The 55,517-nt window shown below is 73.8% G+C and carries 51 protein-coding genes and 3 pseudogenes (1 of these 54 running past the window's edge); 23 read left to right on the top strand and 31 right to left on the bottom strand.

All coding sequences use genetic code 11. The annotated features are described in order from the left end of the window. The 4 genes from ABZ478_RS25155 to ABZ478_RS25140 form a co-directional block, all read left to right on the top strand. A protein-coding gene (locus tag ABZ478_RS25155) for an SCO0930 family lipoprotein (RefSeq protein ID WP_359552909.1) crosses the window boundary here: on the top strand, nt 1-596 show its 3' portion. The gene continues 367 nt to the left of window position 1, outside the view; the window shows 596 of its 963 coding nt (coding positions 368-963); the start codon falls outside the window, past its left edge; it ends in the stop codon at nt 594-596. 280 nt (nt 597-876) lie between these two features. Further along, nucleotides 877-1,689: an SAM-dependent methyltransferase gene (locus ABZ478_RS25150; RefSeq protein ID WP_359552908.1), complete on the top strand. Its 813-nt coding sequence runs from the start codon at nt 877-879 to the stop codon at nt 1,687-1,689. Further along, the gene (locus tag ABZ478_RS25145; protein ID WP_359552907.1) at nt 1,686-3,830 is read left to right on the top strand and encodes an EAL domain-containing protein; all 2,145 of its coding nucleotides are present in this window, start codon (nt 1,686-1,688) and stop codon (nt 3,828-3,830) included. Before ABZ478_RS25150 ends, ABZ478_RS25145 begins: the two co-directional genes overlap by 4 nt. A 90-nt stretch (nt 3,831-3,920) precedes the next feature. Further along, complete coding sequence (locus tag ABZ478_RS25140) at nt 3,921-5,069, top strand: tetratricopeptide repeat protein (RefSeq protein ID WP_359552906.1); 1,149 nt, start codon at nt 3,921-3,923, stop codon at nt 5,067-5,069. A gap of 210 nt (nt 5,070-5,279) precedes the next feature. Here ABZ478_RS25140 and ABZ478_RS25135 read toward each other — a convergent pair whose 3' ends face one another. Next, nucleotides 5,280-6,197, bottom strand: a complete 918-nt coding sequence (locus ABZ478_RS25135) for a hypothetical protein (RefSeq protein WP_359552905.1) — start codon at nt 6,195-6,197, stop codon at nt 5,280-5,282. Next, the gene (locus ABZ478_RS25130; protein ID WP_359552904.1) at nt 6,194-6,589 is read right to left on the bottom strand and encodes a hypothetical protein; all 396 of its coding nucleotides are present in this window, start codon (nt 6,587-6,589) and stop codon (nt 6,194-6,196) included. The genes ABZ478_RS25135 and ABZ478_RS25130 overlap by 4 nt, the downstream gene beginning before the upstream one ends. 145 nt (nt 6,590-6,734) lie before the next feature. Between ABZ478_RS25130 and ABZ478_RS25125 the strand changes: the two genes are divergently transcribed. Further along, the gene (locus ABZ478_RS25125; RefSeq protein ID WP_359552903.1) at nt 6,735-10,538 is read left to right on the top strand and encodes a CHAT domain-containing protein; all 3,804 of its coding nucleotides are present in this window, start codon (nt 6,735-6,737) and stop codon (nt 10,536-10,538) included. A 32-nt stretch (nt 10,539-10,570) separates the two neighbouring features. Here ABZ478_RS25125 and ABZ478_RS25120 read toward each other — a convergent pair whose 3' ends face one another. Beyond that, nucleotides 10,571-11,455, bottom strand: coding sequence for a LysR substrate-binding domain-containing protein (locus ABZ478_RS25120; protein ID WP_359552902.1), 885 nt, complete (start codon nt 11,453-11,455; stop codon nt 10,571-10,573). A 121-nt stretch (nt 11,456-11,576) separates the two neighbouring features. Here ABZ478_RS25120 and ABZ478_RS25115 point away from each other — a divergent pair, with 121 nt between their 5' ends. The 7 genes from ABZ478_RS25115 (at nt 11,577) to ABZ478_RS25085 (ending at nt 18,099) form a co-directional block, all read left to right on the top strand. Further along, entirely contained in the window at nt 11,577-12,248 is a 672-nt protein-coding gene (locus ABZ478_RS25115; RefSeq protein WP_359552988.1) for a succinate dehydrogenase, read from the top strand. Nucleotide 12,249: 1 nt separating this feature from the next. Further along, the gene (locus tag ABZ478_RS25110; protein WP_359552901.1) at nt 12,250-14,199 is read left to right on the top strand and encodes a fumarate reductase/succinate dehydrogenase flavoprotein subunit; all 1,950 of its coding nucleotides are present in this window, start codon (nt 12,250-12,252) and stop codon (nt 14,197-14,199) included. Next, nucleotides 14,196-14,945 (top strand): succinate dehydrogenase/fumarate reductase iron-sulfur subunit, encoded by a 750-nt coding sequence (locus tag ABZ478_RS25105; protein ID WP_359552900.1) that lies wholly within the window; start codon nt 14,196-14,198, stop codon nt 14,943-14,945. The genes ABZ478_RS25110 and ABZ478_RS25105 overlap by 4 nt, the downstream gene beginning before the upstream one ends. Nucleotides 14,946-15,181: 236 nt before the next feature. Then, nucleotides 15,182-15,952 carry a GNAT family N-acyltransferase gene (locus ABZ478_RS25100; protein ID WP_359552899.1) on the top strand — a complete coding sequence of 257 codons (771 nt, stop codon included), beginning with the start codon at nt 15,182-15,184 and terminating at the stop codon, nt 15,950-15,952. Beyond that, on the top strand, nt 15,952-16,827 hold the full coding sequence (locus ABZ478_RS25095; protein WP_359552898.1) for a lysophospholipid acyltransferase family protein: 876 nt from the start codon (nt 15,952-15,954) through the stop codon (nt 16,825-16,827). Before ABZ478_RS25100 ends, ABZ478_RS25095 begins: the two co-directional genes overlap by 1 nt. A 97-nt stretch (nt 16,828-16,924) precedes the next feature. Continuing rightward, complete coding sequence (locus tag ABZ478_RS25090; RefSeq protein ID WP_359552897.1) at nt 16,925-17,488, top strand: hypothetical protein; 564 nt, start codon at nt 16,925-16,927, stop codon at nt 17,486-17,488. 29 nt (nt 17,489-17,517) lie between these two features. Next, nucleotides 17,518-18,099, top strand: coding sequence for a hypothetical protein (locus ABZ478_RS25085; protein ID WP_359552896.1), 582 nt, complete (start codon nt 17,518-17,520; stop codon nt 18,097-18,099). A 134-nt stretch (nt 18,100-18,233) separates the two neighbouring features. Here ABZ478_RS25085 and ABZ478_RS25080 read toward each other — a convergent pair whose 3' ends face one another. Next, nucleotides 18,234-20,579: an excinuclease ABC subunit UvrA gene (locus ABZ478_RS25080; RefSeq protein WP_359552895.1), complete on the bottom strand. Its 2,346-nt coding sequence runs from the start codon at nt 20,577-20,579 to the stop codon at nt 18,234-18,236. A gap of 27 nt (nt 20,580-20,606) precedes the next feature. Continuing rightward, on the bottom strand, nt 20,607-20,795 hold the full coding sequence (locus tag ABZ478_RS25075) for an antitoxin (RefSeq protein ID WP_359552894.1): 189 nt from the start codon (nt 20,793-20,795) through the stop codon (nt 20,607-20,609). A 152-nt stretch (nt 20,796-20,947) separates the two neighbouring features. On the opposite strand from ABZ478_RS25075, the gene ABZ478_RS25070 reads away from it, so the two are divergent. Beyond that, nucleotides 20,948-23,434, top strand: a complete 2,487-nt coding sequence (locus tag ABZ478_RS25070) for an ATP-dependent Clp protease ATP-binding subunit (RefSeq protein WP_359552893.1) — start codon at nt 20,948-20,950, stop codon at nt 23,432-23,434. Between the two features lie 4 nt (nt 23,435-23,438). Here the strand turns inward: ABZ478_RS25070 and ABZ478_RS25065 are convergent, their stop codons facing one another. Together ABZ478_RS25065 and ABZ478_RS25060 are read right to left on the bottom strand one after the other, a co-directional pair. Then, nucleotides 23,439-24,443 (bottom strand): MsnO8 family LLM class oxidoreductase, encoded by a 1,005-nt coding sequence (locus ABZ478_RS25065; protein WP_359552892.1) that lies wholly within the window; start codon nt 24,441-24,443, stop codon nt 23,439-23,441. A gap of 59 nt (nt 24,444-24,502) precedes the next feature. Continuing rightward, nucleotides 24,503-24,898, bottom strand: a complete 396-nt coding sequence (locus ABZ478_RS25060; protein WP_359552891.1) for a (2Fe-2S) ferredoxin domain-containing protein — start codon at nt 24,896-24,898, stop codon at nt 24,503-24,505. 60 nt (nt 24,899-24,958) lie between these two features. Here ABZ478_RS25060 and ABZ478_RS25055 point away from each other — a divergent pair, with 60 nt between their 5' ends. Then, nucleotides 24,959-25,450: a hypothetical protein gene (locus ABZ478_RS25055; protein WP_359552890.1), complete on the top strand. Its 492-nt coding sequence runs from the start codon at nt 24,959-24,961 to the stop codon at nt 25,448-25,450. A 34-nt stretch (nt 25,451-25,484) separates the two neighbouring features. Here ABZ478_RS25055 and ABZ478_RS25050 read toward each other — a convergent pair whose 3' ends face one another. Beyond that, nucleotides 25,485-25,703: a dodecin gene (locus tag ABZ478_RS25050; RefSeq protein ID WP_359552889.1), complete on the bottom strand. Its 219-nt coding sequence runs from the start codon at nt 25,701-25,703 to the stop codon at nt 25,485-25,487. 262 nt (nt 25,704-25,965) lie between these two features. Here ABZ478_RS25050 and ABZ478_RS25045 point away from each other — a divergent pair, with 262 nt between their 5' ends. Next, nucleotides 25,966-27,219, top strand: coding sequence for an extracellular solute-binding protein (locus tag ABZ478_RS25045; protein WP_359552888.1), 1,254 nt, complete (start codon nt 25,966-25,968; stop codon nt 27,217-27,219). Nucleotide 27,220: 1 nt separating this feature from the next. On the opposite strand, the gene egtD is transcribed toward ABZ478_RS25045, so the two are convergent. Genes egtD through egtA form a run of 4 tightly spaced genes read right to left on the bottom strand, consistent with a single transcriptional unit; the run spans nt 27,221 to nt 31,606 of the window. Then, nucleotides 27,221-28,183 (bottom strand): L-histidine N(alpha)-methyltransferase, encoded by a 963-nt coding sequence (egtD, locus tag ABZ478_RS25040; protein ID WP_359552887.1) that lies wholly within the window; start codon nt 28,181-28,183, stop codon nt 27,221-27,223. Next, nucleotides 28,180-28,956, bottom strand: a complete 777-nt coding sequence (gene egtC, locus ABZ478_RS25035; protein WP_359552886.1) for an ergothioneine biosynthesis protein EgtC — start codon at nt 28,954-28,956, stop codon at nt 28,180-28,182. Before egtC ends, egtD begins: the two co-directional genes overlap by 4 nt. Continuing rightward, a complete protein-coding gene (egtB, locus tag ABZ478_RS25030; protein WP_359552885.1) occupies nt 28,956-30,293 on the bottom strand; it encodes an ergothioneine biosynthesis protein EgtB in 1,338 nt (445 codons plus the stop codon). The genes egtC and egtB overlap by 1 nt, the downstream gene beginning before the upstream one ends. Beyond that, a complete protein-coding gene (gene egtA, locus ABZ478_RS25025; protein ID WP_359552884.1) occupies nt 30,290-31,606 on the bottom strand; it encodes an ergothioneine biosynthesis glutamate--cysteine ligase EgtA in 1,317 nt (438 codons plus the stop codon). Before egtA ends, egtB begins: the two co-directional genes overlap by 4 nt. A gap of 275 nt (nt 31,607-31,881) precedes the next feature. Between egtA and ABZ478_RS25020 the strand changes: the two are divergent. Continuing rightward, nucleotides 31,882-32,708: pseudogene (locus ABZ478_RS25020) on the top strand (TIGR02452 family protein). Nucleotides 32,709-32,714: 6 nt separating this feature from the next. Here the strand turns inward: ABZ478_RS25020 and ABZ478_RS25015 are convergent. Then, the gene (locus ABZ478_RS25015; protein WP_359552883.1) at nt 32,715-33,161 is read right to left on the bottom strand and encodes a type II toxin-antitoxin system PemK/MazF family toxin; all 447 of its coding nucleotides are present in this window, start codon (nt 33,159-33,161) and stop codon (nt 32,715-32,717) included. A 152-nt stretch (nt 33,162-33,313) separates the two neighbouring features. Next, nucleotides 33,314-33,733: a cupin domain-containing protein gene (locus ABZ478_RS25010; protein WP_359552882.1), complete on the bottom strand. Its 420-nt coding sequence runs from the start codon at nt 33,731-33,733 to the stop codon at nt 33,314-33,316. Nucleotides 33,734-33,830: 97 nt separating this feature from the next. On the opposite strand from ABZ478_RS25010, the gene ABZ478_RS25005 reads away from it, so the two are divergent. Both ABZ478_RS25005 and ABZ478_RS25000 read left to right on the top strand, forming a co-directional pair. Further along, nucleotides 33,831-34,526: a helix-turn-helix domain-containing protein gene (locus ABZ478_RS25005; RefSeq protein ID WP_359552881.1), complete on the top strand. Its 696-nt coding sequence runs from the start codon at nt 33,831-33,833 to the stop codon at nt 34,524-34,526. Next, the gene (locus ABZ478_RS25000; protein WP_359552880.1) at nt 34,523-34,951 is read left to right on the top strand and encodes a hypothetical protein; all 429 of its coding nucleotides are present in this window, start codon (nt 34,523-34,525) and stop codon (nt 34,949-34,951) included. Before ABZ478_RS25005 ends, ABZ478_RS25000 begins: the two co-directional genes overlap by 4 nt. 90 nt (nt 34,952-35,041) lie before the next feature. On the opposite strand, the gene ABZ478_RS24995 is transcribed toward ABZ478_RS25000, so the two are convergent. The 5 genes from ABZ478_RS24995 to ABZ478_RS24975 all read right to left on the bottom strand — a co-directional run bounded on the left by ABZ478_RS24995 (nt 35,042) and on the right by ABZ478_RS24975 (nt 40,256). Then, a complete protein-coding gene (locus ABZ478_RS24995) occupies nt 35,042-36,544 on the bottom strand; it encodes an SPFH domain-containing protein (protein WP_359552879.1) in 1,503 nt (500 codons plus the stop codon). Nucleotides 36,545-36,662: 118 nt separating this feature from the next. Continuing rightward, nucleotides 36,663-36,881 (bottom strand): hypothetical protein, encoded by a 219-nt coding sequence (locus ABZ478_RS24990; RefSeq protein WP_359552878.1) that lies wholly within the window; start codon nt 36,879-36,881, stop codon nt 36,663-36,665. An 81-nt stretch (nt 36,882-36,962) separates the two neighbouring features. Then, complete coding sequence (locus ABZ478_RS24985) at nt 36,963-38,384, bottom strand: amidase (protein ID WP_359552877.1); 1,422 nt, start codon at nt 38,382-38,384, stop codon at nt 36,963-36,965. Nucleotides 38,385-38,526: 142 nt separating this feature from the next. Continuing rightward, complete coding sequence (locus ABZ478_RS24980; protein ID WP_359552876.1) at nt 38,527-39,513, bottom strand: alpha/beta hydrolase; 987 nt, start codon at nt 39,511-39,513, stop codon at nt 38,527-38,529. 179 nt (nt 39,514-39,692) lie between these two features. Beyond that, a complete protein-coding gene (locus ABZ478_RS24975) occupies nt 39,693-40,256 on the bottom strand; it encodes an NADPH-dependent FMN reductase (protein ID WP_359552875.1) in 564 nt (187 codons plus the stop codon). Nucleotides 40,257-40,362: 106 nt separating this feature from the next. Here ABZ478_RS24975 and ABZ478_RS24970 point away from each other — a divergent pair, with 106 nt between their 5' ends. Beyond that, nucleotides 40,363-41,043, top strand: coding sequence for a helix-turn-helix domain-containing protein (locus ABZ478_RS24970; protein WP_359552874.1), 681 nt, complete (start codon nt 40,363-40,365; stop codon nt 41,041-41,043). Between the two features lie 37 nt (nt 41,044-41,080). Here the strand turns inward: ABZ478_RS24970 and ABZ478_RS24965 are convergent, their stop codons facing one another. Both ABZ478_RS24965 and ABZ478_RS24960 read right to left on the bottom strand, forming a co-directional pair. After that, a complete protein-coding gene (locus ABZ478_RS24965) occupies nt 41,081-42,220 on the bottom strand; it encodes an NAD(P)/FAD-dependent oxidoreductase (protein WP_359552873.1) in 1,140 nt (379 codons plus the stop codon). 24 nt (nt 42,221-42,244) lie between these two features. After that, nucleotides 42,245-42,907, bottom strand: a complete 663-nt coding sequence (locus ABZ478_RS24960) for a TetR/AcrR family transcriptional regulator C-terminal domain-containing protein (RefSeq protein WP_359552872.1) — start codon at nt 42,905-42,907, stop codon at nt 42,245-42,247. Between the two features lie 148 nt (nt 42,908-43,055). Here ABZ478_RS24960 and ABZ478_RS24955 point away from each other — a divergent pair, with 148 nt between their 5' ends. Then, nucleotides 43,056-44,102 carry a LacI family DNA-binding transcriptional regulator gene (locus tag ABZ478_RS24955; protein WP_359552871.1) on the top strand — a complete coding sequence of 349 codons (1,047 nt, stop codon included), beginning with the start codon at nt 43,056-43,058 and terminating at the stop codon, nt 44,100-44,102. 93 nt (nt 44,103-44,195) lie between these two features. On the opposite strand, the gene trxA is transcribed toward ABZ478_RS24955, so the two are convergent. After that, entirely contained in the window at nt 44,196-44,570 is a 375-nt protein-coding gene (gene trxA, locus ABZ478_RS24950) for a thioredoxin (protein WP_359552870.1), read from the bottom strand. A gap of 151 nt (nt 44,571-44,721) precedes the next feature. Between trxA and ABZ478_RS24945 the strand changes: the two genes are divergently transcribed. Further along, a complete protein-coding gene (locus ABZ478_RS24945) occupies nt 44,722-46,152 on the top strand; it encodes an NAD(P)/FAD-dependent oxidoreductase (protein WP_359552869.1) in 1,431 nt (476 codons plus the stop codon). 8 nt (nt 46,153-46,160) lie between these two features. Here the strand turns inward: ABZ478_RS24945 and ABZ478_RS24940 are convergent, their stop codons facing one another. Continuing rightward, nucleotides 46,161-46,805: a peptide deformylase gene (locus tag ABZ478_RS24940; RefSeq protein WP_359552867.1), complete on the bottom strand. Its 645-nt coding sequence runs from the start codon at nt 46,803-46,805 to the stop codon at nt 46,161-46,163. Between the two features lie 133 nt (nt 46,806-46,938). Here ABZ478_RS24940 and ABZ478_RS24935 point away from each other — a divergent pair. After that, a pseudogene (locus ABZ478_RS24935) lies at nt 46,939-48,318 on the top strand (PepSY domain-containing protein); the annotation flags it as partial. Between the two features lie 73 nt (nt 48,319-48,391). On the opposite strand, the gene ABZ478_RS24930 reads toward ABZ478_RS24935, so the two are convergent. The 8 genes and pseudogenes from ABZ478_RS24930 to ABZ478_RS24895 all read right to left on the bottom strand — a co-directional run. Then, on the bottom strand, nt 48,392-48,739 hold the full coding sequence (locus ABZ478_RS24930; protein ID WP_359552987.1) for a tetratricopeptide repeat protein: 348 nt from the start codon (nt 48,737-48,739) through the stop codon (nt 48,392-48,394). Between the two features lie 142 nt (nt 48,740-48,881). Beyond that, nucleotides 48,882-49,178: a hypothetical protein gene (locus ABZ478_RS24925; protein WP_359552865.1), complete on the bottom strand. Its 297-nt coding sequence runs from the start codon at nt 49,176-49,178 to the stop codon at nt 48,882-48,884. 108 nt (nt 49,179-49,286) lie between these two features. Beyond that, the gene (locus ABZ478_RS24920; protein ID WP_359552863.1) at nt 49,287-50,156 is read right to left on the bottom strand and encodes a carbohydrate ABC transporter permease; all 870 of its coding nucleotides are present in this window, start codon (nt 50,154-50,156) and stop codon (nt 49,287-49,289) included. Beyond that, nucleotides 50,153-51,115 (bottom strand): sugar ABC transporter permease, encoded by a 963-nt coding sequence (locus ABZ478_RS24915; protein WP_359552861.1) that lies wholly within the window; start codon nt 51,113-51,115, stop codon nt 50,153-50,155. Before ABZ478_RS24915 ends, ABZ478_RS24920 begins: the two co-directional genes overlap by 4 nt. After that, a complete protein-coding gene (locus tag ABZ478_RS24910; RefSeq protein ID WP_359552859.1) occupies nt 51,109-52,461 on the bottom strand; it encodes an ABC transporter substrate-binding protein in 1,353 nt (450 codons plus the stop codon). The genes ABZ478_RS24915 and ABZ478_RS24910 overlap by 7 nt, the downstream gene beginning before the upstream one ends. Then, nucleotides 52,458-53,438 carry a GNAT family N-acetyltransferase gene (locus tag ABZ478_RS24905; RefSeq protein ID WP_359552857.1) on the bottom strand — a complete coding sequence of 327 codons (981 nt, stop codon included), beginning with the start codon at nt 53,436-53,438 and terminating at the stop codon, nt 52,458-52,460. The genes ABZ478_RS24910 and ABZ478_RS24905 overlap by 4 nt, the downstream gene beginning before the upstream one ends. Nucleotides 53,439-54,071: 633 nt before the next feature. After that, nucleotides 54,072-54,551 carry a pyridoxamine 5'-phosphate oxidase family protein gene (locus ABZ478_RS24900; protein ID WP_359552986.1) on the bottom strand — a complete coding sequence of 160 codons (480 nt, stop codon included), beginning with the start codon at nt 54,549-54,551 and terminating at the stop codon, nt 54,072-54,074. A gap of 145 nt (nt 54,552-54,696) precedes the next feature. Then, nucleotides 54,697-55,118 (bottom strand): annotated as a pseudogene (locus tag ABZ478_RS24895) (iron-containing alcohol dehydrogenase); the annotation flags it as partial. Nucleotides 55,119-55,263: 145 nt separating this feature from the next. Between ABZ478_RS24895 and ABZ478_RS24890 the strand changes: the two are divergent. After that, nucleotides 55,264-55,517: response regulator transcription factor (locus ABZ478_RS24890; protein ID WP_359552855.1), on the top strand; the 254-nt coding region annotated here is incomplete at its 3' end.

Genomic DNA, 55,517 nt, shown 5'->3' with positions numbered 1-55,517 from the left:
CCACGTGGCCCCCGGTGCCCGCGGACGACGCCACCGCCGGCGCCGGGATCGACAAGGCGCTGCTGGGCGAGGTCACCCGGGCCGACGGCAGCAAGCAGCTCACCGTGGGCGGCTGGCCCGCCTACCGCTACGCCAAGGACGTCAACTCCGGTGACGTCAATGGCCAGGGCGTGGGCGGCAAGTGGTTCGCCCTCGCCCCCGACGGCAAGAAGGCCAAGGTGTCCGACCTGCCCGGTCTGTCCGTGCGGAAGGACCCCAAACTGGGTGACGTCGTCGTGGACAAGAACGGCATGACGGTCTACCGCTTCCTGAAGGACCAGGCCTGGCCGAAGTCCGTCTCGAACTGCACCGGCGCCTGCCTGGAGAAGTGGCCGGCCGTCGGCCCGGTGAAGGCCGACGACACCGAGGGCGTGAAGAAGAAGGGGCTCATGCCCTTCACCCGGCCCGACGGGGTCAAGCAGATGTCGGTCAACTGCTGGCCCATCTACACCTTCTCCGGTGACAAGGCCCCCGGGGACACCAACGGTCAGGGCGTGGGCGGCACGTGGTACGCCGTCTCGCCCGACGGCAAGCCGGTCGGCGCGCCGGGCAAGTAAGGATCACCTCCCCAGGGTCGATCGCCCCGCCCACCGGCGCCTGACCGAAGGTCCGCCCCCTCCGCACCGCACGGAGGGGGCGGACCGTTCGTATGCCGTACGAATCACCGGAGCCGGCCGGAGCGTCGTGACGCAGCGGGGTCGCACGGGCACTTGCCGCAGGCAGTGACCGGGAACGGATGGTCAATTTCCGGTTCGGCTCGCTCCGTTGGCGGGCGATCAGTAGCCTCTGCTCGAACACCGGATCGCCTTCCCCGTCAGCCACCCCTGGGAGAGATACATGGAGCGTCCCGCCTGGGCCCCCCGGAGCATCGACATCTCGGTGCCGAGCGTTTCGCGTATCTACGACTTCTACCTGGGTGGATCGCACAACTTCGAGGTCGACCGGGAAGCGGCCCGCAGGGCGATGGACTTCATGCCGGGCCTGCCGAAGATCATGCAGGCCAACCGGGCGTTCATGCGCCGCGCGGTGCGCTTCGCGGCGGGCGAGGGCATCACCCAGTTCCTGGACATCGGCTCCGGTATCCCGACCTACGGCAACGTCCACGAGGTGGCCCGGTCGGCGGCGCCGGACGCCCGGGTGATGTACGTCGACCACGACCCGGTCGCGGTGGCGCACAGCCAGGCCGTGCTCCAGGGCGACGACGGCACGGACGTGATCGCCGCCGACCTGCGCAAGCCCCGGGAAATCCTCACGAGCCCCCAACTGAGCCGCCTCATCGACCTGAATCGGCCAGTGGCGCTGCTTCTCGTTGCGATACTTCACTTCGTGGAAGACGTGGACGACCCCTACGATGCGGTGGCCGAGCTGCGCGAGGCACTCGCGCCCGGCAGTCTGCTCATCCTCACCCACGCCTCGTACGAGGGAATCCCCCTGACGGCGGAGCGGGCCGAGGGCACGGTGGACGTGTACAGGGACATTCGCAACCCGCTGATCATGCGCTCGCCGGACGACATCGCGCGGTTCTTCGAGGGGTACGACATGGTGGAACCCGGAGTGGTGCCGATGCCGCTGTGGCGGCCGGAGTCGGCGCCCGAGGACGAAGACCCCTATGCCTTCTCCGGGTTCGCCGGCGTGGGGCGCAAGGCGTGAGCGCGGAGCCGGACGGCCCGGAGGACAGACTGCGCCGGTTCGCGACGATCTGGAGCCGGGCGGTCTTCCCGGTCACCTCCACCTCGCTGACCCGCGCCGAGTTCGAGCAGCGGCTCCTGCCCCTCGCGGGCCGGCTGCGCGACCTGCTGCACACCCGCGGCTTCGCCGCCGATGAGGCGAAGGCCGTCGGCTCCGCGCTGGTCGCGGTGCACTGCACCGACCCCGAGGCGCTCGCCCGCACCCTGGACTGCGTCGACGCCTATCTGGTGCTCTACTGCGGCGACGACAGCCCGCAGGACGAACTGCGCGCCCGCTCCTCGCGGTTGCAGCACGCGATGGCCGCCGGATACGCGCAGGCGCTGCGCGAGCGCACCCTCGCCGAACAGGAGGCCATCGCCCAGGCCGCGCTGCGGGCCCAGGGCGTGGTGGCCCAGGCGCTGCACGCGAGCGAGGCCCGGTTCCGCGCCGTGTTCGAGGGCGCGGCCATAGGAATCAGCATCGCCGACCTGGACGGCAACATCCTCCAGGTCAACAAGGCGCTGCTGCGCATGTTCGGCCTCTCCGAACCGGGGCTGCGCGGCCGCCGGGTGCTGGAGTGGACCCACCCGGAGGACGCTCCGCAGACCTGGAGGCTCTACGAGGAACTGGTCCGCGGCGAACGCGAGCACTACCACGTGGAGAAGGCCTTCAACCGCCCCGACGGCACGGCGCTGTGGACCAACCTGACGGTCTCCCTGCTCCGGGACGCCGACGGCGAGCCGCAGTACCAGCTCGCCCTCATGGAGGACACCACCGAACGCCGCCTGCTCAACCTCAGGCTGCGCTACGAGGCCACGCACGATGCCCTCACCGGCCTGCCCAACCGCACGCTGTTCTTCGAGCGCCTGGAGAAGGCCCTCGGCGCGGGCGAGGGCCAGCGCTTCGGCCTGTGCTACCTCGACCTGGACGGCTTCAAGACCATCAACGACAGCCTCGGCCACGCGGCCGGCGACCGGCTGCTGGTGGAGGTCGCCGACCGGCTCCAGTCCTGCGCCACCGCGCCCGGCGAGATGGTCGCCCGGCTCGGCGGCGACGAGTTCGTGGCGCTGACCACCGGCACGGACACCGAGCGCGAGGTCGACGAACTCGCCGAGCGCATCATGAGCGCGCTGGTCACCCCCATCAGCATCGACGGCCGGGACCTCCTGGTGCGCGGCAGCCTCGGCATCGTGGAGGGCCCGGCGGGTGAGCGCACCGCGGCGGAGGTGCTGCGCAGCGCGGACATCACCATGTACCGGGCCAAGTCGGCGGGCGGCAACCGCTCCGAGCTGGCCGACCCGGAGGCGGACGCCCGCGCCATCACCCGCCACGGCCTCACCACCGCCCTGCCGACGGCCCTGGAGCGCGGCGAGTTCTTCATCGAGTACCAGCCGCTGGTCCACCTCGGCGACGGCAGCGTCCGGGGCGCCGAGGCCCTGGTCCGCTGGCTGCACCCGCAGCACGGCGTGCTCGGCCCCGACCGGTTCATCCCGCTCGCCGAGCACACCGGCCTGATCGTGCCGCTCGGCCGCTGGGTCCTGGAGCAGTCCATCCGGCAGGCCCGAGAATGGCGGGAACGGCACGCGGGCCAGGACGCCGCGGGCCCGCTGCGCATCAACGTCAACCTCTCCCCGTGCCAGCTCGGCCATCCCGGCCTGGTCCAGGACACGGTCGACATCCTCGAACGCGCGGGCGTCACCCCGGACGCCCTCTGCCTGGAGGTCACCGAATCGGCTCTGATCGGCGCCGACGACGACCTCCTCAAACCACTGCGCCGGCTGGCCGAGATGGGCGTCGACATCGCCCTGGACGACTTCGGCACCGGCTACTCCAACCTCGCCAACCTGCGCCGGCTGCCGGTGAGCGTGCTGAAACTGGACCGCTCCTTCACCCGGGGCATGCAGCAGTTCCCGGCCGACCCGGTCGACCTGAAGATCGTCGAGGGCATCGTCTCCCTGGCCCACAGCCTCGACCTCGCGGTCACCGTCGAGGGCGTGGAGACCGGCGCCCAGGCCGAGCAACTGCGCATCCTGGGCTGCGACACGGCCCAGGGCTGGTACTACGCCAGGCCGGGCCCGCCGGAGAGGCTGCACGAACTGGCGCTCGTGGACGCGACCGGCTGACGGCCGCCCCGCCGGGGTACGACCACGACGGGCGGGCCGCATCCGCGCCCGCCACCGTGTCGTTCACCGTACCCGAGGACGGAGGACCGGATGACGGATCGCTCGGTGGATGAACTGCGCGAACAAGTGGCCGCGCTGGAGGCGAGCCAGGGATTCCGGGCACTGGAGACCACGGCGGCGCGGCACGATCTGGCGGGGGCCCTGCACGAGGCCGGGCAGTTGCTCGAGGCGGTGGAGCAGTACGCGCTGGCCTGGGACGGGTTCGAGCGGCGCTTCGGCCCGTCCCACCTGTTCACCCTGACCTGCCTGAACAACTTCGCCCTGGTGATGCGGGACCTGCGCCGCTGGGACGAGGCGCTGAACCTCTTCGCCCAGGTGCACACGGAGCGCGCCGCCTCGCTGGGGCCCGCGCACCCGCTGACCCTGAACGCCGCGAACAACTACCTCAGCGTGCTGGTGAGGAAGGGCGACCTGGCCGCGGCGGCCGAGGAGTACCCGGCGTTCGTGGACGCCTGCGAGCACACTTTCGGCCCCGAGGACGGCACGGCACAGGCCGTCCGGCGCGACTACGCCGACGTCCTGCGCCGGCTCGGCCGGCACGAGGAGGTCGTCCGGGTCCTGGGCACGTCCGCGATGTGGCCGGTCGGCCAGGTGCTCATCGGCTGCGCCCGGCTGCTGCGCTACACGGCACTGTTCCCGGTGGCGATGACCGCGAGCCGCTACGGCGCCGAAATGACGCTCAGCCTGCACGGGAGCGCCCGCACGGACCTCGGCGCCGGGCGCGAACTACGCGACGGCGACCTCGGCATCCGCTGCTCCGTGGTCGCCCCGCGGGACCTCCCCGAGCCCTACGACCCCGCCGAGGATCTGCGGACCACGGCGGACCAGGTCGCCGACGCGCTGGGCGCGCTGGGCGAGCACCTGTCCGAGGCGGACCGGGAACTGGGGGAGGGACGGCTGAGGGTACGGGTCCTCGTGCACCACGCCCACTGGCCGCGGCTGAGCCTGCCGCCGTCGCTGGCGGTCGACCGCAGGCTGATGTCCGCGCGTGACCGCACCCGGCACGACCGGGTGATGCGGTCGACCCCGCACCACCCGGCACCGCGACCGGCCGGCCGCCGGGGCCTCCTCGGCTCCCGGGGCGGCTTCTCGGTACGCCTGGCCTCGGCGCCGCACGTCACCGTGTCCACGGCCATCGGGCTGGACGCCCTCCCGCCACCGTCACCGGCCGAGGCGTGAGGGCGCCGGCGCGGGCCTGTTCGGGCGGACCGGAGGCCGCTCCGCGTACCGGTGAGCCGCGGGGCCGCACGCCATCCGTCACGCCCAGCGGCGCGGCTCACCGGCCGGATCGTGCGGTGCCGGCAACCGCCCCGGCCGGGCGGGCCGATGACGTGCGGTCCCGGCCGGGCCGCGGTGGCCGGCGGGCGGGAGGACCGGTGACCCGGCGCCTCACCCGTCGAAGCGCGACAGGTCCGTGCGGTCCTTGCGCAGCAGGGTGGTCGCCGTGCCGCCCTCCTCCGGGCCCAGCCGGCCCGGGCAGTCGATCCCCAGCCGCAGCACCAGTTCGCGGCCGTAGAGGTCGACCGTCGCCTCCACGAGGTCGGCCTGCACGCCGACGGCGAGCCGGGCCCGGTGGTGGGCGGCGATCAGCACGCCCGCGGCGAGCACGGCGGCGGGCCACCACACCACGGCGAGCGGCAGGTACAGCAGGCCCCAGCCCATGAGGCGCGCGCTCGCGCCGACCCCGGCCCGGGCCTCGGCGAGTTCGGCCCGCGCCTCGTCCGGAACCAGCAGCCACAGTCGCGGCCAGGCCGCCGTCAGATCCAGGTGGTACGAGTCGTGCACCCGCTCGTCCACGGCGTACAGGCGATCCCCCATCCAGGTCGGCCGGGACGAGGGCTCGGGGCAGATCGCGTCGCGGCGGGCGATCGCCGCCCTCAGCGCCTGCGCCGTGCGCGGGGTGCCGCCGGACGCCGTGAACTCCCGCAGCGCGGCGGTCACCCGCTCCTCGGCCAGCCGCCAGCGCCGTCCCCGCGAGGCGGCCAGGGCCCGCAGCAGCGGCTCCTCGCCGGACGCCCACCACACCCGCTCCACGAGCTGGGCGGCCGCCGAGGCGGCCAGTCCGGCGGCGGCCGAGGCGGCGGTGAACCCCGCGCAGGCAATGAGCACCGTCCCGAAGCGGCCGCTGGCCGGAGCGGCGGCGACCGAGTCCAGCCAGGCGGTCAGCACGCCGGGGTCGAGCGCGTGCCCGTGGCCGAGCAGCACCGCGACGGCCGCGGCGGACACGTAGAAGGCGCCCGGCAGGACGAGCAGTGCCGCCCAGCGGCCCGCCACCTGTTTGCCCAGTTCGGCGAGGACCGTGATCACAGCCGGGTCTTCCGGGAGACCAGGGGCATGCCGGTCAGTCCGCACGAGGGCGGCGGGGTCCGCGTCCCGCTGTGCTGCTCCTGCGGTTCGAGCCGTGAGCAGGCCGCCCCGGCCGGGCAGCCCCAGACGGTGACCACGGGGTGGGCGCGTCCGCCCCGCAGCGGAGGCAGGGCACGCGGCCCCACCGTGAGCCCGTCGACGCCGTGCCGGGCGAAGGCGTCGTCCAGGGCGTCCAGATCCTCCGTGACCTCGGGTGTGCGGCTGCCGGACCGGGCCGCCTCGCCCAGCCGGGTCAGCGCGTCGCCCACCCCGTAGCGTTCGGCCCGCGTGCGCAGTCCGCCGTCCCCCGCCTGTGCGCACAGCCGCGCCAGCCGCTCCGCGATCTCGTCCATCGACGGCTCCTCGAACTCCCCCGCGCCACGGCCGTTTCCGTGGCCGGCGGGGTTCAACGTACCCGTCACCGACCGTGGCGGACACGCGACGGCGGGGAACCATCGGGGGAGGGGACTCGTTGGCGGGTGTACGGGGGGTGATGTGATGGACGGTCTGGAGCTGTACCTGCGCACCGGCGACGGCCGGGACCTGCCGCCCCTGCCCCCCGCCGAGCTTCCCCCGCCGCCCGGCGCGGACCCGGTGGACACCGCCCGTCTGGCCCTGCTGCGCTGGTTCCGCTACCTGCATCTGCCGGGCGTACGCGGTCTGCTGGAGTACCGCGCCGCGCTGCTGCTGGCCGGCATGCTGGAGCACGAACCGGAGGGACTGCCCCCGCTGCCCGACGCGCTGCGCGAGAGCATGCGAAAGCCGGGTGCGCGGCGCCGTGGCCGGCGGTGGCCGCGGCGCGGGCCCGGCAAGGCGCCGGACGGCGAAGAGCAGGAGCGGGGCACGCTCGGCCCGGCCCGCATCGACCAACTCCTGTTCCTCATGGCCAGGTTCGAGGAGCAGCACGAATTCTCCGCCTTCCACACCGCGCGAGATCTCCAGCGGCGCTGGCTCGAGGAGAAGGGCGCGTCGGCGCGTGAGTGCACCGCGCTGCTCACCGACCACGCCCACCTGTTCCTGCTCGTCGGCGAACTCGGCGCCCACCCCAGCTGGCCGGCGGAGGCCGAGCTGGCCGCCGGCATGGCCGCCGAGGCCACCGCCCGGCACCACGCGAGACACGATCCGCACCTCGCCGGCCGGCTGGTGCTGAAGGCCCGTTGCGCGGCCTTCCGGTACGACCCCGACACGGACCCCTCCGGGCTCGAGCGTGCCGTGGGCGACCTGCGCCGGGCCGTCGAGGCGGCCGGGCAGCGTACCCCCGTGCAACTGCACCCCGCGCGCTACTTGGTGACCACGCTGACCCGGTGGTACGAGGCGACCGACTCGCCGCAGACCCTCACCGAGGCGCTGACGGCGGCCCGCGACCTGGTGCGGGCCACCCACCCGGACGACCGCCGCGGTCCGGAACACCGCCAATGGCTGGCGCAGTTGGAGTCGAAGGCGGTGCCCCGGCTCGGCGCGCGTGCGGTCGCGGCCGTCCTGAGCGAGCCTCCGGTGCCGTACGCACCCGAGGCCGAGCAGCGCCACCGTGCCTGGTGGGGCACCGCCGAGGACGCGGACGCCCCGTGGCCCGAGCGGCGGAAGGCGGCGCTCGCCCTGGTCGCGGCGGTACCGGGCCATGACGTGGACCGGGCAGGTGCCCTGCTGCTGGCCGCGCAGACCGAGATGCACGTCTGGCTGGAGGGCGGCGACGAGGCGTCGCCCGTCCGGGCCCACATGTGGGCCGTCCGGGCGGCCGACGCCCTGCCGCCGGAGCACCGGCTGGCCGGGCGGGCGCTGACCGTGCTCGCCGAGACCACCCTCTACCTCGCGGCCGAGGCGTCACCCGAGCCCGACGAACGGCTCGTCGAGGAGGCGCTGACGCACGCCCGGCGGGCGCGCTCCGCGCTCCTGCCCGACCAGTCGGACACGCCCCTCCTGCTGGAGCGGCTGGCGAAGCTGTTCGTCCGGGTGGCGAACGTGCTGGCGGACGGCACCCTCCTGGCGGAGTCGGTGGACCTGCGCAGGCAGGCCCTGTCCCTGACCCCGGCCACGGACTCCTTCCGGCCGTTCCGCATGTCCAACCTGGCGAGTGCCCTGCGTGAGCTGGGCGCCTACGAGGAGGACGCGGAACTGACCGACGAGGCACTCGCCGTCGCGCGCGAGGCCGCCGACGCGCTGGCCGAGGACCACCCGCGCAAACACGAGCTGCTGCTGAACCTGGCCGATCACCACATGCTCGGGCGGAGCCGCGGGGAGCGCGGGGTCGTCCGGCTGACCGAGGCCGAACGGCTCTACCGGGACGGCCTCTCCCGGCTCCCCGCGGACCACCCCGACCTGCCCCGCTTCACCAGCTCCATCAGCCAGGTGCTGCACATGCGGTACCAGGAGACGGGCGAGCGGGCGACCCTGGAGGACGCCGTCGGCCTGGCCCGGGACGCCGCGGCCCGCACCCCGGCCGACGACCGGTTCCACAGCGAGCGCCTCCTCCTGTTCGCCCGCGCCGCGACCGCCCTGTACGACCTGACGGAGGCGGACGCCCGACCGGACGCCGAACTGCGCGCCGAAGCACTCGCCGCCTGGGACGCGGTCGTGGTGGAGGCGCGGCTGTCGACCACTCTGCTGTTCGAGGCCCGGGAGCAGTGCGCTCGTCTCGCCCTGGCCACGGGCGACCCCGAGCACGCCCTGCGGGTGATGGAGGCCGCACTCGCCGAGGTCCCCGGACTGGCCCGGCGCGCCTACGCCGGGCCGGTCCGCAAGGGCGTCGCCGGCAGAGCACCCGAACTGGCCGTACAGGCCGCGATCGCGGCCATCGAGGCCGGCCGCCCCGGACACGCGGTCGAACTGCTGGAGAACGGCCGGGCGATCCTCTACGGGCAGGCGATCACCTCCTGGCGGCACCGGGCCGAAATGCGCAGGATCGACGCGAAGGCCGCCGCGCGCCTGGAGGAGATCGACCGGAGCCTGGCCAACGCCGACTTCTTCGCGAACGTCGGCAGGATCGACGTCAACGCGGTCACCCAGCACCGCTCCGGCCGCACCACGACGGACTCGACCCGCAGCTGGGACCCGCGCCCCGGTTACGCGGCCCAGACCCGCAGACTCGCCGCCGAACGGGAACGCATCATCGAGGGCCTGGCCGCGGATCCGCGGTTCGCCGAGCTGACGGGCCGGCGGTCACTGGCCGCCCTGCGCGCCGCGACCGCCGGAGCCACCGTCGTGCTCGTCCTGGCCCACGGGGCGAGGGGCGACGCCCTGCTCGTCCCCGCCGACCCCGCGGACCCCGTGGAGCACATCGCGCTGCCGGGCCTGACCGACGCGGCGGCACACGCGCACATCGCCGCCCTGACGACGGCCCTGCGGGACGCGGTGGACCCGACCGCCGGACCCGACCGCCGCGAGGCCGCGCAGCGCGAACTGCACGACGTTCTGGGCTGGTTGTGGGACGAGGTGACCTCGCCCGTCCTGGACCGGCTGGACACCGCCGTACCGGGCCGCCCGAAGCCGCGGCTCTGGTGGTGCCCGGTGGGGCCGGTGGTGCGGCTCCCGCTCCACGCGGCGGGCCGCCACCCGCGCACGGCCGCCGAGGTCGAGGCCCGCGCCCAGGACTCCGCACCCGGCGCCCGGCCCACCGTCATCGACCAGGTGATCCCCTCCTACACCCCCACCCTGGGGGCGCTGGCCCACTCCCTGCGGCACACGCCCGGCACACCACCCGGCGGACCGGGACCGAGCTCCCTCGTCGTCGCCGTGCCGAACAGCCGGCACGGCCCGCCGCTGCCCCAGGCCGAAAGGGAGGCCCGCACCGTCCTCGCCGCGCTTCCCGGCGCGCGGCTGCTGCTCGGCGCGGAGGCCGACCTGAAGACCGTGACGGCCGCCCTGCACGAGCACACCCTGGTCCACTTCGCCTGCCACGGGGACAACGACTCCTCCCTCGGCCTGCTGCGCGGCGGCGGCCTGCACCTCGGTCACGGGACCCTCACGGCCGGCCAGATCCAGGACACCCCACTGGCGCACGGCGCGCTGGCCGTCCTCTCCGCCTGCAGCACGGCCCAGGCGCACCCCCGGCTGCCCGACGAACCGATGCACCTGGCGGCGGCCTTCCAGCTGGCCGGGTTCCGGGGCGTCGTCGGCACCCTGTGGCACGCCCCGGACACCCCCGGAATGGCCCGGGAGCTGTACGCCGCCCTCACCGCGGACGGCAGCACCCCGCCGGACACCGCCGCCTCGGCCGGCGCGCTCAACCGGGCGCAGCTCACCGTCCGCGACGCCTACCCGGCCGCCCCGACCCGCTGGGCGGCCTACCTGCACTCCGGCGCCTGAGCGCGCGGACGGGGTGAGCGCCGGGGAAGGTCTCACCGCTCCAGCAGCATCCGCTGGAGCTCCCGGGCCGCCCGGGGTGGGGCGACGTCGCTGCGGTGGGCGAGCGCGATGGTCCGGTGCAGGCCCGGGCGGGCCAGCGGGGTGACCCGCAGCCCCCGTCCGGCCCGGGCGGCGACCATCCGGGGCACCACGGCCACCCCCAGCCCGGCCCGCACGAATCCCAGCACCGCGTCCATCTCGCCGCCCTCCACGGCGAAGTCCGGCTCGAAACCTGCGGAGCGGCACGCCGCGACGGTCAGCTCCCGCAGGTCGTACCCGTGCCGGAACATCACCAGCCGCTCGCCCTCCAGACCGGCGATGTCGACGACCCGCGCGCCCCGGCCGGGCGCCCGCGCGTCCGGCGAGGACACCACCACCAGGTCCTCCCGCAGCAGCTCCACCGTGGTCAGCGCGGGCGACGGCGTGGGCAGCGGCAGCACGACCAGGGCGAGATCCAGGGCGCCACGGGCGAGCTGCCGCACCAGGTCGTGCGAGCCGCCCTCCTCGATCAGCAGCTGAATCCCCGGATACCGGTCGTGAAAGGCGCGCAGCACGTCCGGCAGCAGTCCGGTGCACACGCTCGGCGTCGCGCCCAGCCGCACCCGCCCCCGACGCAGCTGCACCAGCTCCTGCACCTCGTGCCGGGCCGTGTCCGCGTCGGCGAGGATCCGCCGGGCCAGCGGCAGCAGTGCCTCACCGGCGTCGGTCAGCGTGATGTTGCCGCGGGCGCGCAGGAACAGGTCCGCGCCCAGCTCCCGCTCCAGCGCCTTGATCTGCTGGGACAGCGACGGCTGGGCGACGTGGACCAGGTCGGCGGCCCGGGTGAAGTGCCGGGTCTCGGCGACGGCCACGAAGTACTGGAGCTGCTGGAACTGCATGCGCTCCAGGATAGCCGTTGCCTATGGAATCAAGCCGGACCATGTCTTGGACCGATCGGCCCCTTCGGCCCTAGCGTTTCGGAGCATGGCTCTGGCAACGCGGACGGACCGACGGCCGTCCATGGCACGCACGATGTGGGACAGCACGGTCGGCAAGAAGACGGTCATGGCCGTCAGCGGTCTGATCATGCTGCTCTACCTGGTCGCGCACATGATCGGCAACCTGAAGATCTACTTCGGGGCGGGCGAGTTCAACCACTACGCCCACTGGCTGCGCACCGTCGGCGAACCCTTCATGCACTACGAGTGGACGCTCTGGCTCGTCCGCGTCGTCCTGGTCGTCGCCGTGGTCGCCCACGCCACCTCCGCCTACCAGCTCAGCCGCCGGGACATCAGGGCGCGGCCCGTGAAGTACGCGCACAGCAGGCCGCGGGCCGGTTACGCCACCCGCACGATGCGCTGGGGCGGGATCATCCTCGGCCTGTTCATCGTCTGGCACCTGCTGGACCTGACCACCGGCACCGTGCACTCCGGCGGCTTCCAGCAGGGGCACCCGTACCAGAACGTCGTGGACACCTTCTCCACCTGGTACGGCGACGTCGTCTACATCGTCGCGATGCTCGCGCTCGGCCTGCACATCCGGCACGGCTTCTGGAGCGCGGCCCAGACCCTCGGCGTCGGCAGCCGCTCCCGCGACCGCGCCCTGAAGACCCTCGCGAACGTCCTCGCGCTGCTGCTCACGGCCGGCTTCATCGCCGTACCCGTGGGTGTCATGACCGGAGTGGTGAGCTGACATGACCGACTACCTGAACTACACGACCGGCGAACCGGCCGTCGACACCAAGGCGCCCGCCGGCCCGATCCACGAGCGCTGGGACAAGCGCCGCTTCGAGGCCAGGCTGGTCAACCCCGCCAACCGGCGCAAGCACACGGTCATCGTCGTGGGCACCGGTCTGGCCGGCGGCTCCGCGGGCGCCACCCTCGCCGAACAGGGCTACCACGTCGTCCAGTTCTGCTACCAGGACTCCCCGCGCCGCGCCCACTCCATCGCCGCGCAGGGCGGCATCAACGCGGCGAAGAACTACCGCAACGACGGCGACTCGGTCCACCGCCTGTTCTACGACACGGTCAAGGGCGGCGACTTCCGGGCCCGCGAGTCCAACGTGCACCGCCTCGCCCAGGTCTCCGTCGAGATCATCGACCAGTGCGTGGCCCAGGGTGTGCCGTTCGCCCGCGAGTACGGCGGCCTGCTGGACACCCGCTCGTTCGGCGGCGTGCAGGTGTCCCGGACGTTCTACGCCCGCGGCCAGACCGGCCAGCAACTGCTGCTGGGCGCCTACCAGGCGCTGTCCCGGCAGATCGCGGCCGGCAACGTGGAGATGCATCCGCGCACCGAGATGCTCGACCTGATCGTCGTCGACGGGCGGGCCCGGGGCATCGTCGCCCGGGACCTGATCACCGGGAAGATCTCCACGTACTTCGCGGACGCCGTCGTCCTGGCGAGCGGCGGCTACGGCAACGTCTTCTACCTGTCGACGAACGCCATGAACTCCAACGCCACCGCGGTCTGGCGGGCCCACCGGCGCGGCGCCCACTTCGCCAACCCCTGCTTCACCCAGATCCACCCCACCTGCATCCCGCGCACCGGCGACCACCAGTCCAAGCTGACGCTGATGAGCGAGTCGCTGCGCAACGACGGCCGGATCTGGGTGCCGAAGGCCAAGGGCGACGACCGCCCCGCGAACCGGATCCCCGAGGACGAGCGCGACTACTACCTGGAGCGCATCTACCCGTCCTTCGGCAATCTGGTCCCGCGCGACATCGCCTCCCGCGCCGCGAAGAACGTCTGCGACGAGGGCCGCGGCGTCGGCCCCGGCGGACAGGGCGTGTACCTCGACTTCGCCGACGCCATCGAGCGCATGGGCCGGGCTGCGGTCGAGGCCAAGTACGGCAACCTCTTCGACATGTACCAGCGGATCACCGACGAGGATCCGTACGAGGTGCCGATGCGCATCTACCCCGCCGTGCACTACACGATGGGCGGCCTCTGGGTCGACTACGACCTGCAGACCACCGTCCCCGGCCTGTTCGCCGTCGGCGAGGCCAACTTCTCCGACCACGGAGCCAACCGGCTCGGCGCCTCGGCGCTGATGCAGGGCCTGGCCGACGGCTACTTCGTGCTCCCGGCCACCATCAACGACTACCTGGCGCGCAACCCGCACCAGGACCCGGTGACCGGCGAACACCCGGTGGTGCAGGAGGTGCTGGCCGAGACGGAGGACCGGCTCAACCTGCTCCTCGCCGTCGACGGCGACCGCACCCCCGACTCCTTCCACCGTGAACTCGGCGAACTGATGTGGGAGTTCTGCGGAATGGCGCGCACCGACTCCGGTCTGCGCAAGGCCCTGGAACGCATCCCGCAGATCCGTGACGAGTTCTGGCGGCGCATCAAGGTGCCCGGCACCGGCGAGGAGTTCAACCAGTCGCTGGAGAAGGCCAACCGGATCGTCGACTACCTGGAGCTCGCCGAGCTGATGTGCCTCGACGCGCTGCACCGTGCCGAGTCCTGCGGCGGTCACTTCCGCGAGGAGTCGCAGACCCCCGACGGCGAAGCGGCGCGCAGGGACGACGAGTTCGGCTACGCGGCCGCCTGGGAGTTCACGGGCACCGGCTCCGCTCCCGTCCTGCACAAGGAAGACCTGGTCTTCGAGTACGTCCACCCCACCCAGCGGAGCTACGCATGAAGCTCACCCTGCGCGTCTGGCGGCAGAAGAACGCCGACGCCGACGGCGCGATGTCCACGTACGAGGTGGACGGCATCTCCTCGGACATGTCCTTCCTGGAGATGCTGGACACCCTCAACGAGGAGCTCATCCTCAAGGGCGAGGACCCGGTCGCCTTCGACCACGACTGCCGCGAGGGCATCTGCGGCGCGTGCTCGCTCGTCATCAACGGCGACGCGCACGGCCCGGAGCGCACCACCACCTGCCAGCTCCACATGCGGTCCTTCAAGGACGGCGACGTGATCGACATCGAGCCCTGGCGGGCCTCGGCCTTCCCGGTGATCAAGGACCTGGTCGTCGACCGGTCCGCGTTCGACCGGATCATCCAGGCCGGCGGCTACGTCACGGCACCCACGGGCTCGGCGCCGGAGGCCCACGCCACGCCGGTGCCCAAGCCGGACGCCGACCTCGCCTTCGAGCACGCGGAGTGCATCGGCTGCGGGGCCTGCGTGGCCGCGTGCCCCAACGGCGCGGCGATGCTGTTCACCTCCGCCAAGGTCAACCACCTGGGCGTCCTGCCGCAGGGCGCGCCCGAGCGGGAGACCCGGGTGCTGGACATGGTGGCCCAGATGGACGCCGAGGGCTTCGGCGGCTGCACGCTCACCGGTGAGTGCGCGACGGCCTGCCCGAAGGGCATTCCGCTGATGTCCATCACCGGCATGAACAAGGAGTGGCTGCGCGCCACCCGCAAGGCGGCCAAGCGGTAGCGCGCACCACGGGACGTTCGCCGTACAGGGGCGGACGGGCGGGGCCGGGGACGGTGCTCATCCCGGCCCCGTCTGGCTTTCCCGGCCGGACGCTCCACCGCGCCGTTCAGCAACCCCACACCCGCGCTCCCGCCACCGGTCACGCACACGCCAACCGGCATCGGAAGAACAGGAGCGGCAGCCCGGAACGCCGGACTGCCCTGCTGCCGACCCGGCCCGTGACCAGGGAGTGAGCCATGACCGGCGTCACCACGCTCGACCGTCCTTCGCAGCCCGCGGCCCCCACCCGCTACACCGTCACCCTCGCCCGCGACGAGGACGACGTCCGCGCCGCCCAGCGGCTGCGGCACGACGTGTTCGCCGGGGAGCTCGGCGCCCTGCTGACCACGCCGCAACCGGGACTCGACGTCGACCCGTTCGACGCGTACTGCGACCACCTGCTCGTCAGCGACACGGTCACCGGCCAGGTCGTCGGCACCTACCGGCTGCTGCCGCCGGAACGGGCCGCGGTCGCCGGACGGCTCTACTCCGAGGGCGAGTTCGACCTGACCGCGCTCGACGGACTGCGGCCCGGGCTGGTGGAGGTCGGCCGCTCCTGCGTGCACCCCGACCACCGCGACGGCACGGTCATCGGCCTGATCTGGGCCGGGATAGCCCGCTACATGGTCGACCGGGGCCACGAGTGGCTGGCGGGCTGCTGCTCCGTACCGCTCGCCGACGGCGGCAAGCAGGCCGCCGCCACCTTGGAGCGGGTGCGCGCCAAGCACCTGGCACCCGAGGAGTACCGGGTACGCCCGCTCCTGCCGTGGGCGCCGGCCATCGAGGCGCCGGCCGGACGCGGCGAACTGCCCGCGCTGCTGCGCGGCTACCTCCGGCTCGGCGCCTGGGTGTGCGGTGAGCCCGCGCACGACCCGGACTTCGGGGTCGCCGATCTGTACGTGCTGCTGTCGATGCGCCGGGTCAACCCGCGCTACCTGCGGCACTTCCTCTCTCTCGTGCCGGCCTGATGAGCGCCTGGCTGCCCACCGCGCCCTGCACCCCGGCCGCCTGCCTGGAGCCGGCCGGGCCCACCGTGGCCGCGCCCCGGGCCGTGCTGCGGCTCGCCGTGCTCGCCGCCCTGGTGCTCGCGGGGGTCGCGCTGTCCCCGCTCGGCGGCCTGTTCCCGGCCGGCTGGGTCAGGAGCTGGTGCCGGGCGGTCGTGCGGGCCGCGGGCGTCCGGATCCGGTTCACCGGTTCCGCGCCCGCCGAGGGCGGCGTCCTCCTGGTCGCCAACCACATCTCCTGGCTGGACATCCCGCTGCTCGCGGCGGTGCGTCCGGCCCGGATGCTCGCCAAGTCCGAGATACGGCGGTGGCCCGTGGCGGGCGGGCTGGCCGCGCGGGGCGGGGCCCTGTTCATCGAGCGGGACCGGCTGCGCGCCCTGCCGGAGACCGTCGCCCGGATCGGCGCGGCACTGCGGGCCGGTGCGGCCGTCGCGGTGTTCCCGGAAGGCAGCACCTGGTGCGGGGGCGCCCGGGGACGCTTCCGCCGGGCCGTCTTCCAGGCGGCGCTCGACGCCCGCGTGCCCGTGCAGCCGGTGCGCCTGAGCTATCGGGACGCCGGGGGAGGGGCGGCCACGGCGGCGGCGTTCGTCGGCGAGGACACCCTGTTCGCCTCGCTGTGGCGGGTGGCCTCCGCGAGTGGCCTGGTCGCCGAGGTGGAGGTGCGCCCGCTCATCCCGGCCGGCCGCCACCACGACCGGCGGGCCCTCGCCAGGGCCGCCGAACCCCGGCCGGCCACCCGGACCTCGGTCATCCATCGGACCCCAGGCGGCCACGGAGCGCCGGCCGTACGGCGGGCACCGGCCGCGTCCGGTGCCGGTGGCCTGATCGTCAATATGTGACAAAAGGGGTATATGGCGCTCAGTGGGGCACTCGGGAACGAGTACGTCACTACTCACCGAGGAGCGTGCGCCCATGCACACGGGAACGCTTCTGGCCATGTCCACGGGAACGCTGCTGGCGATCATCATCCCGATCGTGGTGGTGCTCGTGATCATCGGCCTGATCGCCATGGCCGTCTCCCGGATGCGCCGCCGGCGCCTCCGGGAGCGCTTCGGTCCGGAGTACGAACGCACCGTCGAGGGATCGGGTGACCGGCACTCCGCCGAACGCGAGCTCAGGGACCGCGAACGGCGGCACGACGCCCTGGAGATCAGGCCGCTGCCACCCGTCTCCCGTGACCGCTACTCGCGGGAATGGGGCGACGTCCAGCGGGAGTTCGTCGACCGCCCGCAGGACGCCGTGCACGACGCGGACCGGCTGGTCACGTCGCTGATGCGCGAACGGGGTTACCCGACCGAGGGCTTCGAGCAGCAGACGAGGGACCTCTCGGTGGAGCACGGCCGCACCCTGGAGCACTACCGCGCCGCCCACGAGGTGGAGTCCCTCAGCACAGAGCGCCAGGCGACGACCGAGCAACTGCGGGGTGCCATGGTGCACTACCGCGCCCTGTTCGACGAACTGCTCTCCGACGGCGGCGGCCGGGCCCACGCCCGGACCTGACGCCCGCACGACCCGCATGGAGGAACACCGTGCACAGCAACGAGGAAACGCGCAGCACGACGGGCGGCCTGTCCACCGGGGACCTGGCTCAGCCGGCCGGGACCCGTACCGAAGGAGAGGCGGGCGCGACCACCTCGCCAGCCCCCACGTATCCGGGTGAGGGCACCGAGCAGACCGGGACGCGGCCCACGGGGGCCGAGGCCGAAGGAACCGGTGCCCCGGCCACGGACCGGTCCGAGGCAGCCGGGGCCGGGGCCGGGCCGGGCGGCGGCACGGATGCCGCCCAGGGGGCCGGCGCGCCGTCCGAGCCCGCCCGCGCCCCGGGCGCGTCCGACGACGAGACCCCGCAACTGCTGACCGACGGCGAGGAGCAGGGCTTCCGCGACCGCTGGCAGACGATCCAGGGCAGGTTCGTGGACGACCCCCGGGAGGCCGTGCACGACGCCGACGCCCTGGTGGCGGACGTCATGCGGACCTTGGCCACCACCTTCGACCAGCACAAGAAGGGTCTGGAAGGGCAGTGGAGCCAGGGCGAACGGGTCGACACCGAGGAACTGCGCGGGGCGCTGCGCCGCTACCGCTCCTTCTTCAACCGGCTGCTCAGCACCTGACGTCCGGCCCCCGGCCGCTCGGCGCCTGACGTCCGGCGACCGGCCGCTCGGCACCTGACGTCCGGCCCTCGGCCGCTCGGCACCTGACGTCCGGCCCCCGGCCGCTCGGCGCCTGATGTCCGGCGACCGGCCGCTCAGCGCGCCGTGTCCCCGCCCAGCGCCCGGGCCAGGTGGGCGGCCGTCGCGCTGCCCTCGGCCCGGGCCACCTCGGCCGGGGTCCCGGCCGCCACGACGCGCCCGCCCCGGTCGCCGCCGCCCGGCCCCAGGTCGATCACCCAGTCGGCGCCCGCGACGACCGTCATGTCGTGCTCGACCACGACCACCGTGTGGCCCGCGTCGACGAGCCCGTGCAGCCGGCCCATCAGCACCTCGACATCGGCCGGGTGCAGTCCGGTCGTCGGCTCGTCCAGCAGGTACAGGGTGTGGGCGCGGCGGCCGCGCTGCAGCTCGCTCGCCAGCTTGATCCGCTGGGCCTCCCCGCCGGACAGCTCGGTGGCCGGCTGCCCCAGGCGCAGATAGCCGAGCCCCACGTCGAGCAGCGTGCCGAGACTGCGGGCGGCGGCCGGGGTGTCCGCGAAGAACTCCGCGGCGCTCTCGACCGTCAGGTCCAGCACCTCGGCGATGTTCCGCCCCCGGTAGTCCACTCGCAGCGTTTCCGGGTTGTAGCGGGCGCCCGCGCAGTCCGGGCAGGGCGCGTACGTGCTCGGCAGGAACAGCAGCTCGACACTGACGAACCCCTCGCCCTGGCAGGTCTCGCAGCGGCCGCCGGTCACGTTGAACGAGAACCGGCCCACCCCGTACCCGCGGGCCCGCGCCTCGTCGGTGGCGGCGAACACCTTCCGTACGACGTCGAACAGGCCCGTGTACGTGGCCAGGTTGGAGCGCGGAGTGCGCCCGATCGGCTTCTGGTCCACCCGGACGAGCCGGCCGACCGCGTCCTGTTCCTCCGTGAACTCGCCGACCAGTGTCGACTTCCCCGAACCCGACACACCGGTGACGGCGGTGAACGCGCCGAGCGGGAAGGCGGCCGTCACCCCGCGCAGGTTGTGCCGGGTCACGGGGCCCAGCGTCAGCCAGCCGCGCGGCCGGCGGACCGCACGCGCCGGACCGGGCGGCCCGGCGAACAGGTAGCGGGCCGTCGCCGAATCGGCCACCGGGGCGAGGCCCGCCACCGGGCCGCTGTACAGCACCCGTCCGCCGTGCTCACCCGCGCCGGGGCCCACGTCCACCAGCCAGTCGGCGCCCCGCACCACCTCCAGGTGGTGCTCCACCACGAACACCGAGTTCCCGGCCGCCTTGAGCCGCTCCAGCACCGTGATCAGCGCCTCGGTGTCCGCCGGGTGCAGCCCGGCCGAGGGTTCGTCCAGCACGTACACCACCCCGAACAGCCCGGACCGGAGCTGGGTGGCCAGCCGGAGCCGCTGCAGCTCACCCGCGGAGAGGGTGGGCGTGGCCCGGTCCAGGCTGAGGTAGCCGAGGCCCAGCTCGATCACCGGCGCGATCCGGGAGTTCAGGTCCTCGGTGAGCACGCGGGCGGTCTCGGTGCCGTCGTGCGGCAGCCCGCACAGGTCGGTCAGCGGCAGGGCCGCCAGTTCGGCGATGGTCCGGCCGGCGAAGGTCACCGCCAGCGCCTCGGGCCGCAGCCTGCTGCCGTCGCACGCCGGGCAGGGGGTGCTGGTCAGGAACCGCTCCGCCTTGGCCCGCAGGGTCGCGGACCTGGTGTCGGAGAACGTCTTCATGACGTACCGGCGGGCGCTGGTGTACGTGCCCTGGTACGGCCGCTGGATCCGGTCGGCGTCCCGCACCGGGTGGACGGTGACGACCGGCTGCTCGTCGGTGAAGAGGATCCACTCCCGGTCCCCGACGGGCAGCTCGCGCCAGGGCCGGTCGACGTCGTACCCGAGGGCGTCGAGGATGTCGCGCAGGTTCTTGCCCTGCCAGGCGCCCGGCCAGGCGGCGATCGCGCCCTCGCGGACGGACAGCGAGGGGTCGGGGACCAGCAGCTCCTCGGTGGTGCGGTGCACCCGTCCGAGGCCGTGGCACTCCGGGCAGGCGCCCGCCGCCGTGTTGGGCGAGAAGGCGTCCGAGTCGAGCCGCTCGGCACCGGGCGGATACTGCCCGGCGCGCGAGAACAGCATGCGCAGGGAGTTGGAGAGGTTGGTGACCGTGCCCACGGAGGAGCGTGAGGACGGGGCCGAGCGGCGCTGCTGGAGCGAGACCGCCGGCGGCAGTCCCGTGATCCCGGCGACCCGGGGTGCCCCGACCTGGTGGATCAGTCGCCGTGCGTAGGGCGCGACCGACTCGAAGTAGCGCCGCTGCGCCTCGGCATAGACGGTGCCGAACGCCAGGGACGACTTGCCCGAGCCGGACACGCCGGTGAACACGGCCAGCACGTCCCGGGGGATGTCCACGTCGACACCCTTGAGATTGTGCTCGCGGGCACCGCGGACGCGGACGTGGGGATCATGGGGGCTGTGCATCGGGGCGATGTTAGTCCGCCCCGTTCGTCAGGTCTGCGGGGGCCGGTCCTGGGGCTTGCCGAACTCGTCCCGCATCTTGTCCTGGCCGGTGTCGACCTGGGACTGGTACTTGTTCCCGGTCCGCTGGTCGATGTAGTCGCCGCCCTTGTCGACGCCCTTGTTGGCCATGTCCTCGTGGCCCTTGAGCATCCCTTTGATCTTGTCCATGAAGGACATGTCGGCACTCCTTGTCGTCGAGGCTTCCTCCCCAAGCCTTACCGGCGCGGCCCGGTAACGCATCTCGGGGCGTCTTCACCCCTTACCGTGCATACCTGCAGCATATATGTGATTTTGAGGCATATCTCTGCCCGTCGCGGAAAGGGCCGCCCATGAGCACCCCCGGTTTCGGTTTCGGACGCAGTCCGTTCGAGGAGTTCGACGAGCTGATGTCCCGCTTCTTCGGCGGGACCGGCGGGCCCGGCGGCCCGGCGGCGTCCGCCCGCCGGCCCCAGCGCGTGGACATCGGCAGCCTGCTGTCCGAACGGGCACGGGACCTGGTGGCCGGAGCCAGGGACATCGCCGCCGCCGAGGGCAGCGACGAACTCGACGCCCGCCACCTGCTGGCCGCCGCCACCGAGCACGACTCCACCCGCCGGCTGCTCACCGCCGCGGGCGCCGACCCCGACCGCATCCGCGAACGGCTCGCCGCCCCCGCCGCGAGCGCGAAGAGCGAGCCCGCCACCCTGACCCCGGCCGCCAAGCGCGCCCTGCTCGACGCCTACCGCGTCTCCCGCGCCGAGGGAGCCTCCTACATCGGCCCCGAGCACCTGCTGCGCGCCCTCGCCGCCAATCCGGAGTCGGCGGCCGGGCAGGCCCTCGGCGAGGGCGGCTGGGAGCCGGCCCGGGTGCCCGCCGAGAGCGCGGCCGAGCGCAAGGAGCCGAGCAGCACGCCCACCGTCGACGAGTACGGCCGGGACCTCACCGAGGACGCCCGCGACGGCCGCCTCGACCCGGTGATCGGCCGGGACGAGGAGGTCGAGCAGACCATCGAGGTGCTCTCCCGACGAAGCAAGAACAACCCGGTCCTGATCGGCGACCCCGGCGTCGGCAAGACCGCGGTGGTCGAGGGCATCGCGCAGCGCATCGTCGCCGGTGACGTGCCGAAGACCCTCGCCGGCAAGCGGCTGGTCTCGCTGGACCTGGCCGGCATGGTGGCCGGCACCAGGTACCGGGGCGAGTTCGAGGAACGGCTGAAGAAGCTCCTCGACGAGGTCGGCCGGCACAGCGACGAACTGGTGCTGTTCCTGGACGAGTTGCACACCGTCGTCGGAGCCGGCGGCGGGGGCGAGGGCGCCCTGGACGCCGGCAACATGCTGAAACCGGCCTTGGCGCGCGGGGAGTTGCACCTGATCGGCGCGACCACCGTGGACGAGTACCGCAGGCACATCGAGAAGGACGCGGCACTGGAACGCCGGTTCGCGCCCATCCTGGTCGGCGAGCCGAGCGTGGACGACACCATCGAGATCCTGCGCGGACTGCGCGACCGCTACGAGGCCCACCACCAGGTGCGCATCACCGACGAGGCGGTCGTCGCCGCGGCCGAGCTGTCCGACCGCTACATCCCCTCCCGCTTCCTGCCCGACAAGGCCATCGACCTGATGGACCAGGCCGCCGCCCGGGTGCGGCTGCGGGCCAGGACCCCGCTCGCGGACACCCGGGCGGCCGAGGACCGGCTCGCGGCCCTGAACCGGGAGAAGGACCAGGCGGTCGCCGACGAGGAGTACGAGCGGGCCCGGGACCTGCGCGACCGGATCAAGGAGACCGAGGCCGAGCTGGCCGACGCGAACAAGGCGGAGGAGCAGGCCCCGAAGGTCACCGCGGAGGACATCGCCCAGGTCGTCTCGCGCACCACCGGCATCCCGGTCGCCCAGCTCACCGAGGAGGAGCGGGAGCGGCTGATGAGGCTGGAGGAGCACCTGCACCAGCGGGTCGTCGGCCAGGACGAGGCGATCACCGCCGTCGCCCGCGCCGTACGGCGGGCCCGGGCCGGCATGAGCGACCCGGACCGGCCCGTCGGCAGCTTCCTCTTCCTCGGCCCGACCGGCGTCGGCAAGACCGAGCTGGCCCGCGCCCTCGCCGCCGCCCTGTTCGGCGACGAGGGCCGCATGATCCGCCTCGACATGAGCGAGTTCCAGGAGCGGCACACCGTCTCCCGGCTGGTCGGCGCCCCGCCCGGGTACGTCGGCCACGAGGAGGCCGGCCAGCTCACCGAGGCCGTGCGCAGGCAGCCGTACGCCGTGCTGCTGCTGGACGAGGTGGAGAAGGCGCACCCCGACGTCTTCAACACCCTGCTCCAGCTCCTGGACGACGGCCGGCTCACCGACTCCCGGGGCCGCACCGTTGACTTCAAGAACACCGTGGTCGTCATGACGTCGAACATCGGCGCCGACCGCATCCTGGCCGCCGGCACCGAGGACTACGCCAAGGTGCGCGAGGCGGTCATGCCGGTGCTCCAGCAGCACTTCCGGCCCGAGTTCCTCAACCGCATCGACGAGATCATCGTCTTCCGCGGCCTGGAACGCACCGAGCTGCACCAGGTCGTGGACCTGCTGCTGGAGCACACCCGGCGCCGGCTGCACGCCCAGGACGTCACCATGGAGGTCACCGACGCGGCCGCGGAGCTGCTGGCGAACCTCGGGTACCAGCCGGACTTCGGCGCCCGCCCGCTGCGCCGCACCATCCAGCGCGAGGTGGACGACCGCCTCGCCGACCTGCTGCTCTCCGGCGGTCTGACCGCGGGCGACCGGGCGGTGGTGGACGCGGCCGACGGCTCGGTGGCGATCCGCGCGGAACAGCCGGCCCCGGCGGGGGACTGAGCCCTCAGCGGCCGGGCGCGAACAGGGCGGCGAGCCGCCGGTAGGAGTCCAGCAGCGCGGCGCGGTCGTACGTGCTGGTGGTGACGAGGACCTCGGCGGCGCCCGTCTCCTTCAGCACCGTCTCCAGCTCGTCGGCGACCTGGTCGGCGGTGCCGGCCAGGTGACCGGCGAGCGCCGACTCGTAGAGGTCCCGTTCCTTCGCGGTCATCGCGCGCGCTTCGGTCTCCCCGGCCGGGGCCAGTGGCGGGAAGGTGCCGTGGGTCCGCGAGTACGCCGTGGCCCAGGCCTCCGGGACCAGCAGCCGCCGCGCCTCCTCGGCGGTCCCGGCGACCGCGACGGTCCCGGAGATCACGACGTGGGGCTCGGACGCCCAGGGCGAGGGGCGGAACAGCGAGCGGTACTCGTCGATGCCGCGCATCATCCGCTCGCGGCGCCGCAGGTCCCCGATGACCACCGGCAGCCCGGCGCGGGCCGCGATCCGCGCGCCCTCGCCCATGGCCAGTACGAACGGCGGGACCCGCAGCCCCTCGGCCGGGCGGGCGCGCACCCCGGTGGGGGAGGTTCCCGCGAACCAGCCGAGCAGCTCACCGAGCTGGGCCGCGAAGTCCCCGGCGGCGTCCTTGTCCCGGCCGAGCGCCCGGCGGACCCCGTCCGTGAACCCGACGGAACGGCCGAGCCCCATGTCGATCCGGCCCGGGAACAGCGCCTCCAGCACACCGAACTGCTCCGCCACGACGAGCGGCTGGTGGTTGGGCAGCATCACCCCGCCGGTGCCGACCCGGACGGTGCGCGTCGCGGCGGCCACCGCGGCGGCCAGCACGGTCGGCGCGGAGCCCGCGACGCCGGGCACGCCATGGTGCTCCGACACCCAGAAACGGTGGTAGCCGAGCGCCTCCGCCTCCCGTGCCAGCGCGACGGTGTCCCGCAGCGCCTCGGCGGGCGGACGCCCCACGCGGATGCGGGAGCGGTCGAGGACGGAGAACCTGGTCCGGGCGATCACTGCACTCACGCAGGGTTCAACACCGCCGGGGCGCCAGGATTCCCGGCCCGGCTCTCACCGTGCGGGTCTCACCGTCCCGTCCGGGTCCGCGCGCCCCGGGGGGCGCGGATCATCTGCAACTCCAGTGCGAGCGGCGGCTCGGCCGCACCGGGGCCGCCCGCCCGCGCCCACTCGGCCACCTCGGACGTGCAGTCGTCGTCCAGGGCGAAGCCGATCCACACCGGCGCGCCACCGCCCCGCCGGCCCTCCGCCGACGGCCGCACGACCATGACGTTCGCCTGGTCGCACGGCCCGAGGCAGTCGCTCGTGCGCACCTCGAAGCCGCCCTCGGCGGCCGCGGCCCGCAACCGGTCGAGCTGACCGACCGGATCGGTGCCGGGCTGCTTGGCCGGATCGCCGCAGCAGCAGCCCCGGCAGACGACGACGGTGCAGGGGCGGGCGAAGAGGCGGGGCGAGGAAGGCATGGGAGAAGCATGCGGCCCTCGGTCCGGGGCAGTTGACGCCGGGGTGGCTAAGGTGACCGGGTGACAGACAGCAGCGCGCGCCCGGTCGCCGTGTTCGACCTCGACAACACCCTGGCCGACACCGCCCACCGCCAGCACTTCCTGGAGGGCCGCCCGCGCGACTGGGACGCCTTCTTCGCCGCCGCGGCCGCGGACCCGCCGCTCGCCGAGGGGGTGACGCTCGCGCTGGAGACGGCTCGCGAGTGCGAGATCGTCTACCTCACCGGGCGGCCCGAGCGGTGCCGGCGCGACACCCTGGACTGGCTCGCGGCCCACGGACTGCCCGAGGGCCGCGTGCACATGCGGAGCAACTCCGACCGCAGGCCCGCCCGGTTCACCAAGCTGGAGATCCTGCGCCGGCTCGCCGGGGACCGGCGGGTCCGGGTCCTCGTCGACGACGACGAGCTGGTGTGCGACGACGCCGAGCGCGCCGGGTTCACCGTCGTGCGGGCCCGCTGGGCCGACCGGTCCGCGGCGCTGGAGGACGCCCAGGAGCGCGAGGGACGTACCTGAGGGACCGCGAGGGGGTCTCGGAAGGTCCTGGTCGCTACTCGGCGCCGTCCTCGATGCGGAAACCCACCTTCAGGCCCACCTGGTAGTGCTCGACCTGGCCGTTCTCGATCTGGCCGCGGACCTGGGTCACCTCGAACCAGTCGAGGTTGCGCAGGGTCTGGTCGGCGCGCGCGATGGCGTTGCGGATGGCCTGGTCGAGGCCCTCGTGGGAGGTGCCGACGATCTCGGTGACCCGGTAGGTGTGGTTCGACATACGGGGAGCTCCTCTCCGCCGTGAGGAGCCGCGCGGCGGCGTGCCTCACGTCCGGCGCGACCGGTGTGTCACGCCGTACTCCACCGTGCCGTATCCCCGCCCGGCGCGCGAGGCGTCGCCTCCGTACGCCCCGTAGCGCTTGACCTACGCATTGGTCCATACCAAAATCCAGCACACCCGTGCGAACGCGTGCGTTCGTCCCCCCACGTCGGGCCCCTCCCCCTGTCCGCAACCGCGCAGGCCAGACAGAACAGGACCCCTCGTGAGACGTCGTCTGCTCGCCCTCCTCTGCGTCACCGGCTCCCTCGTCAGCGCCTGCGGCGTCCTGCCCGGGCACGACCGGCAGACGGTCACCGTGTGGCTGATGAAGGACAGCGCCTCCGAGGACTTCCTGCGGCGCTTCACCGAGGACTTCCAACGCACCCACGACGACCTGCGGCTCGACATCCGCATCCAGGAGTGGACCGGCATCGTGGAGAAGGTCCGCAAGGCGCTGAGGGGTGACGCGGAGGACGGTCCCGACGTCATCGAGGTGGGCAACACCCAGGTCCCGCTCTACGTCGAGGACGGCCGGCTGACCGACCTGACCCTGGAGTCGATGCGCGACTGGGGCAAGGAGCACTGGCTGCCCGGCCTCGCCGAACCCGGCAAGGACGGCAACAACCAGTACGGCGTGCCCTGGTATGCGGCCAACCGGGTGGTCGTCTACCGCAAGGACCTCTTCGAGCGGGCCGGCATCACCTCCCCGCCGAAGACCCGCGACGAGTGGCTCGCCGACACCCGGAAGCTCGACTCGGGCGGAAACCAGGGCATCTACCTGGCCGGGCAGGACTGGTACACCCTCTCCGGCTTCATCTGGGACGAGGGCGGTGAACTCGCCGAGAAGAAGGACTACGAATGGCGGGGCACCCTGAACACCCCCGCCGCGCTGCGCGGCATGGACTTCTACCGCCGGCTCCAGGCGCTCGGCGAGGGGCCCGTGGACTCCGACGAGGAACACCCGCCCCAGGCCGGAGTGTTCGCGGGCGGCAAGGTCGCCCAGATCATCGCGGTGCCGGGGCTCGCCCAGTCGATCGTGCGGGAGAACCCCGGACTGAAGGGCAAGCTCGGCTTCTTCCCGGTGCCCGGCAGGACCGCCGCCCGGCCCGGTGTCGTCTTCACCGGCGGCTCCGACCTCGTCGTACCGCGCAACACCGGCGACCAGTTCGCCGCCACCGCCGTCGTCGGAGCGCTCACCGGCGCCAAGTGGGACACCGAACTCGCCCGCACCATGAACTACGTGCCCAACAAGACCACCCTGGCGGACGCGGTGGCCGGCGAGGAAGGGGTCGCCGCCATGGCGGCGGGCGCCGCGCACGGCAGGGCGACCCCCAACACCCCTCAGTGGGCCGCGGTCGAGGCCGACAACCCGATCAAGGGGTACATGACCCGGGTGCTCGGCGGGGCCGACCCGGCGAGCGAGGCCCGCCGGGCCGACCGCGGGATCACCGAGGCTCTGGCCGACAACCTGGGCTGACCTATCGCACCACGCTCAGCGACAGCGCGAACCGGTCCTCGGCATCCGTCCACCAGTGGGTCAGCTCGAGACCGGTGGCCGCGAGCTCCGCGGCGATGCCCTCCCGGCGGAACTTCGCCGACACCTCGGTGCGCATCTCCTCACCCGCCGCGAAGTCCACGGCCAGGTCCAGCGCGGGCACCTTGACGGTCTGCGCGGTCCGCGAGCGCAGCCGCATCTCGATCCACTCCTGTTCCCGGTCCCACACGGCCACGTGCTCGAAGGCGTCCGGCTCGAAGTCGGCGCCCAGTTCACGGTTGACGACCGTCAGGACGTTCTTGTTGAACGCGGCCGTCACCCCGGCCGCGTCGTCGTACGCCCGGACCAGCACCCGCTCGTCCTTGACCAGGTCCGTGCCGAGCAGCAGCCCGTCGCCCGGGGCGAGCATGGAGCGGACGAGCGCGAGGAACTTCGCCCTCTCGGCGGGCAGCAGGTTGCCGATCGTGCCTCCGAGGAAGGCCACGAGCCGGGGGCCGGGTGTCCTGGGCAGTTCCAGCGGGGCGGTGAAGTCGGCGATCAGCGCGTGCACGTCGAGTCCGGGCCGCTCCGCGATGAGCGCCTGCCCGGCCTGGGCGAGGGCGCTCTCGCTGACGTCGACCGGGACGTACGCCTCCAGCGAGGTGAGCGCGTCGATGAGGTAGCGGGTCTTCTCCGATGAGCCGGAGCCCAGTTCGACCAGGGTGCGGGCGCGGCTCGCGGCGGCGATCTCACCGCTGCGGGCGACGAGGATCTCGCGTTCCGCACGGGTGGGGTAGTACTCGGGCAGATCGGTGATCCGCTCGAACAGCTCGCTGCCCAGGGCGTCGTAGAACCACTTCGGCGGCAGCGTCTTGGGGGTGACGGTGAGGCCGTGCCGGACGTCGGCGCGCAGCGCGGCGTCGGTCGCGTCCTCGGGGAGTGTGCGGGTGACGTGCAGGGGACTCAACGGCAGGGCTCCTTCAGGGATGACGCCGGATCCTCGAGTGGGGCGAGGAGCACGCCGGCGCGGCTCGCGGTGAGCACGGTGCGGTCGGGAACCTCCTGCCAGAGCGGGTCGTCGTCGTACGGCTCCGACGCGACGACCGTGCCCAGGCCGGGCTCCGTGCGGTACCAGAGGCTGTCTCCCCAGGCGGTGGCGGCGATGGTCTCGCCGTCGGTGAGCAGCAGATTGAGGCGGGACGCGGGTGCCGCCGCGGCGAACCGGCGGACGGTGTCACCGAGGGCCTCCGCGGGGTCGTCGCCGGAGCGCAGCCGGTGCAGGACCAGCGCCCAGACGAACGCCGAGTCGGTACGCGCCTGGAGCGAAAGCAGTTCGACGGGGGGCAGCCCGGACACCAGGTGCGCGGCCGAGTCGGGCCAGCCGGCGATCGCGCCGTTGTGGCTGAACAGCCAGCGTCCGGCGGCGAAGGGCGCGGCCGCCGCCTCGGCGTCCGCGCCCGCGAGGGTGGCGTCGCGCACGGCGGCGAGCACCGCGCCGGCGCGCACCACCCGGGCCAGGTCGGCGAAGGACAGGTCCGCCCAGATCGGCCCGGCCCGCCGGTAGCGGGCCGGGGCGGGATCGTCCGGGGCGTACCAGCCCACCCCGAAGCCGTCGGCGTTGACCGTGCCGTACCGCTGCCGGCGGGGCTCCCACGACTGCCGGTACAGGCTGTGCGGGGGCTCCACCAGGAGTCGTCCGAGCGGCTGTTCCGGCCCCAGGTAGGCCAGGTGACGGCACATCAGACGGCCTCCGAGCGGGCGGTGCGGAACCCGGAGAAGATCTGCCGCCGGATCGGGTAGTCCCAGTTGCGGAACGTGCCCCGGCAGGCGACCTTGTCCACGGCGAACGAACCGCCGCGCAGCACCTTGTACTCGGCGCCGAAGAACACCTCCGAGTACTCCTTGTACGGGAACGCCGTGAAACCCGGGTAGGGCAGGAAGTCGCTCGACGTCCACTCCCAGACGTCACCGATCAACTGCCGCACACCAAGCGGGGATTCGCCGTCCGGGTAGCTGCCGGCGGGGGCGGGCCGCAGGTGGCGCTGGCCCAGGTTGGCGTGCTCGGGGGTCGGGTCCGCGTCGCCCCACGGGTAGCGCCGGGAGCGGCCGGTGGCCGGGTCGAAGCGGGCGGCCTTCTCCCACTCCGCCTCGGTCGGCAGCCGGCGCCCGGCCCAGCGGGCGTAGGCGTCCGCCTCGTACCAGCACACGTGCAGCACCGGCTCGTCGGCCGGCACCGCCTCGCTGACGCCGAAGCGCCGCCGCAGCCACTGGCCGCCGTCCCGCCGCCAGAACAGCGGGGCGGTGAGGCCGTGCCGCCTGATGTGCGCCCAGCCCTCCGGGGTCCACCAGCGCTCGGTGCCGTAGCCGCCGTCCTCGATGAACGCCTGGTACGCCGCGTTCGTGACCGGGGTCGTGTCGATCCAGAAGGGCGCCACGTCCACCGGGTGCGCCGGGCGTTCGTTGTCCAGCGCCCAGGGCTCGGCGGAGGTTCCCATGGTGAACGGGCCGCCGGGGACCAGGACTTCGGCCGGACCGGTGAACAGCGGGGCCGGTCCGGGATCGGGTGCGGTCAGGACCGCGGGGCCCGCGCGTAGCTGATGGGTGATCAGCATCGTTTCGTCGTGCTGCTGTTCGTGCTGCGCGATCATGCCGAAGGCGAAGCCGGCATCGGTCAGCCGGCTGCCGTGGAAGTCCGCGGCCTCCAGCAGGTCGAGGGCCCGCCCGCGCACGTCGGACGCGTATCCGCGGGCCTCGGCGGGCGGCAGCAGCGGCAGCGAGGGGCGTTCGGCGCGCGAGTGCTCGAAGGCGTCGTACAGGCCGTCGATCTCGGGCCGCAGCGCCTCCCGGCCGCCGACCGCCCGCAGCAGCCACAGCTCCTCCTGGTTGCCGATGTGGGCGAGGTCCCACACCAGGGGCGACATCAGCGGCGAGTGCTGGGTGGTGAGGTCCGGGTCCTCGACGCAGTCCGTCAGCAGTTCGGTGCGGGCGCGGGCGGCGGTGAGCGAGGCGACCGCGCGCTCGCGCAGCGCCTCGGTGTCCGCCTCGGTGGCCGTGGCCTCGGTCTCGGGGGCGGTCATGTGCGGATGTCCTTCCTCCCGTGGGCCGCGCGGCGGTCGGTGCCGCGCAGACTCTCCAGCAGGTCGTCGGCCGGGCAGCGGCCCCGCGCGACATGGCGGTCCAGGTACGCGGCGACGGCGTCGACGACCGCCGGCGCGGCGCCGAGCCGGGGCAGGGCCAGGAGCGCCGCCGAGAAACAGGCGACGGCGGCCTCGCGCAGCTCGGGATCGGTGAGCCCGTCCCGCGCCGCGTCGAGCCACAGCGGATTGTGCGGGGCCGGCAGGTTCATGGCCCGCTCGGCCAGCGGTTTGACCGCCTGGTGCGCGGACTCGGCGGCCTCGGGGTCGTCGAACAGCGCCGCGGTCACCGCGAGCGGCACGATCCAGCCGTCGTCCCCCGGCTGCGCGTCGATCATGCGCAGCTCCAGGTGGCCGCGCGGCCGGACCGGCGGGAACAGGGTGGTCAGGTGGTAGTCGAGATCCGCCCGGGTGGGCGGCCTGGGGTTCCGCGCACGGGTCCACTCGCGGAAGGTGAGGCCCTCGGGGACCTCCCACGGGCCGCTGTCGCGGCGTACGCACATCACCGGGGAGTCCAGCACGTGCCGGGCCCAGGCGCCCCTCGGTTCCCCGTCCGGCGGGGGAGCGCCCGCGCGGCCCGCGCCGATCTCCGTCCAGTGCAGCTGCCGGGTGGACCGCCAGCCGGTGGGCCGCCGTCCGACCAGCGGGGAGTTGGCGAACGCGGCCACCAGGACCGCGCCGAGCTGGTGGGCCAGCCACCAGCGCTGTCCGAGGCCCATGACGCCCGGGTCGTCGTGCCCGGCGTCCACGCACACCTGGACGGAGGCCGAGGCGCACATCATGTGCCGGCCGGCCGCGCCGGTGCGGTCCAGACAGGCCTCCATGGCGTCGTAGCGCGGTTCGCGCAGGAACCGGCGGGGTGTGCGCCAGGGGTCGTGGCCGACGCCGAGGAGCCCGAGTCCGTCCTTCGCGAGGACGGCACGCACGGTCTTCAGATCGGCGGAGACGGTGTCCACGCACTCCATCAGGGAGGCGGCGGGCGGCGAACTCAGCTCCAGCTGGCCGCCGGGCTCGATCGTGAGGGGCGAGCGCAGCGGCACGGTCCGCAGGGTGGCGTAGGCCGCTTCGAGTCGTTCGGGTGTGACCGGGAGCTGCGGCTGCCGCAGCTCTTGGACGAGCCATTCCACTTCGACCCCGACGGTGCGGGGCGGCCCTGTCTTGAAGCAGATGCCCCTGACCAGGGCCTCCACCTCGGCTTCGGTGACGGCGTCGCGGTGCTCCGTACAGTCACCGCAATCGCTCTTCGAGTCGGACATGTCGGGATCCTCCTGAGATTCCACCATGCCACCGGTCCGGCCCACGCTGGGCCCGGACAGGCACCCGTCCACCCAAGACCCTCGAGCCGATTCGCACAAGGGTGCCCATGGGGACGTTCCGGATCGGTAACCTCCGTCTCCTTCCGCGTTCCCCGGCCGTTCCGTGCCCCGGGAAACTCCGTTGCACCGCATCCCAGCATCACCCAGGATGCGTGCATGAGCACGACGGGGGAGACCGCGCGGGCCGCGGTCGCGGCGCCCACGGGGGTGGCGCCGTGAGCGCGCGCCTGCGCGGTCTGGCCGCGGAGACCGAACGGATCGTGGCGGCGGGTGCGTACCGCGCGCCCGACGGCCGTGAGGTGAGGCTGGCGGCCGCCGTCGAGGCCGCCCGGGCGGGCACCCGGTTGTACGGACCCGGGCCGGTGCCGGTGGCCGCGGCCGCCGACGCGGAGCCCGTCTTCGAGGTCACGGGCGAGAGCAGCACGGAGGCCGCCCGCCGGCTGGCCGACGCGCCGGTCGCCGTCCTCAACTTCGCCTCGGCCCGCAATCCGGGCGGCGGTCACCTCAACGGCGCCCAGGCCCAGGAGGAGGCCCTGTGCCGGGCCTCGGCGCTGTACCCCACCGCGATCCGTTCTACACCGATCGGGTGATTCACTCCCCGGCCGTCCCGGTGTTCCGCGACGACCGGGGCACGACTCTCGCGCGGCCGTACCTCGCCGGGTTCCTCACGGCGGCGGCTCCGAACGCGGGTGTCGTGCGGCGTACGGCCCCCGAGCGGGCCGGTGAACTCCCGGCCGCCCTCGCCCGGCGGGCCGAGCGGGTCCTGGAGACCGCCGCCGCCGAGGGCTACCGGCGGCTGTTGCTGGGTGCCTGGGGCTGCGGCGTGTTCCAGAACGACCCGGCACAGGTCGCCGAGGCCTTCCGGGTGTTGCTCGGACCCGGTGGGCGGTTCGCGCGGACGTTCGAGCACGTGGTGTTCGGCATCCTGGACCGCACCCCGGGGGCGGCCGTCCGGGAGGCCTTCGCGCGAAGGTTCCCGGAAGGCGCGCGCTCGCTCACCGGCCAGGGGCCGTCCGGCCCGGTCGCCGGTCAGGGGCCGTAGGGACCGTCAGGTCCAGCCGTACCGCTCGTGCAGCCGCTGCCGGACGAGGTTGAAGCGCATCCGGTCCAGCGCGCACGCCTCCCGGCGCATGCCGTCCTCGTGCAGCCGCAGCACCCGGTCCACGTCCACCCACGAGTCACGGCCCGACCGGTCCCAGGGGCCGCTGCCGATCGCCACCCACTCGCGGTCGCCGTCGTGCCGCTTGCTGGACAACTGGACCGCGAGGAAGGTACCCGCCGGCTCGCGGGCGACCACCAGCACCGGCCGGTCCTTGCCGCGGCCGTCGTTCTCCTCGAACGGCACCCAGGTCCACACGATCTCGCCCGGGTCGGGGTCGCCGTCGTGGGCGGGGGAGTACTCGGTACGCACCCGGCCGGCCCCGCGCGGGTCGGCCTCGGCGGTGGCGTGGGGGCCGAAGCGGCCCGGGACGTTCTCATCGGTAGGCGTGCTCACGGAGAGCACCCTAGGGCCTGTCGTGAGCACGTCGGGAGCGCGGGGGCCGCGCCGGGCGGGCGGCCGCACGGGCCATGGCGAACGGGATTGCGCGGCTGGGTGGTTCCCGGCCCGGGCCGCGGTCGCGGGCACGGTCGCCCGCGCCCGGCCTGTCAGGCGGACGCGCCGCCACGCGACTTGATCTGCATGCCGGGCCGGCGGCGGTGCACGGTCAGGTAGGCGAGGCCCGAGGCGCCGGCGGTGATGCTGCGCGTGGAGCCGTGCGGCAGCCACAGCAGCGTTCCCTCGGCGAGCTGCTCGGGTTCGTCCCGGGCGCCCTTGCCGACCACGCCGTCCCCGGAGACGACCAGGACCAGCACGTCCAGGTTCGGCTCGGTGTGCGTGTCGACGCGCCCGCCCGGGGCGAGCCGGACGACGTTGGCGTCGAGCTGGCGTCCGCCCTCGGCCAGCTTCCACAGCACCCCCGACGGGACCGGTGGGTCGGAGGCCAGGGCGCGAGCGTCGCACAGGACGCGCGGATCCGGCCCCGCCCTCCAGCCGGCCTCGGCCCCGGTCTCGGACGACGGCGTCATGCGCACCCCTCGCTGTTTCGGCTTCCGCGGCCCACCCTACAATTACTCCAAGTAGGTTTCGTGAAAAATACCCGCAGGTGGAAGTGGGTGATAGACGGTGACCGCACGACAGAGCCCGCGCCGCCGGGAGGTGCTGGAGGTGCTGCGGACCGCGCCGGCACCGCTCGGGGTGGCGGCGGTGGCCGAGCGGATGGGCGTCCACCCCAACACCGTGCGGTTCCACCTGGACGCGCTGGTCGCCGAGGGACTGGTCGAGAGCGGCACCGAGGCGCCCTCGGGGCCCGGCCGGCCCCGTACCTCCTACAGCGCGCGGCCCGGCATGGACCGCGGCGGTGCCCGCGGCTATCCGCTGCTGGCGCGCATGCTGCTCAGCCGCTGGGCGTCCGGCGACCCCGCCGACGCGCGCACGGAGGCGGTGGAGACCGGCCGGGCCTTGGGCCGGTTCCTGGTGGACCCGCTGCCGCCCTTCGAGCCGCCGACCGCCGAGCGCTCGGCGGCCCGGCTCGTCGGCCTGCTGGACGACATGGGCTTCGCCCCGCGGCCGGAGGGCGCGCCCGGACCGGACGGGCCACCGGCCCGGATCCGGTTGCGGCACTGCCCCTTCCTGGAACTCGCCGAGGAGTACGGCCGGTTGGTGTGCCCGCTCCATCTCGGCCTGATGCAGGGCGCGTTGGCGGGGCTCGGCGCGCCGCTGACCGCCACCGGCCTGGAACCCTTCGCCGAGCCCGACTCCTGCCTCGCCCACCTGGGCGTGGCGGCCGCCGCAGAGCAGAAAGAGGCAACCCCCCGATGAACACCGCGTCGGCCGCCACCGCGAGTGCGGTGGTGTTCGTCTGGCTCGGAATGGTGCTGGCGATCTCCTTCCTGGAGGCGCCGCTGAAGTTCCGCGCGCCGGGCGTGACCATACCCATCGGCCTGGGCATCGGCCGGCTCGTCTTCCGGGCCCTGAACGCCGTCGAGACCGCCCTCGCCGTCGTCGTGATCGCCGCCGTCGCTCTGGGCGGCCCCACGGCCGGGACCGTGGGGCCGGCCGCGGCCGTCGCCGTACTCCTGGCCGCCCAGCTCGTCGTCGTCCGGCCGCGTCTCAACCGCAGGTCCGACCGGGTGCTGGCGGGCGAGGACCTGCCCCGCTCCCGCGGCCACCTCTGGTACGTGGCGCTGGAACTCGCGAAGGTCGTGGCCCTGTTCGCGCTGGGCATCGCGCTGCTCAGGGGATGACAGGGGATGACAGGGGGTGACAGTGGGTGACGCGGCGGCCGGGGCCCCCGGTGAGGGACCCCGGCCGCCGGGCCGTCTCCGGCGGGACCGCTAAGCCTCCTGCTCCACCGGCACCTTCTGCGGCGCGGGCGGCACCGCCTCGTTGAGCGACGGCGAAGTGCCCTGCGCGCCCGGCCCGTTGGGGTTCATCGCCCCGAGCAGCTGACGGGCGAGGCCGAGGCCGGTGCCACCCATGGTGAGCGCCTTGGCGAACAACTCGGCCATGCCGTCGGCGCCGTTGAGCAGCACCATGTTGTCCACGTTGCCGAACGCGGACGCGCCCGCCTGGACGATCTCCGGCCAGTTCTCGGCGAGCTGCTGAGCGACGACGGCCTCCTGGTTCTCCGCCAGGGCGGCGGCCCGAGCCTTGATGGCCTCCGCCTCGGCGAGACCCTTCGCCTTGGTCGCCTCCGCCTCCGCGAGACCCCTGGCCTGAGCGGCGGCGGCCTCCGCCTCACCGGTGGCCCGGGTCGCCGAGGCCGAGGCCGCGCCCCGGGTCTTGGTCGCCTCGGCCTCGGCGCCCGCGGCCGCCTTGACCCGAGTGGCTTCCGCGGCCGCCGCGAGTTCCGTCTCCTTCGCCTTGGCCTGGGCCGCCGAGATCCGCGCGTCGCGCTCGGCCTCGGCCAGGGTCCGCTTCTCGTAGGCCCGGGCGTCGGCCGGCTTGCGGACGTCCGCCTGGAGCTGCTGCTCACGCCGGTGCGCCTCCAGCTCGGCGACCCGGGTCTCCTGGACGACGACCTCCTGCCGGGCGGCGGCCGCGGCGAGCGGACCGGCCTGCTGGGCCTTCGCCCCCGCCTTGTCCCGCTCGGCCTGGTAGCCGGCCTGCAGGATCTCGCTGTCCCGGGTGGCCTCCGCCATCCGGGCGAACGACTGCTGCTCCGCCTCCGTGGCAAGCCGGTTCGCCTCGGCCTGCGCGATGCGCGCGTCCCGCTGCACGGCCGCCGCGTGCGGCATGGCCAGGTTCTGGATGTAGCCGGTCGGGTCCTCGATCTCGTGGATCTGCAGCGAGTCGACGATCAGGCCGAGCTTCTCCATCTCCGTACCGCACGCCGCCCGGGTCTGGCCGGTCAGCTTCTCCCGGTCGCGGATCATGTCCTCGACCGTCAACCCGCCCACGATGGACCGCAGATGACCGGCGAAGACGTTGTGCACCCGCTCCGACATCAGCCTCTGCTGGTCCAGGAACCGGCGGGCCGCGTTCGCGATCGACACGAAGTCGTCGCCCACCTTGAAGATGACCACGCCCCGCACCTTCAGCGGGATGCCCTGGTGGGTCACGCAGTCCACCTGCAGCTCGGTCTCGTTCAGATCCAGGGAGAGCTTGCGCACCGCCTGCACACCGGGCAGCACCAGCGTGCCCCGCCCGGTGACGATGCGGAACCCCATGCCCTCCTCGAGTCCCTCGGTACGGTGCTTGGACCCGGAGATGATGAGTGCCTCGTTCGGCTCGGCGACCCGCCACATCATCTTGAACAACCCGATCAGCACGAGAACGGCAACGACGACCGCCCCCGCGACGACGCCGACGACCACCGGCACTCGCCCCCTTTGCATGGTGCCCTTTCGGCACCGAACGAAGGGAGTGTGCGCCTGCCGCGACGCGCCGAGAAGCCATCGGCGCATCCTTGTCGCAATCTTGACGCATACGCCCCTCACCTGGGGCGCCGTACGCTCAACTGTCGTACGCGGCCGTGACGTACACCGTCCTCGGCGGCAGGTGCTCCACCACCATCACCACCGTTCCCCGCTCCAGACGGGCCGTGCCGTCGGCGGCGTACGCGAGGAAGTGCTCGGCGCCGCCGCGTACCCGGACGATCACCTCGCCGACCAGACCCGGCCCGATCGTCCCCGTCACCCGTCCCATGAGCCCGATCATCGACGCATCCTCCATGGCCACAGGGTACGGGCGGAACGCCCCTCCGCTCCCGGGCGGTTCGGGCCCGTACGCCCGGACCGCCCGCGCGCGGCGCCGTCAGACCACCCGGGCGTCCGGCTCCGCCACCGGCGGCCACAGCTCGTGCCAGCGCAGTTCCGACTCCAGCTGGGCGGCCACGGAGACCAGCAGCGGCTCGGCGGCGGCGGGCCCGAGCAACTGCGCGCCCACGGGCAGACCCCCACCGACGAACCCGGCGGGCACGTTGACCCCGGGCCAGCCGAGGACGTTCCAGGGCCAGGCGTACGGACAGGCGGCGATCATGGCGCGGTCCGTGGCCAGGCCGCCGAGCCCGGACAGGGCACCGATCGCGGGCGGGGGAGCGGCGGTCGTCGGGGTCAGCAGCACGTCGTACGAGTCGAAGAAGGCGCCGATCCGCCGGTGCAGGACGGCCTCCGCGCGCCGGGCGGCCCGCAGCGGGGCGCCGCCGAGCAGCCGGCCCAGCCGGGCCGCGCCCCGGGTGCGCGGATCGAGCAGCGCCAGGTCGGGAGCCTCGCGTACGTAGTCGGCGATACCGGCGGTGGCCCGCGGTACGAAGGTCAGCCCGATCTGCCCGTAGGGCGGATCGGCCTCCTCCACGGTGTGACCCAACGCGGCCAGTCGTTCCGCGAGTTCGAGGACCCGGGTGCGGACCTCGGGGCGCAGGCGCGCTGGTACGGCGGTGAACGGGGGCTTCAGCGACAGGGCGACGCGCAGCCGGCCGGGGTCGCGGCCGACCGCCTCGGACACCGTGATCGCCGGCGGCCGGTGCGGGTCCCGGGCGTGGTTCCCGCCGGCCGCGTCCAGCAGCAGGGCCGCGTCGGCGACCGTGCGGGCCAGCGTGCCGTTCACCGTGATGCCGTGGAAGGCCTCGCCGCGCGGCCAGGTCGAGATGCGCCCGCGCTGTGGCTTGATCCCGATCAGATGGGTCCAGGAGGCCGGGATCCGCACCGATCCCGCGCCGTCGGAGCCGAGCGCGGCCGGGACCAGACCGGCGGCGACCGCGGCGGCCGAACCGCCGGACGAGCCGCCGGGTGTGTGTCCGGTGTGCCACGGGTTGCGGGTCTCCCCGAACGCAGGTCCCTCGGTGAACGGCCACTGCCCCAGTTCGCAGGTGTTGGTCTTGCCGACGATCACCGCGCCGGCCGCCCGCAGCCGGCGTACCGCCTCCCCGTCCGCCGCGGCCGGCGGGAACTCGCCGCGGCAGCCGAAGGCGGTCGGTTCGCCCGCCACGTCCATGTCGTCCTTGACCGCCACCGGCACCCCGAGCAGCGGGCGGCGCACGCCGGCGGCCAACTCCCGGTCGGCGGCGTCCGCTTCGGCGAGCGCGGCCTCGGCGCGCACCACCCGGAAGGCGTTCAGGGTCGGCTGGGTGGCCTCGATCCGGGCCAGGGCCAGTTCCACCAGCGCGCGCGAGGTCACCTCCCCGGCGGCGAGCGCGCGGGCGGACTCCGCGAGTCCTGCGGCACGGTCGGGCGTCATTGCGGGGCACCTCCGGGAGCCTCCGGGCACGATGTCTACCGAACGGTAGCCTCGGCACCGGGGCGGTCGTACAGCTTTGGCACCGGCGACATCCGGTCATGTTCGAGCCGGCGGGACGCGCCCGCGTGCGGCGGGCACGCGCTCATCCGGCCAGCAGCCTGCGCAGCCACACGACCCGGGCCGCCCGCGCCGCCCGGGACAGGGACGCCTCCGGGGCGACTCCGTCGAAGCCGTGGAAGCCGCCGGGCCAGACGTGGAGTTCGGCAACCCCGCCGCAGCCCCAGATGCGGGAGGCGTAGTCGAGTACCTCGTCGCGGAAGGTCTCCGCGGAGCCCACGTCGAGGAAGGCCGGGGGCAGGCCGGACAGGTCCGTCGCGCGGGCGGGGGCGGCGTATGGGGACACGTCGGGGCCGCCCCGGCGGTCGCCGAGCAGCGCCGTCCACGCGGTGTCGTTGGCGGTGCGGTCCCAGACGCCGACGCCCGCCATCTGATGGCTGGAGACCGAGTCGTTGCGGTCGTCGAGCATCGGGTACATCAGGACCTGGCCGATGACCGGCGGGCCCTGCCGGTCGCGCAGCAGCAGGGCGAGCGCGGCGGTCAGGCCGCCGCCCGCGCTGGCCCCGGCGATCACGATCCGGTCCGGGTCGCCGCCGATCTCCTTGGCGTGGCCGGCCGTCCAGAGCAGACCCGCGTACACGTCCTCCACCGGGGCCGGGTGCGGGTTCTCGGGCGCGAGGCGGTACTCGACCGAGACGACGACTGCGCCCAGCTCCCGCGCCCAGCTCAGGGGGGCCTCCACCCCGGCCCGGTTGTGGCCGAGGATCATGCCTCCGCCGTGCACGTGGTAGATCACCGGCAGCGCGGTCGCGGGGGCGGCGGCGGGGCGGCAGACGAGGAGGGAGACGTCCGGCGCGTCCCCGGGGCCCGGCACCGCAAGCTCCTTCACCTCGAAGGCGCCGTCCATCGTGACGTCGAACAGCTCGGCCAGTTCCTTGCTCGCGCCCCGCCGGGCGGTGGGGATCTCGTCCGGTGTGAGGCCGGGCGGGACGGTGTCACCGGCCGGCTCCAGCGCGGCGGCGAGTTCCGGATCGAACGGGGGCGGCGGGGACGGGGACTGGACCGGCGGCATGACTGCTCCTCACCTGACGCGGCGGGACGCCTGCTGCGCGCCCCTGCGACACGTATGACCCGTACGCCTGTTTCGAGTCCTGGGTGTCCACCGGACGGCGGGTGCCCCTGCCGGGCCGCCCGGCCACGCCGAAGGGGCCGGAACCCGGCGGTTCCGGCCCCTTCGCGGGTGCGTACGGCTCAGGCGGCCGCGACCTCGCCCACGTTGCCGTGCAGGCGGGCGACGACCTCGGTGAGCTGCTCGGCGACCTCGGCGTCGTCGACCGGGTGGGTCTCGGCGAAGCGGGTCACGGAGCCGGGGATGGACAGCTTGATGTCCTCGATCACCTTGCCGCCGGCGATGCCCACGGCCTTGCGGGTGTCGTCCTGCGCCCACACGCCGCCGTACTGGCCGTACGCGGTGCCGATCACGGCGACGGGCTTGCCGCCGAAGGCGCCGGCGCCGAACGGGCGGGACAGCCAGTCGATCGCGTTCTTCAGGACGGCCGGCATCGTGCCGTTGTACTCGGGGGAGAAGAGCAGGAAGGCGTCGGCGGCACCGGCGGCCTCACGCAGCGCGGCGGCGGGCGCCGGGACGTTGCCCTCGACGTCGATGTCCTCGTTGTAGAAGGGGACCTCGGCCAGGCCCTCGAAGAGCACGACCTCGGCGCCCTCGGGGGCGAGCTTGACGGCCGCCTCGGCGAGCTGGCGGTTGTGCGAACCGGCGCGAAGGCTGCCGACGAGCGCGAGGATGCGAACAGACATGGGGGTACTCCAAAGGGGGGCTGAAAACATCGCCGTTACGATCCGGACCGAGGTCCGCTTAGCTTTTCTATCAGGCTAACCGGACCGCGGTCCAGTTTTGTTCCCCATGCTTTACGCTGTCTTCATGTCCGCCGCCCTGCCGCCCTTCCCGAAGCCCCAGGAGTCCGACGACACGCCTCAACTGCTGGAGGTCGAGTCGGGGCCCGGCGAGCCCTGCCTGCGCGCCGACGCGGCCCGCAACCGGGCCCGGCTGCTGGAGGCCGCCGCCCGGCTGATCGCCGAGCACGGCGTGGCCGGCGTGACCATGGAGGCCGTCGCGGCGGCGGCGCAGGTGGGCAAGGGCACGGTGTTCCGCCGCTTCGGCGACCGCACCGGGCTGCTGACGGCACTGCTCGACCACTCGGGCCGGCAACTCCAGGCCGACTTCCTCTGCGGGCCCCCGCCGCTCGGCCCCGGCGCGCCGCCCCTCGACCGGTTGCGGGCGTTCGGCGTGGCGGTGCTGTACCGCTCGGCCGAGCAGCTCGACCTCCAGCTCGCCGCCCAGCCGGAGCCGTGCCGCCGGTTCTCCCACCCCGCCGTCCAGGCGCTGCGCACGCACGTCACGATGCTGCTGCGGCAACTCGTGCCGGGCGCCGACTGCGATCTGCTCTGCCTGACCCTGCTGGCGTACCTCGATCCCGCCCAGGTCCACCATCTGACCCGGCAGTGCGGGATGCCAATGGAGCGGCTGGAGGCGGGCTGGCTCGACCTCGTGGCCCGGGTGACGGGCACGGAGCGGCCCGCCTGAGGCGCGGTCCGGGCCGGCCCTTCATGGCCCGGCGGGATCAGTCGTCGTGGCCGGCGAACATCCGCAGCAGTCCGTGCGGCGCGTCCGCCCGGAACAACGTCGCGCCGCTGCGTGCCGACTCCGCCGCCGACGCCTCGGCGCGCGGGAACATCCGCTCCTCGTAGGCGGCGAGCGCGCCCTCGGTGTCCCCGGGGTGCGCGGCTACGGCGAGGCCCAGATCGGCGCCGTCGGCCAGCGCGAGGTTGGCGCCCTCCCCGGCGAACGGCGACATGAGGTGCGCGGCGTCGCCGAGCAGGGTGACCCCGGGCGTCCGGGTCCAGCGGTGGCCGGCCGGCAGGGCGTGGATCCGCCGCGGCACCAGCGGCCCGTCCGCCTCCGCCACCAGCGCCCGCAGGCTCTCGTGCCAGCAGTCGAACTCCTTCAGCACGGCCGCCTTCGCCGCCTCGGTGTCGGTGAAGTCGATTCCGTCGAGCCAGTCCTCCGGCGCCTCGACGGCGGCGTATATGTGCAGGCTGCCGTCGCTCTCGCGGTGTCCGAGGAAGCCCCGGCCCGCGCCCAGCGCGAACAGCATGCCGCCGCCGACCACTCCCGCGGCACGAGGATGCCGGGCATCGGCGTCCAGCAGGTCCGCCTCGACGAACGACACCCCGGTGTACGCGGGCCGCGCGGGGGAGAGCAGGGGGCGGACGCGGGACCAGGCGCCGTCCGCACCGACCAGCAGCCCGGTGGTGAAGGCGCCGCCGTCCGCGAGTGTCACCTCGTGCCGGCCGTCGCCCAGCGGGCGGGCGCCGGTCACCTTCACGCCCCAGCGGACGGTGCCCTCCGGCAGGGAGTCCAGCAGCAGACCGCGCAGCTCGCCGCGGTCGATCTCGGGGCGGCCGCCGGAGCCGTCGTCGGACTCCTCCAGGTGGAGGGTGCCGTCCTGGTCGAGCACCCGCAGCGCCTGGCCGCCGGGGTGCACGCGGGCCAGGAACGCCTCGTGCAGCCCGGCCGCGCGCAGCGCCTCCTGGCCGGAGTCGTCGTGGATGTCGAGCATGCCGCCCTGCGTGCGCGCGTCCGGTGAGGCGTCCGCGTCGAAGACGGCCGCCTCGACGCCGTGCACGTGCAGCACCCGGGCGAGCGTGAGGCCGCCGAGTCCGGCGCCGACGACGGCGACGGGGTGGTGGGGGATGGTCATGGAGGTCTCCTCGGGGGCTGGGTGTCAGTCGGGTACGGCGGTGCGTTCGATGCCGTCGATCAGCGCCCGGAAGGCCCAGGACATGCGGGCCCTCGGGGCGCCGGACAGCAGCTCCCCGGCGGAGGCGGCGATGTGCGGATGGGTGTCCTCGGACGCCCCGCGCAGCGCGCTGTCCAGGGCCTGCCAGTCGCCGGGGGACTTCTCGCCGGCGTGCTCCGCGGCGGTCGCGGTGGCGTGCTGGAGGAGCAGATCGACGCCCCAGGCGGCCCGGTCGCGCGGGACCCCGCCCTCGGCGAGCAGGGCGAGAAGTGTCTCGATCAGATTCAGGTAGTGCGGGCCGCTGGGCCGGGCGGTCAGCGCCGAGCGGGCGAGGTCCGGGTGGTCCAGGAGCATCAGCGTGCAGTCGGTGAGCACCCGCTCCAGCCGCTCCCGCCAGTCGCCGCCGGCCGGGGCGGGCCCGACGGTGCCGAGCAGCTCGTCGAGGACGGCCGCGTGCAGCTCGTCGGTGTTGCGGACGTAGACGTACAGCGAGGCGGGACCGGTGTCGAGCTCCTGGGCCAGCCGCCGCATGGTCACCTTCCGCAGCCCTTCGGCCCGCAGGACCGCGAGCGCCGCCGCGACGATGCCGTCCCGGCTGAGCGCCGGCTTGGCGGGGCGTTCACGGCGGGAGCGGGGGGTCTCTGTCATGCCGCCAGAGTAACGAACATGTTCGTCCCGAACAAGTTCGTAGCGAACATGTTCGTCCCTGCCGTGCGTCGGTTCGCCCTCCCGTGCGTTGGTCGAACGATGAACCACGTTCCCCCGCCCGCATCCCCGCCCCGACCCCTCTGCCAAGATGCGGTCTGTCATGGTGCAGATACCGAACACGCCGCCGTCCGCGGTGCCCGCGCCGCACTCCGTTCCGACGAGTGCCGATGTGGCCCGGCTGGCGGGCGTCTCGCGCGCGACCGTCTCCTACGTCCTCAACAACACCAGTGCCGTACGGATCAGCGAACCGACGCGCCGCCGCGTCCACGAGGCCGCCCGGGAACTGGGCTACGTGCCCCACGCCGCCGCCCGCAGCCTGCGAGCCGGCCACAGCCGCATGGTCCTCATGCCCGCCCCGACGATCCCGGTGGGTCCCCTCTACAGCCGCTTCCTCACCGAACTGCAGTCCGCCCTCGGCCGACTCGACTACACGGTCGTCCAGTACGGCACCGTCGGCCTCCAGGGCGACGAAGCCGCCCGCGCCTGGGCCGAGTTGCGCCCCGTCGCCGTCCTGGTGCCCGGCGCGGGACTCGGCCCGCGGGGCGTCGCCGTGCTCCGGCGTTCCGGTGCCCGGGCCGTGGTGACCCTCGGTCCCGAGCGCGTCGAGGGCGCCCACGCCCTGCACATGGACCACGAGGCCGTCGGCCACTGCGCCGGCGCCCATCTGCACGCCCGCGGGCGCCGCCGGATCGGCGTGATCGTCCCCGAGGAAACCGGCCTCGAGGCGTTCTCCCGGCCCAGGCTCGCCGGTGTCCGCCAGGCACTGCGCGGCACGGACGCCACCGTGACCGCGCTGCCGCTCGCGTACACGGAGCAGGCCGCCGCCCGACTGGCCGCCCGCTGGCGGGAGTCCGGCCTCGACGCGGTGTTCGCCTACAACGACGAGTACGCGATGCTGCTGATGCGCGCCCTCCAGGACGAGGGCGTCCGCATCCCCGACGACGTGGCCGTGGTCGGCGCCGACGACCTGATGCTCGGCCGGCTGCTGCGCCCGCGGCTCAGCACCGTCCATGTCGAGTTGCCCTCCGGCCGGGAACTGGCGGAACTCGTCGACCGCGCGGTCCGCGAACCCGGTGGCGAGCCCGAGGTGCGCAGGGTGCTGGGCGCCTCCCTCGTCCCCCGCGAGTCCGGCTGACCGCGCCGTCGGCCCGGCCGCCCGCCCGTACGGACGCGTACGGCCCGCGGCGCGTCACGCGCCACGGGCCGTACCGGTACCGGCTGCCGGGGACTACTCGCCCTGCTGCTCCTGGGCGGCGATGCTCTTGCGCACCTCGTCCATGTCCAGCTTCCGGGCCTGTCCGATGACGTCCGTGAGCGCGGCCTCCGGCAGGGCGCCCGGCTGGGCGAAGACCGCGACCTGGTCCCGGACGATCATCAGCGTCGGGATCGACTGGATACCGAACGCCTGCGCCAGCTCGGGCTGGGCCTCGGTGTCGACCTTGCCGAAGACCAGGTCCGGGTTCTCCCCGGCGGCCTTCTCGTACACCGGCGCGAACTGACGGCACGGCCCGCACCAGGACGCCCAGAAGTCGATGAGGACGAACTCGTTCTCGGTGACGGTCTGGTCGAAGTTCTCCTTGGTCAGCTCCACAGTGCTGCTCATGGCCTGGTTCCCTCTTCCTGGTGTGGGGTGTGCCGACGGCAAGAACACGGCGGTCCGGCCGCGTATTCCACGCGTGTTCCGTGCCGACACGCGCGTGTCCCGCGCGCCTACCCGTGTGGCCCGCGTGCCAACCACCCACCAGACTGACCCCATGACGGAAACGGAATCCATCGCGTACGACGTCGTGGTGCTCGGGGCCGGGCCCGTGGGGGAGAACGTCGCCGACCGCACCCGTGCGGCCGGCCTCACCACCGCGGTCGTGGAGAGCGAACTGGTCGGCGGCGAGTGTTCGTACTGGGCGTGCATGCCCAGCAAGGCGCTGCTCAGGCCGGTGATCGCCCAGGCGGACGCACGCCGCCTGCCCGGCCTGGAGCAGTCGGTCCAGGGCCCCCTCGACACCCCCGCCGTCCTCGCCCGGCGGGACGACTACACCTCGCACTGGCAGGACGACGGCCAGATCCGCTGGCTGGAGGGCACCGGCGCCGACCTGTACCGCGGCCAGGGCCGGCTGGCCGGCCCCCGCACGGTCACCGTGACCGGCCCCGACGGCACGGTCACCACGCTCACCGCCCGGCACGCGGTCGCCGTCTGCACCGGCACCAGCGCCCGGCTGCCCGGCCTGCCGGGCCTGGACGGGGTCAAACCGTGGACCAGCCGCGAGGCCACCAGCGCCAAGGCGGCGCCCGGCCGGCTGATCGTCGTCGGCGGCGGGGTCGTCGCCACCGAGATGGCCACCGCCTGGCAGGCCCTCGGCTCCCGGGTCACCCTGCTGGTGCGGGGCAAGGGCCTGCTGAGCCGGATGGAGCCGTTCGCCGGGGAACTGGTCGCCGACGCCCTCACCGAGGCTGGCGTGGACGTCCGCACCGGCACCTCCGTGGAGTCCGTCTCCCGCGAGAACGGCACCGTCGTGGTCGTCACCGGTGCCGGGGACCGCGTCGAGGCCGACGAGATCCTCTTCGCCACCGGGCGCGCCCCGCGAACCGGGGACATCGGCCTGGACACCGTCGGCCTCGAACCCGGCTCCTGGCTCGACGTGGACGACAGCCTCCGGGTCACCGGCACCGACTGGCTGTACGCGGTCGGCGACGTCAACCACCGTGCCCTCCTCACCCACCAGGGCAAGTACCAGGCCCGGATCGCGGGCGCCGCGATCGCCGCGCGCGCCGCCGGCGCGGAACCGCCGGACGAGCCCTGGGGCGCGCACGCGGCCACCGCCGACCACCACGCCGTACCGCAGGTCGTCTTCACCGACCCGGAGGCCGCCGCCGTCGGGCTCTCCCTGGCCGAGGCCGAACAGGCCGGCCACCGCGTCCGCGCCGTCGACGTCGAGTTCTCCTCGGTCGCGGGCGCCGGCCTGTACGGCGACGGCTACAAGGGCCGCGCCCGGATGGTCGTCGACGTGGAGGAGGAGATCCTGCGCGGGGTCACCTTCGTCGGCCCCGGCGTCGGCGAGCTGATCCACTCCGCGACCGTCACGGTCGCCGGACGGGTGCCGGTCGGCCGGCTCTGGCACGCCGTCCCGTCGTACCCGACGCTGAGCGAGGTGTGGCTGCGGCTGCTGGAGGCCTACCGGGACAACTGAGCCACGGCTTACGGCAGTTCGAAGCCGAGCGCCTCGGCCGCCGCCTGCGGTGCCGGCTGCGCCCACAGGGCCGCGACCGCCTCGTTCGTGGAGAGCGAGCGCGGCTGCGCCCGGTCGAGGTAGAGGACGCCGTCGAGGTGGTCCGTCTCGTGCTGGACGATTCTGGCGGGCCAGCCGGTGAACACCTCGTCCAGCGCGGAGCCGTACTCGTCCTCGCCGCGCAGCCGCACCTGAGCGTGCCGGGCCACCACGGCCTGCCAGCCCGGTACGCTCAGGCAGCCCTCGAAGAACGCGGCACGGGCGCTGCCCACCGGCTCGTACGACGGGTTGACCAGGACGCGGAACGGCTGCGGTACGCGCCCCCGGATCCGCGCCACCTCCTCCGGCACCGGCGCCGGGTCCTCGATGACCGCGATCCGCAGCGGAATCCCGACCTGCGGCGCGGCCAGGCCCACGCCCGGCGCCGCGTGCATGGTCAGCCGCAGCGCCTCGACGAAGCGGGCCAGCAGGGCGGGGCCGAGCTGGCCGTCGTAAGCCTCGGTGCCGCGCCTGAGGACCGGCCGTCCGGCCGCGACGATGGGCAAGGGGCCGCCCGCGGCGAGGAGTTCCTCGACCCGTTCGGCGAGCGGTGCCTGATCACTGGGAGGTGCCATCGCGTCAGAATGCCATGACCGTCCGCCTTTCGTGTGGCACAGGTCACCAACACCCCGGGGAACTCGGTGCTCTTCCGGCCCGACTACTGGACCGTCACCGCTGGAGAACCCGCCCCCCGAAGGAAGCCCGCCGATGCCCACCGCTCCCTCGCCCACCAAGGACGAGGCGCCCGCCCCGGCCCCCACCCCGGGCCGCTGGGCCCCGCTGCGTCCGCTCGTGCTGCGCCTGCACTTCTACGCCGGACTGCTCGTCGCCCCGTTCCTGCTGGCCGCCTCCGTCACCGGGCTGCTCTACGCGGGCTCCTTCCAGGCCGAGGAGATCGTCTACCGCCATGAGCTGACGGTGCCGGCCGGCGAGCGGGAACTGCCCGTCTCCGCCCAGGTGGCCGCAGCCCGCGAGGCCCACCCCGAGGGCACCGTCGCGGCGGTACGGCCCGCGCCCGAGGCCGGTTCGACCACCCGGGTGCTGCTCTCCGGCGTCGAGGGCGTGGACCCCGACCGCACCCTCGCCGTGTTCGTGAACCCGTACACCGGCGAGATCCGCGGCGCGCTCGAACAGTACGGCTCGACCGGCGCCCTGCCGCTGCGCACCTGGATCGACGAGCTCCACCGCGACCTGCACCTGGGCGACACCGGCCGGCTGTACAGCGAACTCGCGGCGAGCTGGCTGTGGGTGATCGCGGGCGGCGGGCTGGTGCTGTGGTTCACCCGGCGGCGGGCGCTGCGCAGGCTGCGCGGCACCGGCGGCCGGCGCCGCACCCTCGGCCTGCACGGCACGGTCGGCGCCTGGACCGCCGCCGGGTTCCTGTTTCTGTCGGCGACGGGTCTGACCTGGTCGACGTATGCCGGCGGCCACATCGGCGACCTGCGCACCTCGCTCGGCCAGGCGACACCCACGCTGTCGGCGGCCGTGAGCGGCGGCGAGCACGCGGGCCACGGCTCGGCGGCCGGCGCCGGCGGCGCCGGGGAGTACGGCGTGGGCCTGGACCGGGTGCTCGCGACGGCCCGGGCCGAGGGGCTGGGCGGCCCGGTGGAGATCGTCCCGCCCGCCGGCGAAGACAGCGGGTACGTCGTCAAGCAGGTGCGGCGCGAGTGGCCCGAGAAGCAGGACGCCGTCGCCGTCGACCCCGCCACCGGCGAGGTCACCGGCGAACTGCGCTTCGCCGACCACCCGGTGCTCGCCAAGCTGACCCGCTGGGGCATCGACCTGCACACAGGCGTCCTCTTCGGACTCGCCAACCAGATCGCCCTCGCCCTGCTCGCCCTCGCCCTGATCCTGCTGATCGTGTGGGGCTACCGCATGTGGTGGCAGCGGGGCCGCGGCTCCGCCTTCGGCCGCCCGGTGCCGCGCGGCGCCTGGGCCCAGGTGCCGCCGTACCTCCTGGTGCCGGCGCTGGCCGCCATCGCCGTCCTCGGCTGGTTCGTGCCGCTGCTCGGCATCCCGCTGGCCGCCTTCGTCGCCGTGGACGTGGTCCTCGGTGAGATCGCGTACCGGCGTGGACGGCGCACGTACCGGAGCGCGCCCGGCGCGAGAGAGCGCGAAGGGCCCGGTTCCCGCACGGAACCGGGCCCATGGCCGGCGCTGCTCACTCCTCGGGGAAGTCGCCCGCGAGCGCCGCGGCGATGCGCAGATGCGAGGCCGCCTCGTCGTGCCGGGCCTGCCGCTGGAGGGTACGGCCCAGCATCAGCCGGGCGTAGTGCTCCACCGGGTCCCGCTCCACGACGATCCGCAGCTCGGCCTCCGCCCGGCGCAGCTGGGCCGAGTGGTAGTAGGCGCGCGCCAGCAGCAGCCGGGGCCCGCTCTGCTCCGGCACCTCCTCGACCAGCCGCGCCAGCACCCGCGCCGCGCCGGCGTAGTCCTTGGCGTCGAAGAACAGCCGCGCGCGCTCCCAGCGCTCGGCCGGGGTGCCGTGGTCGTAGTACGTGGTCTCCACTCGCGTCTCCACTGATGACCTCCTTCGGGGGCCACAACGGAACGCGATAGTTCAATATTCCACTACCTGGGGCACCGGGCGGCCGCCGCACCGGCTCCTCGGCGTGGCCGATCCCCGGGGAGGGCGGCACGGTCCGCTTCGCTCAGGGCCGTGCCCACTGCCGGTCGTAGCGGGGGACCGTGGCGCCGCCGCCGGCCCGGACGGCCTCGACCACCGCCTGGTGCAGGTCCCGGCTCTCGGGCTGCGAGGAGCAGGGCACCGGGCTGCCGGTCAGCGTGTAGCACTGGGAGGTGCCGGTGTACTGGACCTGGACGACGGCCCGCTTGGCGTCCCAGGTGGTGTGCACGGTCAGGTCGCCGGTGACGATCCCGGCCTCGTCGGTACGGACGCCTCCCGGCCCCGTGAAGACGCCCTGCGTCGTCCAAGATGTCTGGACCATGATTCCGGCCTCCCTCGTGAACGCGGGCGCGGCTCTTCCTCGGGCGGCCCGCCTCCGCACGGATCCAGTGTGTGCCCACTCCCGGCGGACGGCCTGTCGGGAGGCCGGTCACTTGAGGCCGCTGAGCATGACCCCGCGGATGTAGTACTTCTGCAGCAGCAGGAAGACGATCAGCACCGGCAGGATGCTCAGCACCAGGCCGGCCATGACGATGGGCATCGTGCGGGACGGGTCGACGTAGTCCTGCAGGAGCTGGATGCCGACCGGCAGGGTCATCACGTCCGGGTCGGCGGTCGAGACGAGCAGCGCCCAGATGTACTCGTTCCAGGCGTCGACGAAGGTCAGCAGCCCGAGCGTCACCACGACCGGCTTGGTCTGCGGCACCACGATCCGCCACCACACCGCGAACTCACCGGCCCCGTCGATGCGCGCGGCCTCCAGCACCTCGTCCGGGATCGAGACCATGAACTGGCGCATCAGGAAGATCCCGAAGCCGTTGACGAGGAACGGCATGGTGAGCGCCACGATGCTGACCGTCAGGCCCGCGCCGCCGCGCCCGAGCAGGTCGTTGCCGCCCGCCAGTGGCCAGTGCACCAGGATCAGGAAGTGCGGGACGAAGAAGAGGAACGGCGGGAACATCATCGTCGACAGCACCAGACGGAAGACGAAGTCCCGGCCGGGAAACCGGAGTTTGGCGAGCGCGTATCCGGCGAGCGACGAGGTGACCAGCACCGAGCCGGTGATCACGGCGGTCGCGACGACACTGTTGCGGAAGAGCACCGGCAGGTCGAGCTGGTCGACCGCCGCCCGGTAGTTGGACAGGTCGAACGCCTTCGGCAGGAACCGGTACGGCAGCGTGCCGGACTCGCCCGGTCCCTTGAAGGACGTCATCACCATGTCCAGGAACGGCACCATGGTGAGCACCGCGCCGCTCACCACCAGCAGGTACGACAGCCACGGGAAACGGCGGCGGATCACGCGTCCTCCCCCGTGCGCCGAAACAGCAGCAGTTGCAGCAGGGTGACCACGAGGACCACCAGGAACAGCACGAAGGCGGCGGCGCTCGCGGTGCCCCAGTCGCCGTAGCTGAAGGCCTGCCGGTACATCTCCAGCGCGGCGACGGCGGTCGCGTCGCCCGGGCCGCCCTTCGTCATCACGATGATCAGAGCGAACGACTGCAGACCGGTCAGGAACTGGGTCACGCACACGAACAGCAGGGACGGCCGCAGCAGCGGCAGGGTGATCCGGAGGAACACGGTGACGGGCCCGGCGCCGTCGAGCGCGGCGGCCTCGTAGTACGAGCCGGGGATGGACTTCAGGCCGGCGGTCAGGACGAGGATCGCGGTGCCGACCGAGGCCCAGGCCTGGACGACCACCACCGAGGGCAGCGCGGTGCCGGGGTCCTGCAGGAACGCCACCGAACCGATCCCGAGGGCGTTGAGCGCACCGTTGACCAGGCCGCCCGGCTCGTACATGTACTTCCACACGTTGCCGACGGCGACGACGGTCGTCACGATCGGCAGGAAGTAAAGGGTGCGCCACAGCCCCTGGAACCGCAGCTTGTCGATGCAGGCGGCGACGAGCACGGAACCGGTGAGCGCGAGCGCCACGGTGCCCAGCGCGTACAGCAGCGTGTTGGTGAGGACCGGCGTCAGGAACGTCGATCCGTCCGCGAAGAGGCCGGTGAAGTTGTCCAGGCCCACCGGCTCGATGTCGCCGAGGTCGAACCCGGTCCAGCGGGACATCGACAGCAGCAGCGCGAAACCGAGCGGCAGGAACAGGAAGACGGCGAAGAACAGCAGCGTCGGCGCCAGAAACAGATAGGCGACGGCGGTCTGGCGGCGCCGGGCCCGCCCCGGCCGGCCGGCGGTGGGGCGTGCGTACCGGGTGCCCCGGTCCGCCTGCCCGGCCGTCTCCGGCGCCAGCGTGTTCACCATGAGCGCGACACCTCCTGGTCGACCTGCCGGCGGGTGGTGCGCAGCGCCTCGTCGACCGACCGCTGACCGCTCCACAGCGCCTCGATGTTCTTGCGCAGCAGCGACTTGGCCGCTTGCGCGCCCGGCACGTTCGGCTCGGGCACCGCGTACGCCAGCGCGTCCAGGAACGGGCGCAGATTCGGGTCGCCGCCCCGGCCCAGCAGGGTCCGCATGTCGTCGGCGCGGCCGGTCAGGGAGCCGACCGACACCTGCAGGGCGCTCATCCGGGTCGCCACCGCGCCGCTGGGGGCCCCTTTCACTCCCACCTTCTCGGTGTTCAGCCAGCGCAGGAACTCCCAGGCCTCGCGCGGGTGTTCACTGGCCGCGTTGACCCCCAGCATGAAGCCGGTGGAGAGGGTGGCGCGCCTGCCGTCCGCCTCGGGCAACGGCACGGGCGCGACGCCGACGTCCCGGTAACCGGCGCCCATCAGCTCCTTCAGGCTCCCGGTCCACCAGCCGGCGCTGATCACCATGGCCACCTGTCCGGAGGGGAACGCCTTGTAGACGTTGACGCCGGGTGCGCTGGCACCCGTGGCGACGAGCCGGTGCTCCAGGTCGAACACGGCCCGGCCGGCCGCCGAGTCGATGGCGGTGCTCCGGCCGTCCGAGGAGACGAACCTGCCCCCGGCGGCGTTGAGCAGGGCGAGGGTCTGGCCGACGGTGGTGGAGTCGTCGTAGGTCGACAGGCCGAACCCCTGCGCCAGTGTGTTGCCGTACCGGTCCCGCCGGGCGGTGCGGTGGGCCGCCTCCTCCAGCTCCCCCCAGGTGCGCGGCGGTCCGTCGAGCCCGGCCGCGCGCAGCAGCCGCTTGTTGTAGTAGAGCGCGTAGGTCTGCGCCTCGGTGGGATAGCCGTAGACCCGGCCGCCCACCGAGGCGGCGCGGACCGCCGCCTCGCCGTAGCCGCGGCCGATCTCCTCGGCGTGCTCGGGCGGGGCGGGCCGCAGGACGCCGGCCCGGACGAGCTGGCCGTTCCACAGACAGTACGGGTGGAGGATGTCGGCGCCCTGGCCCGCGGCCTGCCGGACCATGAACGTGGTCAGCAGATCGGTGAACTCCACGGCTTTCGTACGGACCTTGACCCGGTCGTGGGTGGCGTTCCACTCGTCGACCGGGCCCTGCAGGGCCTGCTTCAGCTCGCCGCTCGCGTAGTGGGAGAGCAGGGTCAGCTCGATCGGGTCCCCGGGCCGGCCGGTGCCCCGGTGCGGCGCCGCGCACCCGGAGGCGAGCAGCGCAGAGGGGAGCGCGAGGGCGAGGTGACGGCGGCTCAGCCCGCCCGCTGCCCCGGAGCCGCGGCGGGCGGGCGTCACAGGGCGGCCTCCCGGCGCAGCACCCGGAACACCCGGGTGCTGCTGAATCCCGCCTTGCGGTACATGTGGCCCGCCGGGGAACGGGCGCCGGTCCACAGGAACCACGCGGAGTGCGCGCGGCGCGCCCGCATCCGCTCCAGGACCAGGTGCAGCAGGACCTCGCCGAGTCCGGTGCCGCGCATCTCCTCCCGGACACCGATCGGGCCGAAGCGCTCGTCCACCCCGTCGAACGCCCCGTGCATCGCCCAGCCGGACATGCGCCCGGCGGGGTCCCGGGCGACGACGATCCGGTCGAGCGGCGTGCCCGCCGTCAGACACGCCCGGATCGTGCACGCCCAGTCCGGGCCGAAGTGGCCCCCGGCGAGTGCGAGGAGGTCCACCAGGTCGTCGTCGGACGGAGTGGTGAACCGGTGGCCGCGGGCCGTGAGTTCGCCCAGCCGGCGGGCGACGCCGTCGGGGAGGCGGTAGCCGACCAGACCCCGGTGCATCGCCGTCGCCTCGTACAGCGTGCGAAAGCCCAGGGATTCGAGCAGTGCGGCGGCTTGTGGATAGGCCTCGGCGTCCAGGCCGGGGAGGACGTAGTCGGGGGTGTACGAGGAGAAGTCCACCCGGGTGCGTCCGTGGCCGTGCAGCCAGTCGAGGGCGTCGGTCAGCAGCCGGCGGCCCAGACCTCGCCCGCGGGCGTCCGGGTCGACGAAGAAGAACGGGATCCAGCCCTGCTCCGGCTCCAGATCGGTGCCGGCCAGCGGCGTGAGCCGTCGCACCGCGTAGGCGGCGCCGACGACACGGTCGCCGTCGACGGCGACCCGGAGACCCTCCGGGTCGAAGTTGGCGTCGAGCAGCACCAGGGAGCGGAAGCGGTCCGCGGTGACGGCGTCCGTGGGCGCGCTCCGGCGCCACGTCTCCACCAGCGGTGGTCCGTCACCGGCGCGAAAGCCCCGGATCGCGGTCCGTGGGGTCGTGGTGAGATCGGTCATCGACGGGGTCGTCCTTCCCGGTGTCACGGTGGTTCCGGGTGTCAGGGGTGGAGCGGCACGCCGTCGCCGGCCCACCGGCCCGGTTCCGTGCTCGTCCCTGGGTCCCGTCCGCCGGTGACATCTCGAAACGATTGCCCGAAATCTACTGGTATGCCGTGGAAATTAGCAATGATCTGCCACCGGGTGGCGCCGTCCCGTCCACGCGGTCCCGCCTGCCGGGCCGCGCTGTTCTCCGACAGGGCCGTTGGGGCATCCTGTCTCCCATGGTCGGAGGAGAGGACGGGGCACGGGCATGCAGGAGCGGACGGTGGCGGGGAGTCCCGGCCCGGTTGTCCCGCTGCGCATGGACGCGCTGCTGAGTGAGCTTCAGGAACATGCCAAGCGGGTGCGCGGGGGCCGGGACCGCGTGCAGACCCTGCTCGATGCGGTGATGGCGATCGGCAGCGACCTCGACCTGGAGGACCTGCTGCGCCGGATCGTGCAGTCCGCCGTCGACCTGGTGGACGCCGGCTACGGCGCGCTGGGCGGAGGCTGCGATGACCCCGGCAACCCACGCCGACGCCGCGCCCGCCGAGGCCTGGCGAGGCTTCGCCGGGCGGCGATGGCGCGCGAGCATCGACGTGCGCGACTTCATCATGCGCCGTCCGCGTCACCGGCGGTGAGAGGGCCGTCGGCCGTGAGCCGGACACCGGTGACCAGATCGGGGCTGATGCGCACGGCGTGGTCCATGGTGTGCCCGATCCAGGGCACCAGCAGCTCCTGGTAGCGGGCCAGTTCGGCGGGATCGGTCACCAGCCGGGCGTATCCGGTGGCCACCACGCTCCAGCCGAGGTGGGTGTCCGGGTCGATGACGTCGGCCTCGTAGGCGACGACGACACCGGCGCCGTCGGCCTCCTGGGCGCGCGCGGTCAGGGCCGCGCCGTCGTGGGTGCGGATGACGATGCCGCCGCCGTCCAGGACGTGGTTCACCGGGTGCACCGTCGGCAGCGCGTGCCGGGTGAAGACGATCCGGCCGAAGGGGACGCTGCCCAGCAGCCGCAGGGCCTCGTCGCGGTCCAGTTCGATGCTCCGGCGCGGCCCCGGAGGAAGGGAAGGGGCCTCGCCGGCGGTCATGGCGGGCTTCCGTGCGGTCTCGTTGGTCACTGCCGTCTGTCTCTGGTCGAGGGCCGGGAGGTGGACGGGCGGCCGTCCGCGGCGGACGCCGGAGCGAACGCCGCGGACGGATGCCATCACCTCATTGGACTCGTGCGGGAACCGCTCACGCCAGGGCCGTTCGGCCCCCGTCCGCCTCCGGTCGGCCCTGCCCGCCGTACCCGTGGCAGGCGCCGCGCATGATCTCCCTCATGTCGTCCAGCGTGGGCATCCGCGGGTTGGCGGGCGCGCACTGGTCCTCGTGGGCGTTCAGCGCCTGCTGGGGCAGCGCGTCGAGGGAGGACTCCTCGTCGACGCCCAGTTCCCGCAAGGACCGCTCGATGCCGACGGCGCCGCGCAGCTCCTCGACCACGCGGAGGAGGCACTCCACCCCCTCACCGCGGGTCCCGGCGGGCAGCCCCGGGGCGGGGGCGATCTCCTGGAGGCGTTCCGGCGCCCGGTAGTGGCGTGCACGAGACCCGGGAAGGCGTTGCCGTAGGCCATGCCGGCGATGGTGGCCGCGTTGTGCATCCTCTCCCGCGCCTCGGGGCGTGCCGAAGGTGCCGTCGCCCCGGGCCGGCGGGGCACCGGGTGGCTGCCGTGACCGGGCCGGGTGCGGGAGACTGGGGGAGGGCCGGGGCCAGCCGGTCCCGGCCCGCGACGACGCGGTACCCGCGACAACAGGAGGCGATTGATGGCGGACGGCGAGCGGCACGGCCCCGGCGACCCGATCCGGGTCTTCCTGATGGACGACCACGAGGTGGTACGGCGCGGTGTGCGCGACCTGCTGAACGACGAGCCGGACATCGAGGTGATCGGTGAGGCCGGCACCGCGGAACAGGCGCTGGTGCGGGTCCCCGCGCTGCGCCCCCGGGTGGCGGTGCTGGACGTCCGGCTGCCCGACGGTGACGGCGTGAGCGTGTGCCGGGAGCTGCGCTCGCGCATGCC

Source organism: Streptomyces sp. NPDC005706 (assembly GCF_040631045.1).
Lineage (GTDB): Bacteria > Actinomycetota > Actinomycetes > Streptomycetales > Streptomycetaceae > Streptomyces.
The sequence above is the reverse complement of the archived record's forward strand: the minus strand, read 5'-3'. Positions and strand labels throughout refer to the sequence as shown.

What these genes read in the sequence shown, in the direction of transcription:
- ABZ478_RS25150 (WP_359552908.1), top strand. Translation starts at nt 877, where the DNA reads ATGGAGCGTCCCGCCTGGGCCCCCCGGAGCATCGACATCTCGGTGCCG.
- ABZ478_RS25140 (WP_359552906.1), top strand. Translation starts at nt 3,921, where the DNA reads ATGACGGATCGCTCGGTGGATGAACTGCGCGAACAAGTGGCCGCGCTG.
- ABZ478_RS25130 (WP_359552904.1), bottom strand. Translation starts at nt 6,589, where the DNA reads ATGGACGAGATCGCGGAGCGGCTGGCGCGGCTGTGCGCACAGGCGGGG.
- ABZ478_RS25125 (WP_359552903.1), top strand. Translation starts at nt 6,735, where the DNA reads ATGGACGGTCTGGAGCTGTACCTGCGCACCGGCGACGGCCGGGACCTG.
- ABZ478_RS25120 (WP_359552902.1), bottom strand. Translation starts at nt 11,455, where the DNA reads ATGCAGTTCCAGCAGCTCCAGTACTTCGTGGCCGTCGCCGAGACCCGG.
- ABZ478_RS25115 (WP_359552988.1), top strand. Translation starts at nt 11,577, where the DNA reads ATGGCACGCACGATGTGGGACAGCACGGTCGGCAAGAAGACGGTCATG.
- ABZ478_RS25110 (WP_359552901.1), top strand. Translation starts at nt 12,250, where the DNA reads ATGACCGACTACCTGAACTACACGACCGGCGAACCGGCCGTCGACACC.
- ABZ478_RS25105 (WP_359552900.1), top strand. Translation starts at nt 14,196, where the DNA reads ATGAAGCTCACCCTGCGCGTCTGGCGGCAGAAGAACGCCGACGCCGAC.
- ABZ478_RS25100 (WP_359552899.1), top strand. Translation starts at nt 15,182, where the DNA reads ATGACCGGCGTCACCACGCTCGACCGTCCTTCGCAGCCCGCGGCCCCC.
- ABZ478_RS25095 (WP_359552898.1), top strand. Translation starts at nt 15,952, where the DNA reads ATGAGCGCCTGGCTGCCCACCGCGCCCTGCACCCCGGCCGCCTGCCTG.
- ABZ478_RS25090 (WP_359552897.1), top strand. Translation starts at nt 16,925, where the DNA reads ATGTCCACGGGAACGCTGCTGGCGATCATCATCCCGATCGTGGTGGTG.
- ABZ478_RS25080 (WP_359552895.1), bottom strand. Translation starts at nt 20,579, where the DNA reads ATGCACAGCCCCCATGATCCCCACGTCCGCGTCCGCGGTGCCCGCGAG.
- ABZ478_RS25075 (WP_359552894.1), bottom strand. Translation starts at nt 20,795, where the DNA reads ATGTCCTTCATGGACAAGATCAAAGGGATGCTCAAGGGCCACGAGGAC.
- ABZ478_RS25070 (WP_359552893.1), top strand. Translation starts at nt 20,948, where the DNA reads ATGAGCACCCCCGGTTTCGGTTTCGGACGCAGTCCGTTCGAGGAGTTC.
- ABZ478_RS25060 (WP_359552891.1), bottom strand. Translation starts at nt 24,898, where the DNA reads ATGCCTTCCTCGCCCCGCCTCTTCGCCCGCCCCTGCACCGTCGTCGTC.
- ABZ478_RS25050 (WP_359552889.1), bottom strand. Translation starts at nt 25,703, where the DNA reads ATGTCGAACCACACCTACCGGGTCACCGAGATCGTCGGCACCTCCCAC.
- egtC (WP_359552886.1), bottom strand. Translation starts at nt 28,956, where the DNA reads ATGTGCCGTCACCTGGCCTACCTGGGGCCGGAACAGCCGCTCGGACGA.
- egtB (WP_359552885.1), bottom strand. Translation starts at nt 30,293, where the DNA reads ATGACCGCCCCCGAGACCGAGGCCACGGCCACCGAGGCGGACACCGAG.
- egtA (WP_359552884.1), bottom strand. Translation starts at nt 31,606, where the DNA reads ATGTCCGACTCGAAGAGCGATTGCGGTGACTGTACGGAGCACCGCGAC.
- ABZ478_RS25010 (WP_359552882.1), bottom strand. Translation starts at nt 33,733, where the DNA reads ATGACGCCGTCGTCCGAGACCGGGGCCGAGGCCGGCTGGAGGGCGGGG.
- ABZ478_RS25000 (WP_359552880.1), top strand. Translation starts at nt 34,523, where the DNA reads ATGAACACCGCGTCGGCCGCCACCGCGAGTGCGGTGGTGTTCGTCTGG.
- ABZ478_RS24995 (WP_359552879.1), bottom strand. Translation starts at nt 36,544, where the DNA reads ATGCAAAGGGGGCGAGTGCCGGTGGTCGTCGGCGTCGTCGCGGGGGCG.
- ABZ478_RS24990 (WP_359552878.1), bottom strand. Translation starts at nt 36,881, where the DNA reads ATGGAGGATGCGTCGATGATCGGGCTCATGGGACGGGTGACGGGGACG.
- ABZ478_RS24985 (WP_359552877.1), bottom strand. Translation starts at nt 38,384, where the DNA reads ATGACGCCCGACCGTGCCGCAGGACTCGCGGAGTCCGCCCGCGCGCTC.
- ABZ478_RS24980 (WP_359552876.1), bottom strand. Translation starts at nt 39,513, where the DNA reads ATGCCGCCGGTCCAGTCCCCGTCCCCGCCGCCCCCGTTCGATCCGGAA.
- ABZ478_RS24975 (WP_359552875.1), bottom strand. Translation starts at nt 40,256, where the DNA reads ATGTCTGTTCGCATCCTCGCGCTCGTCGGCAGCCTTCGCGCCGGTTCG.
- ABZ478_RS24970 (WP_359552874.1), top strand. Translation starts at nt 40,363, where the DNA reads ATGCTTTACGCTGTCTTCATGTCCGCCGCCCTGCCGCCCTTCCCGAAG.
- ABZ478_RS24965 (WP_359552873.1), bottom strand. Translation starts at nt 42,220, where the DNA reads ATGACCATCCCCCACCACCCCGTCGCCGTCGTCGGCGCCGGACTCGGC.
- ABZ478_RS24960 (WP_359552872.1), bottom strand. Translation starts at nt 42,907, where the DNA reads ATGACAGAGACCCCCCGCTCCCGCCGTGAACGCCCCGCCAAGCCGGCG.
- ABZ478_RS24955 (WP_359552871.1), top strand. Translation starts at nt 43,056, where the DNA reads ATGCGGTCTGTCATGGTGCAGATACCGAACACGCCGCCGTCCGCGGTG.
- trxA (WP_359552870.1), bottom strand. Translation starts at nt 44,570, where the DNA reads ATGAGCAGCACTGTGGAGCTGACCAAGGAGAACTTCGACCAGACCGTC.
- ABZ478_RS24945 (WP_359552869.1), top strand. Translation starts at nt 44,722, where the DNA reads ATGACGGAAACGGAATCCATCGCGTACGACGTCGTGGTGCTCGGGGCC.
- ABZ478_RS24940 (WP_359552867.1), bottom strand. Translation starts at nt 46,805, where the DNA reads ATGGCACCTCCCAGTGATCAGGCACCGCTCGCCGAACGGGTCGAGGAA.
- ABZ478_RS24925 (WP_359552865.1), bottom strand. Translation starts at nt 49,178, where the DNA reads ATGGTCCAGACATCTTGGACGACGCAGGGCGTCTTCACGGGGCCGGGA.
- ABZ478_RS24915 (WP_359552861.1), bottom strand. Translation starts at nt 51,115, where the DNA reads ATGGTGAACACGCTGGCGCCGGAGACGGCCGGGCAGGCGGACCGGGGC.
- ABZ478_RS24905 (WP_359552857.1), bottom strand. Translation starts at nt 53,438, where the DNA reads ATGACCGATCTCACCACGACCCCACGGACCGCGATCCGGGGCTTTCGC.
- ABZ478_RS24900 (WP_359552986.1), bottom strand. Translation starts at nt 54,551, where the DNA reads ATGACCGCCGGCGAGGCCCCTTCCCTTCCTCCGGGGCCGCGCCGGAGC.